The following is a 57,671-nucleotide window of genomic DNA, read 5'->3' on the forward strand; positions in this document are numbered from 1 at the left end:
CGCTCGCACTGTAAATGCAAAACTGAGATGCTCCCCATCCCACAAACTTGTGGAAGTTATTTAATTCTCATTCCTAAGTCCTATTTGCAAAGATTATGCTGCGGTGATCGCAGTAAGCTGTTGTGCATTTAAACTGAATGTCACAAAACAATCCCCTTGGGGTGGGGTGGGCGTCCCGCCCGCCCAGAATATGCAATTTAAATGCGTGACAGCTTATCCCTACTTTTGCTTACAATGAAGCTAATGTTGGTGGGAAATTCAACCGTTTGAATCAAAGGTGAACGAATGGCAAAGGTTATTGCAGTTACAGAAGCTATTAAAAGCCAAGAGGAGACTGAATCAAGGTTGAATTTGAGCCGAACTGAGGATGAGGCTTTTTTTACAGAGTGGCAAACCCAATTGCCAAGTCTCAGCGATTCTGAACAGACTGCTTTGGATACGCTACGACGCAGATTGCTATATCATAGGGCCGATGGAGAATTGTTAGAAGGGGCAGTGACTTTGCTGGTGGCATCACCTTTGTTAGAACTGGCTGGATTCTACGATCCACCTTTCAGGATGAAGGCTGAAGCTGCTATCGAAATTGCGATCGATGATGGGGAAGAAACCCTGCGCGGACGAATTGATATCTTGATTTTGCCTTGGCAGCTTTGGGTAATGGTTTTGGAGTGTAAGAAGACTACGATTTCGACGCGATCGGCATTACCCCAAGCATTAGCATACATGATGGCAAATCCTGATTTGGATAAACCGAGATTTGGTATGTTGACGAATGGCGATGATGTGTTGTTTGTGAAACTCAGGGCTCAACCTACAGCCGAATACGGGTTATCGCGGGCATTTTCGATTTATACTGTGCGAAGTGAATTGCGATCGGCTTTTCAAGTCTTGAAGCATTTAGGGCAAGGCATCACTACCGTCTAAGTTAAGGTGAAGGTATTGCTCATCGGCATAGAGACGTGCCATCTGCTACAAATCCTCGTCCATCACTTCATTGTTTTCCCGAATTTCTGTTTCAATTTCATCGGGAAAGGCTTCAGCATAAGCCCAAGCGTTAGCAATATCAGTGGCAGAGAGTAATCGATAGCTTGTGAGTAACTCGGCTTCGCTATAGCCAATGCGACGAGCTTCTACAAGTCCCCAAACGGTGATGCGAGTTCCAGCAATGCAGGCACTCCCGCCACAAACATCAGGCGTTTTTTCAATACCGCGCCAAGGAGTGATTTTACCTTGAGATAGGAGTTGAACGACTTGAGCTTTTTCGTCGTCAGAGAGTGCCAGGAGTTGAGGCTCTAATTCTTTCAGCGTCATGGCAAACAATGGAATTGCGACTACCGATGATTCTATCGAACCGATCGCCCCATTTACCCGATCGCCCCTTGCCACTTCTAGTAATTTGAATGAAGCGCGGGGAATGCAAGCAATGGTTGTATCAATTACACTGCACGGGCGATCGCCCTCCCCATACGCTTGCTTGCACAACTCAAGCTTTGAAATCTTCTCTGGTACTATAACGCAGCAGATGGTTCCGGTTATTTGTCAAGTTTTTTTCCACAAAAACTTGACAATTTAGAAAGTGGTGAGAATAATGGGATTAAAACCCTGACCTAAGATTCAAGGGATGAAAAGGACTCAAGTCAACACAGCAGAGTTAATTCGCAGACAGATTGAGGAACGGGGAGAAGGCTATTGGCGGCACTCTGACTTTTCTAACCTGCCGTCAACTGCGGTCAGCAAAGCACTTTCCCGAATGGCGGAAAACGGAATTTTGGAGCGAGTCAGCAAAGGACTATACTATCGATCGCGCCCGACTCGATTTGGTCGCAGTCGTCCCTCTCCAAGCGATATCCAAAAACTGCTGACAAAACAAAACTTGCATCCGGCTGGACTGAGTGCGGCTAATTTATTGGGGTTTACCACTCAAAACGCAATTCAAGGTGAATTTGCTACCTCAGCCAACAGTGTCCCCCGCACTATAATTGGTTCTCGCGCCCGAATCCACACTCGCAGACCTGAAACTTGGAATCGCTTAGAAGCAACTGATGCAGCAATGCTTGATTTTTTAAGGTCTAGGGGTAAGTTGAGCGAGTTGTCTCTGACGGAGACTAAGCAAAGGTTGCTAGACTATTTTCGAGAAGGATCTCGCTTTGAACGTTTGCTTGCAGTTGCAGATGCGGAACCGCCGCGAGTACGAGCTATGCTGGGTGCGATCGGACAGGAACTCAGAAAGAGTGTTAAAGAGCTAGAAAAACTCCGAAAAAGCCTAAATCCAGTCTCTCGGTTTGATTTTGGTAACTTCAGCAATCTGAGTTATGCCAAGGAGTGGCAAGCCGAGTGAAAATGTTTGAACATCCTGATTTCCGCGATGCTGTCATCGCAGCTAGGGAACATTTCGATCGCTTTGGACTCACCGAACAATTCATCGAGAAAGATTACTATGTCACCTCGGCGCTGCGAATTGTGGCGAATCAGTGGCGTACTCAAGTCATTTTTAAAGGCGGAACCAGCCTCTCGAAAGGGTGGAAACTGATAGAACGATTCTCGGAGGATATCGATCTGTTTTTGAACAAACAGGCATTCGTTCCTCCCCTTGGTGCAAACAGAATTGATAAAGAATTAGCAGCAATCGAAAGTGCTGTGGGAGAGCATCCTGCTTTGACGCTAGAACCTGATTCGTCCAAGCGGAAGCGGGGGGTTTTTCGCAATAGCTATTTCAGCTACACTCAGCAATTTTCGGGCAATCAGGCGATCGCCAATCGTGTATTCTTAGAAATGGGAACTCGCAGCGGCACTTATCCTACGCAGACTGTACAACTGTCTTCCTATGTGGCTGAATTTCTGCGTGAAATTGGGCAGAGTCTTGATACTGAAGATGAATTGCCTTTCTCTATGCTATTGCTGGACTTTCGGCGTACCTTTGTTGAGAAACTGTTTGCAATTCACTCTAAAGTAGTGAAGATTCAGCAGGATGGAGAATCAATTGGAACCTACGCCAGACATTACTACGACCTGTTTTGTTTAGCTCAAAAGTCCGAAGTGCGCCAAATGTTCCAAACTGAGGAATACAGCCAGATTAAAGAGGATTGCGATCGCATTAGCCGCGAACACTTCCCAGATTATCAGCCGCCGTCAGCGATGAATTTTTCCAACAGTTCGGCTCTCTTCCCAACAGGAGAACTGCGTCAAACTATTGCTAGAGAATACGAACAGCAGTGCGGTAGACTCTGCTATGGAAATTATCCATCATGGGGGGAAATTGAAGCTTGTTTTGAAGAAGTTCGCGATCGGCTTTGACTGTTGAGCCTGAAGGATATCGTTGGTTATAACTGAGATGTTGCACCATTATCAATAAGCTTTTTAGGAACAGGCAAGATGCCTGTTCCACAAGAAAATTCACTCTTTGTGGAACAGGCCGGAAAGCCTGTTCTTGAGAATGGTGCAAGATGTGGGTTATAACCCTTTGATATATTCCCTGATTACTGGCGGCAGAGTGTAAAAATTTGCTTGTTGTTCAATCAAGCAGCGCCGTGATAGAGATTGCAGCGCATTTAGCAAATCTGAAGCCGGAATTATGTCATTTTCTAGCAATTTTGCCCGGTTGATTGGCTGGCTTTCTTTCGCTAACAAGGAGATGACTTGTTTTTCTAGTTCCGATAGGCGATCGAACTGCTGCTGTAAAACATCTTTCAAATCTTCCGGCAACAATATAGTATCATTTGGTAATAACTCTGTCACGCCTCCACCCAAGTCTTGAATCAGATTCGCCACGCTTTTTAACCATAGGGGGTTGCCTTGGTAACGATGAATGAGTGCTTCACTGTTGTCGCTTTCTTCTAACCCATAATCTCTGAGTATTTCCCGTGCGGCGGCGATGTCTAAACCTTTGACTTGTAAGGTGCGAAGGGAAGTATTTTGGTTTTTAACTTGAGTCACTTCTCTCGGTTGTTCCCAACCGATTAACAGAAAGCAGCTTTGATGGGATAATTTTTCTATTTGTTTGAATAAAGTGCGATATTCTTCGGATTCGGGTTTATATTTTCCTGCCAATTCGCCGCTACAGAAAAGGTTGTGAACGTCATCTAAGACGATTAAACAGCGATGGTTTTGTAAATACTTAATCAGCGGTAAGCGTTTTTGGTTGGTTGGGGATGAATCTTCTTTTTCGGAATGGGAAAAAAGCTGTATTAGGTTAGATTGAAATTTTTCTAGGGTGGGGAATTCGTCTAGGGTGTACCAAACTGCGTACTCAAACTCGTCTTTAATTTGTTGTACGAGTTGTACTGCTAGGGTAGTTTTGCCGATACCGCTGATGCCGGTGAGGGTTATGAGGCGACTGTGTTGTTGTAGAATCCAGGTGGTGAGGGTTTGGAGTTCGGGAGTGCGATCGAAGAAATCACCCAAATCTGGCATTTCGCTTAAATCTTGATGTAGAGTTTGGGTCTGTTTTGGGTTAGCTGTTTCCTGATCTGGTGGCTGTGAGTTTGGTAGTTCTGGTGGGTGTCTAGCTTGTCCGCAAATGTTGAAAATACTGCTCACTACAACATCTTGTGCAAAGTTTACAACATTAGAGTTTTGCAACCTCTCCATTGTGGAGCGAAAATTCGATTTACTGACTTTTTCCCCAAACTCCTCTGAAAGTAATTGCCATAATTCCGATCCGATTTCCCTGATGCGACTTTCAGAACAGTTAAAATCTTTTGCTATTTCTTTGTATGTCTCGCGTTGTAGAGTTCCCCGCAGTACGGCTGCTTGTAAATCGTCAAGGTGCTGACCTGTTTTCTCGAAGACTATGCGATCGGCGACATTTAACATTTCTTTAAGATTCATCTGGCAGGGAGATGCGAGAGTTTTCTGTATTGTAGCTCACAACTGCCAACATTTTCGTACATTTTGGTACATTGTTGTACAAACTTAGATTAAAGTTAAAGTAAAAGCGAGGGAGAAGTGGCGGCAAAATAGAACATTTTTGGGCTAGACAAACCTTGAATTTATTAAGGATAATGGAACAAGTATTAAAAGGATAAATTAATTTATGAAGTGGGAAGATTTGGCCAGTAAAGCAGGTGAAGAAGTGCTAGAAAATGTTGTAGAAAAAACTCTGGGAATTAATGGAAATACAGTCAAAACAGTCAAAGCGGTTGCAGAAACTGGTGCTGCAGTAGGTGCGGCTGCCAGTGCTGCTACAGGGTTGACTGTTGCAGCAACTTCAGGAGCAGGAATTACTTCTGGTCTAGCTGCGGCAGGTGGTGTGGTTGGTGGTGGTATGGCGGCGGCTCCTGCGGTATTAGCAGCAGGCCCAGCTTATCTTGGGGCAAAAATAATGAATGAAACTTTGTTCAAAGAGCAATCGAACTTGTCTGAGGAAGAGAATGATGCTCGTGCAGCGGCAAGAACAGCTACAAACATTGGGGCTGTTGCTGGTTTAGCTGGTGCTGGTGCTGTAACGGTAGCTGGCGGTGCTTCTGGTGCTGCAATTATGGGCACCCTTGCGGGTATCGGGGGCGTTGTCGGGGGAGGCGCAATTGCTGGTACTGCCATAGTTGCTGCTGCACCTGTTGCTGCGGCGGCTGCTGTTGGATACGGAATATATAAACTGTTTGGAGGTAAAGGGTAAAGATAGTTAGTCCAGTTTGAATTGGTAGGTTGGGTTTCCTGTTGCAACCCAACCTTCATCAGCGTTTAGTCTGGCTTTAGTATTTCCTCGCACCTCGCAGCAAATATCAGAAAACTGCCAGCGATTGAAAAGGTAAGCTTGGCTATCTATATCCAGCCAATATTACAGCGTTGGGTTATAGGTTCTGTTTCGTAGCTTTGGAGTATACGGATGTTTGGTTTGCTATCTGAACTATTTAATTGGTTTTTCAGACTATGGAATCGGTTGGATGATAAAACGAAAGGTAAAATTATAGAGGAAGTTGTCAAGTCATTTGAAAAGCTGCTTCGTTCTTTTTATGGTTCGTGGAAAAATCGGCATACCAAGTGAGAATAAGTGATGAGTAATTTTAAGGAACTTATGGATGAGATTGAGCAATCACCTACTCAATCAGTGATGAGTAATTTTAAGCAATTTATGGAGGAGATTAAGCAATTACCTACTCAATCACTGCCAGAATCTGATTTAACTCTTCCATCCCTTCAAATGGCTTTAACAGCAGGGACTTTCCTTATGTTGACGCCCTTCTCATTTTCCAATAATGAAAAGCAAAAATTCTCAGAAGAGGTGTCGAGCTTAATTCAGAATGAATCTTTTTTATCTGACTTTAGCAATCAAATTGGTGAACCTTTGGAGCAGGAATCTGAAGATGACTTCGTGAAACGCGGTAGCAATAGGTTAAGAGAGATGCTTTATGAGAGATTTGGCATCAAAGGTTGAATGGATATAATATTCAGGCCTGTCGAAGTAGTCGCAGCATAACTTAGTGCGATCGCCCATCTTGCCTATTCCGTTGACACTCGTGTTACTCAACCTCTTTTTCCACTGACACTCTGAGCCATTTTCACCATTTCAAAGTGCGATGGTTGCACTCCCGGCGTGAAGCGTAGCTATCCCATAGGGAATCGCCCCAGCAAAAGAAAGGCCGATCGCCATTAAAACACGAGTTTAAAGGCTAAAATAAATGTATGTAATCTTAAACAAGCGATATGCCTCTCAGCGAGCTTTTACCCAGCGTCGATCAATTATCTCATCAAGATAAACTGCGACTCATTCACTTTCTCCTACTTGCAGTTGCCAAGGAACAAGGATGCAGCCTAGAACCGGCTGAAGATACTAATTCAGAAAATGTACTTTTGAATCAACTAGCATCAACGAGTGCAGTTGTATGGTCTCCACAGGCCGATCGAGAATCAGTTCAAGCATTATCAGAACTTCTACTTGCCGCCCAAGAATCAGCTCATGCTTAATAGTCAGCGATTTCCATTTATAGAGCGAATTGATAGCCTAGGGCGATCGAGTATCATGCCATATTTGCCAATCACTCTCTCCAACGGCAGCAACTCCGTAGAAGTGATGGCATTGTTGGATACGGGTGCAAGTGTCAACGTTTTGCCTTATCAGATTGGTCTACAACTAGGGGCAACATGGGAACAGCAAACCGTTCCTATTCAATTGAGTGGGAATTTGGCTCACAGTGAGGCGCGGGGATTGGTGCTTTCGGCTACAGTTGCTCAGTTTTCGTCGCTCTTGCTGGCATTCGCTTGGACTCGTTCGACAGATGCACCTGTAATCCTTGGACACCTCAACTTTTTCTCGGAGTTTAATGTCTGTTTTTTTCGTCACGAGTTAGCTTTTGAGCTTTACCCAAGAGAAAAATGAATTGTTTAAGCAATATGCGATCGCCCTTTCTTGTTTCTGATGAGCGATCGCCTAAAATGAAAGAGCGATCGCCCCTCGCACCAAATACCAAACACTGCGATGATTCTACGGAGTGCGATGCTTGAGTTAAAAAAAGATCGATCGCCCTATGGACAAAGATTTCTGCTAAAGTATAGCGCGTACTTAAATCAAACAGCCTACACTTGTGGAAAGAATTCCAAACGAGGCCTTAGTAGTTCGTGGCGGTCGTAATCGCCCAGAAGATATTAAACGCAGCACGGCAACTCACCCCAGCGGCATCACGGGAATTTCTGTAGAATGTGGAGTAGGATTATCTGTAGCAGAGTTAGCAGTGACAATCCCTCATGGACAAGTTGGTGTGACGACAGTAGGAGAGGTTCGATCGTCCGATGGAGATGTCATCCGTACTTCTGGCCGAAGCCTAAATCATGCAACATTAACTGGCTTAACGCCAGAACAAGCAAGTCTGCTGCTGACACCAACGATTCCTAATCCATCACAACAATCATCCTGAGTAAAGTAAAAATATGAAATATCCCAGAATCTTTGCAGATTTTCATAATGCGGATGAGCAGGGTCGCCTTCGCCTAAATTGCGTTGGTACGATAGAAGATTTGAGTTGCCAAAATATTAAGTTGGAAGATGGCAAATTTTTAGCATTGTATGACGAAGAGTTAGAAGTCGATGGCGTAGTGCAATATTCAGAAGAGGAAAGTCTTTGGGTTGCAGTAATTGATTGGAAGCAAATTAGGCAAGTAGAGGATATGCTTGTTCAAGCGACAGTCTAGTGCGATCGCTCGCTAAATGCGGGTATCAAGTAAAAGTTTCATTCCAAAACTTACCACAGTTCGGCGACAGGAGCAACTAAATCTCCTAATATTTCACCGCTTCCTTTCATTGCACCAAAGGTGGGGCGTGGAGCTTGGGTGGTAGCAGGATAAATAATCGCTAATGCTTTTCCTTCATGGATGACGGTTAAAGGGGTTTTGGTACGCTCGACCTCTATAAGTAGAGTCTGGAGGGTTTGAGGTAATTCAGTAGTGGTAATTTGTGCCATTTGTTCACCTTTCACAATCTTATTCTATTTCTACTATGATAATGCGAGGATTAGACGGAAAGCGATGCTTGAGTGAAAAAAGATCGATCGCCCCTCGCACCAAATACCAAACACTGCGATGATTCTACCGAGTGCGATCGCACATAATCATCATCCCTAATTTGCGATCAACCTCCCGCATCAATTCTCAACAAAGCATCCGGCTGAAATTCGTTATCTGCGTCCAAGCGCACAGTAGCATTGTCGCCCAATTCCACCCCAGCAAACGTAGAATTTGATTGTGTGGTTCGCCCTGACTTTTGAATCTTACCGATGATGCCACATAAAATATTTTTTCACTCTCTTCAGTTAGCGATAAAAATTAAAGCAAACATAGCATCGCGGGGGCGAATTTTGCCGCACTAAACTCGCTCCTAATATCAAATTCTAACTAAATCCGCCCCTTAAACCTTCTGCTTCTTCCTTCGCGTCCTTCGCGTCTTCGCGGTTCATTTCTAACACAAATACCCAATCCAAGCCGGCAAAACCTCCGGCGAACCGTACCACTTCCCCGGAGAACGAGGCGAATGCCAAACCCCCTCCAACACCAGATTTTCGGCCCCATCCAAAACAGCAGCTTCCACCGGCGTAATTCCATCTCCCCAAGTTTCGCCTTTCCCCACCGTCAACTCGTAACTTTTATAAGCCAGCCAAGTCCCTAAACCGCGCTTGCCAAAAACAGCCTTCCCAGCAGCGCACACGTAGCGCACCTGCGGGTGAAAAGCCCCCGGATAATGAATTTTGACAAAATCTAGATTTTTGCGCGTCCAGCGCTCTTGAGAGACGTGCGGCGTGCCTAAAGTGATTAAAGTATTCACATAACGGTGAGCTTCCCACAAACCCGCATCCTCAAGCACGTCGCCGTGAATCGTGTAAGGCTTTTCGCCCAAATAGATGCGAGAAATCCAGCCGCCGGCGGAATGACCGACGAGATTGATCTGGGGAACGCCGTATTGCTGTAACATTTGTTTGACCGTGCGATCGAGCTGTCGCAAAATTGGCACCATCGACCGCCCACCAAAAGTCGGCAACCAATCTCCCTTGCCCAGAGGCACTGTTACTGTTGGGAAACCTCGATCGACCAGAGATTTTTCTAATTCGCGATAGTCGGAAGCAGCAGCAAAATATCCTGGTAAAATCACGGTTGGTAATGGCATTGTCAATTTTAGATTTTAGATTCTAGATTTTAGATTTTGCGGTCGGAGTGCTACGATCTGTTTTTCAAGTTCAAAGACGCTTGCCGAAGCATCCTTTGGATTCCTAACATCTGCCGCTCGTTTAACCTTTTGCTTAGGGAATATCTACTTCTATGGCTCGCGAGCCGATTCAAACATGGTATTTTACCCTAGTTGTCGTTCACTTAGAAGACCGTTTTCTACTGGTACAAGAGCGCAAGTACGAGCAGCAGTGGTATCTCCCAGCAGGGCGAGTGGAAAAAGGGGAGACTTTGCTCGAAGCTGCTATGCGTAATACCCTTGAGGAAGCGGGCATTTCCATCATCGTTGAGGGAATTCTCCGGGTAGAGCACACAGTGATGCCTAGGGGCAATGTGCGCCTCCGAGTCATTTTTGTGGCACGTCCACAAGATAAGACGCCGCCCAAGAGTAAGCCGGATGAGCATACTTTGTGCGCTGGCTGGTATTCTCTCAAGGAATTAGACCAGTTGTCGTTGCGGGGAGAGGAAGTTCGGGAAATGTTTCAATATATGGCAAGCGGCGCTCCAATTTATCCCATCGACTTGCTCACCATCGAGGGAGCTCCTTTTAAAAATTACCGCTATCGCTGGTGAATCCATCGATTTTGGATTTGGGATTTTGGATTGAATAATTACTTCCACGGATGAATCCGGTTGTGTAACCGAATTGGAAACAGGGGTCGATCCGTTTGCTCGATCGTGTTTAATGAATTAGTGGCGCTCCAGATCCCGGAAAAAGACGGTATAGCAGCGGTGCAGTCTGTTTTCTCCATCGCCCCAGTCCGGCCCGCCTGACGCCCCGCTCACCATTCTCAACAATACGTGAGAAACCGCGTATAGGATTGGGTCAAAGGCATTAGGCAAGAAAAACAATGGTTTGAGCAATTAACAACGTCCTCACCCTATTGGCGGTTGCTATAACAGCGTTGAACCAGCAAAAAAACCGGGTTTCTCGGCTTGAGTGCTTGATGTGAGGGTCGCGAAATCTCAATAAAAGTCGATCGGGCAACTGCGAGGGCGATCGTGCTAAAATTATACCTTTGAATTCCCAACCTCTCCTCATTAAAACGAATTCACACTCAATCACAACCACAACAATATAAATTACCAATCCCCCAATCACTCAATCCCCCAATCCCCCAATCTAAAATCTAACAATCCCCCAATCCCCCAATCTAAAATCTAAAATCTAACAATCTCCCAATCCCCCAATCTAAAATCTAAAATCTAAAATCTAAAATTTAAATGACTGACTCTTCCTCCCTAGCCAACACCCTTTCCGAACCGCTGCGCCAGCCTTTTTGGTGGGCAGCCCTAGCTTCTGTCGGCCTACACGGAGTGCTCGGAGCAACCGCCCCGACGCTCTCAAACATACTTTATGGTGGAAATTCCTCAAAAAATATCCCCGGTTCTGTCGGCTTAGTAGAACTAACTCCCGCAGAAGCCGGCCGCCTGCCACAAACCATACCACCGAAACCGTCTAATACGCCGTTTACGCCATTTTCGATCGCACCAGTTCCCCTTCGGCCAGCGCCCAAGTTAGCCCCGCCCTTTCCCCCCGCACCTGATACCATCAACTTGCCCGCCATGCCGCCGGGAATGCCGCCTCCTGGATTCTTTTCCCCTCTCCCTCCTTCCCCTCTCCCGCCCTTCACGGCCCCAACAGCCCCGCCACCTCCCACAACTCCATCCCCAATAGTCAGAGCCCCCTCCCAGCCAATACCCACTTTCGTCCCACCCGTACCTCCCAGCGGTTTGCTTTTCCCACCCTTACCTGGTAATTTCGATCGCAATATCCCGCCACCACCATCGCTGTCAGAAGCGCCCCAGATTCCCGGCGCAGGCTCGGAAGATGAAGCAGAGGCGCTCAGAAAGATCATAGCCAGTAGAGGCGGACTCCCACTATTTCCAGACGGAGCTCCAGTCTTTACCCCGGAATTCCCAATTGGCAGGAATGTGGGACCCGATGGAGTACCAAAATTGACTCAAAAAGATCCCAATAAAAGGAATCTCATCGCAGAAACTCCCGAAGAAAGAATCAGGAGGCAACAATTTGAAGAGGGACAGCGACAGCTAGGACAGTCCGGTCAACCGGGTTCAAACTTACCCACCGACAGAGAGACACTGCTGGCGGCTGGAGAGACCTATGTTGCTTTGTTTGAGAAATTCAAAAAGGCTTATCCTGACTTGGAAACGACGGGCCCGACTCCTGTGCCTGTCCCTTATCCGGTAACAGCTTGCTCGCAAAAACTCCAAGGAAGAGCAGTTTTTGGAGCAGTTGTCAGCCCTCAAGGCTTGCTCAAGGCCGAGCCACAGCCGATCGTCCCCACGGGTTACGGCATTCTCGATAATGCGGCTAAAATTGCGATTATTAGCCCTTCTCTAACATTTGAAGCAGCCAGCACGCACAAGCTTTACCAACTGACTGTCGAGTTTAAGTACGACGAAAAACTTTGTAGTGGCATTCCTGTCACCCCAACCAGGCCCAACCCACCAGGCCAGCTGCAGCCCGCGCCCGCGCCGACAGCGCCCAGTAGACCAACAGGCCAGCCACCTTCCCCAGCGCCTACTGAAGTGAAACCGCAGTTTGAGAAGCCGCCGGCCCCCTCAAACAAACCACAGCCAGGGGCCCAACCGTCGCCGCCCGCACCCAAACCCGCGGCTCAACCGTCGCCCTCGCCTGAACCGAAACCAGCCGCAGAACAGTCGCCTTCTCCTCAACCGCAACCCGCCGAAGAGTCCCCGCAGCCGGAAGCCGCGCCATCTCCTGCCGCCGAAGAGTCTCCGCAGCCGGAAGCCGCGCCATCTCCTGCCGCCGAAGAGTCTCCGCAGCCGGAAGCTGCGCCATCTCCTGCCCCGGAAGTGTCACCGTCGCCGGAAGCAGCGCCATCTCCTGCCGCCGAAGTGTCGCCATCTCCTGCCCCGGAAGTGTCGCCTTCGCCGGAAGCAGCGCCATCTCCTGCGGCTACCGAAAATTAATTGGGCATCGGTAATTGGCAATCGCTATGAAAATGGGTAATATCCAATCTGCTTGCTTCACTGTTGTGAGTTAGTAGTTAGTAGGGTGCGTCAGCTTGAATATTTGTTGCTTCTCTAACTAATTTCTACGGGCTGACGCACCCTACTTGATCTACTAAGAATCAAGTTGTTTTTCGTCCGCCAAACCCGGCTTTGGACGATGGAAATTTTGACTACAAAACTAATTACCTATTCCCCTTAACCTCTCAATTGTATTCAACTTTATACATTTGAAATAAGTCGCCACTTTGCTTTTTTACTACCTTAGCGCCCGCAGCTTTAATCATTTTTTCCCAATCTTCTATTGTCTCTAAAAATACTTCTCCGGCTCGATAAGTTTCCAAAATTGCCCAATCTTCTGCTAAAGGAGCATTGGGGTTGAGGACATCAAAAACAAAATGACCGCCCGGTTTTAGTACCCGCTTTACTTCTCCCATGACAATACTCCAATAGTCTATGGGATAGTAACAGCTAAAGCCTGTAGCGAGGCATAAATCGAACTGAGCCTCCTCGTAATTTAACTGGTGAGCGGGGGCCCATTCTACGCCTTTGAACAGCTTAGAATTGAGCTGAGGGCCGCGAGCGTTTAAGGCGTCTCGCGCTGCGCTGCTGATTTCTTGACCGTAAAAATAGGCTTCCCAATCCCGCCAAGGGTAGATGAGAAAGCTGACTCCGCAGCCAATGTCTAAACAGCGCTGATTTTTTTGAGGTTTGGCAATTTTCCAGAAGGGAGAAACTGTTTTTGCTTGGAGAGTTCCTGCGACTGATTCCAGGAAAATCGGCATTGCTTCGACTTCTTCGGGTAAAGCGAAAGCTTCTCCCCGGTATTCGCGATCGAATCGAGAAGCAACCTGCGATAGTAAAACTTGCCAGCTATCAGATTTGCCTTTGGCAAACCAAGTTGGCTCCTGGCCCGCGACTGGGCGTTCGGACTTTTTAGACATTCTTGAATTACCTTTTAGAAGCTTTGAGAGCTTTTGTAAAGTTTTGGCGGTAAGGCTTATTAAAAATTAACGCGGGCCAGAGCAGCGAGAGCTTCAGGCGATTTGTAAAACTTCGATCGAAGTTAGTGCGATTGAACCCATTCCAAAATTTCCAAATACCGCCACCGTAAGCGATCAGCAATGCCAAGCTAATTAACGTACTCATTTAAAAAACCCCTAAGCAATGGATAGGATTTTGGGTCAGCTAGTCAAAGCGCTACCCTTAATCTATCATTTATCAGACGCCAAGGCGCACCGATAGTCGTAGTAATTCCACCTTCACAAAGAGACTTCAAAATCCCCGCTGGCCACAAACTTAAAAATAACACCCCGGAAATAGCTTTCACCGAGCAAGCAAGAAGGGACTTCTGCCAAAAGTCGATCGTTCTGAGGACTTATAAGATTGAATAAGTGAAGAATTAAAGAATGGGGAAGGACTGATGAGATAAGGGTTTCGAGCACGGGCCTACAGTTGCATTCTGTTTTTTAACTGGTATTACCTCACATCTTGCACCATTCTCAAGAACAGGCAAGATGCCTGTTCCACAAGAAAATCTACTCTTTGTGGAACAGGCATCTTGCCTGTTCCTAAAAGGCTAATTGAGAATGGTGCCAGATATAAGTATCACCCAACATCCCCTACAAATCCGAGCTCGACCGGGGGATTGGTGCGATGCGGCAAGTTCTAATTCGGTTGAAATCGGTTGCTGTTGCGGGACGGCCAAGCCCAACGGGATTTCCCAGACGTGTCACTACTCAAAGATAATTAACTAAGAACTGATAGCTCGCGGCCGACGAATTACAGCAGGCAAACTTTTTCTAGCGGACAATAGCGGTAGAGAGCTTTCTAAGCAAGGAGGATTTTATGCGTGCAGTGCTGATGGCTGGGGGATCGGGAACGAGGCTCAGACCCCTGACGTGCGATTTGCCCAAACCGATGGTGCCGATTCTGAATCGCCCGATCGCAGAACACATTATTAATTTGCTAAAAAGGCATCAGATTACGGAAATTATTGCCACGCTGCACTACCTTCCCGATGTCATGCGCGAATATTTTACTGACGGGGCAGAGTTTGGCGTTCAAATGACTTACGCTGTGGAGGAAGACCAACCGCTGGGTACGGCTGGTTGCGTCAAAAATATTGCTGAATTGCTCGATCGCACTTTTCTGGTCATCAGCGGCGACAGCATCACAGACTTCGACTTAACGGCAGCGATCAAATTTCACCGCAGTCAGCAATCCAAAGCCACGTTAATTTTAACTCGCGTTCCCAACCCGATGGAATTCGGGGTCGTGATTACCGAGGAAAATTACCGCATCAGTCGCTTTCTGGAAAAGCCTTCTAGCAGCGAAATTTTCTCCGATACTATCAATACCGGCATTTATATTTTAGAACCCGAAGTCTTGGATTACCTGCCGACACATCAGGAGTGCGACTTCTCGAAAGACTTGTTTCCCCTGCTACTGGAAAAAAACGAGCCGATGTACGGGTACATCGCCGAAGGTTACTGGTGCGATGTCGGCCAGCTAGATGTTTACCGGGAATCTCAGTACGACGCGCTGCGGGGAAAGGTCAAACTGGATTTGACCTACTACAACGAAGTTCGATCGGGACTTTGGGTAGGTCAGAATACTTTTATTGACGATAGCGCGATCGTCGAAGTACCGGTCATGATCGGCAGCAATTGCCGGATTGGAGCCCGAGTTAAAATCGATGCAGGTACTGTGATCGGAGATAACGTGACTGTCGGGGCCGATGCCAACCTCAAACGTCCCATCGTCTGGAACGGAGCAATTGTCGGTGAAGACGCTCATCTGAGGGCCTGCGTGATTTGCCGGAGCACCCGCGTAGACAGGCGCGCTCACGTCCTAGAAGGTGCTGTGGTCGGTTCAATGTCCATCGTGGGAGAAGAAGCACAAGTGGGGCCAAGCGTCCGCGTCTGGCCGAGCAAAAATATTGAATCCGGCGCTCTGTTAAATCAAAATTTAATTTGGGGAGAACAAGCTAAGCGGAATTTGTTCGGTCAGCGTGGCGTTCAAGGACTGGCAAATGTGGATGTTACCCCGGAATTTGCAGTGAAATTGGGCGCGGCTTATGGCTCGACTTTGAAACCCGGGACTGCGGTATCGGTTTCTCGTGACCAGCGGAGCATTTCGCGGATGGTTTCGAGGTCTTTGATTGCGGGTTTGATGTCGGTGGGAATTAATGTGGTCAATTTGGAATCGACGGCTATTCCGATCGCGCGCACGGTTTCGTCTACGATATCAATTGCTGGCGGCATTCACGTTCGCATTTCGCCCGATCGCTCCGACCACATTTTAATTGAATTCTTCGATATCAAAGGCATCAATATTACAAAAGGAGCTGAGAAAAAAATCGAGGGGGCTTATTTTAAGGAAGATTTGCGGCGTGCTCTAATTCCCGAAATTGGAGAGATGACGTACTTTAACCAAGCTCTCGATGTTTACAACCGCATTTTTGAGCGGCAGATGAATGTTGAGGCAATACGCTACAGCAATTCTAAGGTGGTAATCGATTACGTTTACGCGGTTTCTGGAGCAATTTTGCCGCAAATGCTCGCCAAGTTCGGCTGCGATGCGGTGGTGCTCAATGCCAGTCTCAAACAGACTTCTCTAAGCAACGGGGAACGGGAATATTTGCTTGACCAACTCGGCCGGGTGGTGAAAGCACTCAGCGCTAATTTTGGAGTGCAGGTATCGGCTAACGGCGAACAGCTCATTTTGGTAGATGAGTCTGGGATAGCGATTCGTGGGGAAATGCTGACGGCGTTGATGGTAAATTTGATGCTGACTTCTCATCCCAAAGGTACAGTAGTAGTACCGGTGCATGCGTCTTCTGCAGTCGAGGCGATCGCCCGACGCTATCAAAGCAAGGTAATCCGCACGAAGGCGAACCCAACTGCTTTGATGGAAGCTGCTAACAGGAACCCGAATGTGGTTTTGGGCGGCAGCGGCCTTATGGGTTTTATTTTCCCGCAGTTGCATCCCGGATTTGACGGAATGTTCTGCATTGCTAAAGTGATAGAAATGATGACGATTCAGGAGCGATCGCTCGGACAGATCAAGGCGGAACTTCCCCGCATCACCCACCGCAGTTACAGCGTCCGCTGTCCTTGGACTATCAAGGGTTCGCTGATGCGACATTTAGTAGAAACTCATTCGCCCGATCGTTTAGAATTATTAGATGGAGTGAAGATTTTTAACTACAGCGACGACAATTGGGTATTAGTTTTACCCGATGCTAGTGAACCGACCGTTCATATCTTCGCCAACAGTGAGGATCGAGATTGGGTATCTGAAACGTTGAAGGAGTACCGCGCCCTCGTTCACGATTTTGTCAGTCAAGCCGAGGCGGCGGTTCTCCAAGATAAATTTGGTAACGTGTAATCGGGAATTGGGCATTGGCCAAACAGGGCATTGGCAATGGGGAATTGGTAATGCAAAAGTAAAAAAATAAAATGCGTTATTTTAAGTTTTACCTTTTTACTTGAAAGTTCATGCCCAATTCCCAATCCCGAAGTCCCTGCGCGGGCCAATTCCCAATTCCCGATGCCCAATTCCCACTTCCCGATGCCCAATTCCCAATTACGCACAGATAACAGGTCACTAACCCCACCCTAAAAGGGATGGGGCTTGAAAGAGGGAGCAACACCCGCTTCTTAATTCAAGACTAAAACAGTGTCTAGCCTGCGTCTTCAAGACAAACTGAGCCATCTGGGAGTGGTATCCCAACTGACGTTAAGAATACCTCCCTAGTTTTTAACCGCTCGGATGTGCCAGTGGCGAAGGGAAATACAAACCTAGAAATAGGACTTACCGTAAATGTTTGTTCCAGTCTTAGATAGCGAAAACAGACCCTTAATGCCGACAACTCCAAGCAGGGCAAAGCGTTGGATTAAGTCGGGCAAGGCGACACCATTTTGGAAAAAAGGAGTGTTTTGCGTTCGACTCAACATAGAACCATCCAACACGCACCGCCAACCAATTGCAGTTGGTATCGATCCCGGATCGAAGCGAGAAGCGTTTACGGTTAAATCCAAAGCGCATACTTATCTCAACATTCAAACCCATGCTGTTGATTGGGTGAAAGACCATGTTGAGATCAGGCGAAATATGCGGCGCGCCAGGCGTTTTCGCAACACGCCATGCCGCAAAAACCGAGCCAACCGACTGGTCAACAAATATCGACTGCCTCCATCAACTAAGGCGAGGTGGCAGTGGAAATTAAGGATAGCTAAATGGCTGACTTTGATGTTCCCAATATCAACTTTCGTTGTAGAAGATATCAAAGCCCGAACCTGGAAAAACGCACGCAAGTGGAATGTATCGTTTAGTCCGCTAGGAGTAGGCAAGCAATGGTTCTATGCAGAGCTTGAGAAAATCGCTCGTGTTGAAACTAAGACGGGCAATGATACTTATGAATTACGTCAATTGAGTGAACTCCTCAAGTCAAAGCAGAAGCTATCAAACAAATTTGAGGCACACTGCGTTGATTCTTGGGTGCTAGCTAACTGGTGCGTTGGGGGGCATTTTAAACCCGATAACACTGCATTGATAGAAGTAATTCCTCTTGAGTTTCACAGACGCCAGTTACACCGATTGCAACACGCTCCGGGTCACATCCGTTCGAGGTATGGCGGCACTTTGAGTGCGGGATTCAAACGCGGTTCAATCGTCAAACACCGAAAGTATGGGTTTTGCTACGTAGGTGGCTGGCAAGAGTCGCCTACGAAGAAAGACCCAACTCGGAAAACAATTAGTTTGCACAGCTTAGGTACTGGCAAACGGTTGTGTCAAAATGCGTTGTCTGCGGATTGTAAGTTTTTGTCTTACAACTCGTGGCGCATTGCAAATTAATTGTAAAGCCGTCCTATAAGGACGGGGTTTCACACCCATTTTTCTGATGAATAGCTGCATTTTGATGGCGGAAATAATTCAACAACCGCAACTCCGTTATACTCCTGACAATCAACTTCAAATTGCTGAAATGCTGGTGCAGTTTCCAGGCCCAAAACCTGAAGATCCGCCCGAACATTTGAAAGTGATAGGATGGGGAAATTTTGCTCAAGAAATTCACGAGAAATATCACGAGGGCGATCGCGTGATTATTGAGGGGCGGCTGAGCATGAATACGATCGAAAGAGATGGTATTAAAGAAAAGCGCGCTGAACTGACAGCTCAAAGGATTTACAGTGTCGGGGCTGATGCAATGAGTTCGACTCCCCCAACTAGAACCGCCCCCGAACCGGCTCAAATTCGCGACACCGCTCCGGCTAATGTGCCGAGCAATGTAGTACCTTTAGGCTCGCGAAACCGCAGTTCTAACAGCGCTCCAGGTGGCGCTAACCGCACGTCTAGTTCGGATTGGAACTCGCATCAGTCTTCAAATTCTGAGTCCGATCGCCAGTCGGGTTCGTCTAACGAACCTGACAATCCCGATTACGATCCGATTCCATTTTAAAAATTAGGGTGCATCACTTTACGAGCGATCGCAAAACTTCGCCGTTCGATCGAAAGTGACGCACCTTAATTTAAGAGCGATCGCACTTCAGGAAAAAAGAGGGCGATCCTCTTCGAGGGCTGCACTAACGAATTTGGCCCAACTACGAGCTAAATTGCAAATTTTACAGCTCGATCGTCACAACTTTTTTCTTGCTTTTTTCGTCGCGCAGCACGACGGTATTGTAGGGTGATGTATCCGTCCCCAGCGGAATTTGCAGCTTAAAGGTGGTGCTCTTATGCTTAAGTTCCCCTAAATCAATGCTTTTCGTTATATTGCCATCTGTTGCCAGATAAGCGGTAAGTTCGCCTTTATAATCTTCAATCAAAAAGTCTCTGAAGAAAAGGACTTCCCCAGCACCCTCGACATCGATAGCAAGGATGACCGTACCGTTAAACGTTGCGCCTTTTTCTTCTTCATGAACCGTCGCCATTTTAATTTCCGAGGGGTCTTGACCGGACATATCTGGCATAAATTTTTTCTCCTGACTGAGCGCAATAATTAACAAGAATCGTACCTGATGCTAGGGGCGATCGCAAAACTCTGAGGACGTATTTCTGCATCGGTCTTGCTTCTGTCTGAGGTTAGAGAAGCCCGCGATCGCGCATTATATCACCAATTCTCTCAATTCTTGAATCAGTAAGGAATGAGAATTAAATAACTTCCACTCTTGAAAGTGGGATGGGCGTCCCGCCCGTCCTTTTTGGACGGGCGGGACGCCCATCCCACAATAACAATTAAAATTGTAAGTTATTTAATTCGCGATCCTAAGTACAGACTGTTAAAATTATCTCTAGAATACCCCCAAGTCTCGCAAACACCGCCGCGTTAATTCGATTCGATATTGAGCATCCTTAGTCTGGAGTTTTTAAGTGATTGGGTGGAGAATTAAGGCTGATGTTTCTGATAATTTAAGAGCGATCGCACTTGGCTCAATAAAGGGCGATCGCCCTAAAAAATTATTCTTTCCAGTAACGGGTTAAAATCCGCATTACTTCACCTGCGATTGGGGACGGTAAAGGCGGGCTCCATTCACCAACTTCAGCAAAACCTAAAACGTGTAGCAGATTGATGATGCTTTCTACTCCTTTGGGAATCCCGCAAATCAACAATCGGATCGGTTGCTTGCCGATGGGTGCGTCGGGAATTTCTTCGCGAAGGAGTTCGGGAACTGACTTTGGCTGTGATATCATGATTTTTAACTACGCAATAGTCGGATAGCGATCGCCCTTGAGTTTTCGAGGCAAAGGGGCGCTCGCTTTTCCGTTTGTACATCCTCAGCATAGTTCATTTTCTGAATTTAGTCAACTGCCAAGCTCAAATAATTTACCGTAGCGGTTAATTAAAGGATAGTGAAGGTTGCGGGATGGTAACATCAGCTTGCAAAGTCCAGGCTATTAATTGAGCATCAACAGTGGTCATCCGTTGGAAATTGGCAGTTGTAATGGCCGAGCGAAATATCAGCAATAAAGAGTTGGCTGCTTTGGTGGGAATGCACCCAACTTCGTTTTCGAGACTCAAAACCCGCCGTCGCCTCACGAGAATTGACGAATCCACTCTCAATGCTCTGTGCAAAGCGCTAAACTGCCAACCGGGCGATTTAATGGTGTATGAGGAAGACGAGCCCGATCGCACTTAAAAAACCGACTGCGATCGTTCGTAGTAAGGTTGACAGCGACGCACCCTACACATTCGAGCGCACAATTTCCACTGCAAAAACGCGAGCAAACTCAGCGACAAGGATCGATCGCACTCGATCGACCTCAATTCCGGGAATAAACTGCTCTAAACTGCCAACAGGTTTATCTGGAATCCCGCAAGGTACAATTTGCCCAAAACCGGCCAGATCCGGACAAACATTTAAAGCAAAACCGTGCATCGTAATCCAGCGGCTGACTTTAATGCCGATCGCACCTACCTTGCACCCATCCACCCAAACCCCAGTCATACCGGGAACCCGCGAACCCTTCAACCCCAAAACTTCCAGCACCCCCAGCAGCACTTCCTCCAACTGCCGCAAATACCAGTGCAAATCTTGTTGGTGACGGCGCAAATTTAAAATCGGATAGCCCACCAATTGGCCCGGACAGTGGTAAGTCACCTCGCCGCCCCGCTCAACTCGGTGCAGTTCCGACTGAGTTTGACTTGGGTCAAATTTCAGAAATTCCAGCTTTGATCCCAGTCCCAAAGTGTAGACCGGCGGGTGTTCCAGCAAAATCAGGACATCTGGCAAATCTGGCTTGTCGCGGCGTTCTTGCACAAGTTTTTGCTGGATTTCCCAAGCTTGGGAGTAGGGAACTTGTCCCCAATCGAGAAGCAAGCAGGGTTGTGCATTTAACTGTTGAGGGATGAGAGGAGAAATCATGCAAAAAAGTCAATAGTGTTATTACGGAATATTGGCCCAGCTTAAATCAAGAATTGTCAACATATAATAAAAGATTTGGAAGATAAGTGTTTTCGAGAATACATAGTGCTACTGTATAAAATATACCGAAGTTACAGAAGGGAGGGAGCTCTATGAAGCTTGTTATCCAGGGTAAAAATATAGAAATCACCGATGCGATTCGCGAGTACGTCAATCAAAAGGTTGAAAAGGCAGTTAGCCATTTTCAAAATTTGACTACAGAAGTGGACATACATCTATCGGTGGCTCGTAACCCCAGGATCAATCCTAAGCAGACTGCTGAGGTGACAATTTATGCTAACGGCAGCGTTATTCGGGCTGAAGAAAGCACGGAAAGCCTGTATGCCAGCATAGATTTGGTTGCCGACAAGATAGCTCGTCAACTGCGGAAATTTAAGGAAAAACGTCACGACAACAAAATCCAGAGTAGTGCCAAAACGGTTACGGTAGTTGAAGAACATCCTGTAGTAGCGGATCTGATTGGCGATCGAACTCCCGAACTTCCTGCTGAGGTTGTACGGACTAAGTATTTTGCTATGCCTCCAATGACTGTGCAACAAGCTTTGGAACAATTGCAGATTATCGATCACGATTTCTATATGTTCCGTAATGCGGAAACAGACGAAATTAACGTACTCTACGAACGCAAGACTCACGGTGGCTATGGAGTTATCCAACCCCGCCACAGCAACGGTAACGGTAATAGCAAAAATGGCAAAACTGCCGAAAGCGCTACATCTGAAAAATCGAGTGTTGCAAAAAGCTAGATAATTGCTGAGTGCTAATTGTTAATGGGTGCAAGCCGTTAGCAAAAAAGGACTAAAGTCCTTACTACGAACCACGAGTTTTTAGTAAGGACTTTAGTCCTTTCTTGTTTTTTAAGATAATGATTCGTAGTCAGGACTTGGGCGATATTTCCGAGAGAAAATGGATGAACAATTATGTTATTGGAGTTAAGACAATTAAAGATTCAGCCTGGTCAGCAATTACTGGTTGAGGATGTTAACTGGCAACAATTTGAAAGTATTTTGGCGGAATTGGGAGAACGTCGTGCTTCCCGACTTTCCTATAGTAACGGACGGTTAGAAATTATGGTTCCTCTGCCCGAACATGAAAAAGCCAAGGAAATTATTGGCGACATGGTAAAAATTTTGTTGGAAACACGACAAATAGCATTTGAGTCGTTAGGTTCCACAACGTTGAAAAATGAACGCATGAGTCAGGCTGTAGAACCGGATAGCTGTTTTTACATTCAAAATCAAGCAGCCGTTATCGGTAAAAATCGCCTTGATATGAGTGTTGATCCGCCCCCAGACTTAGCTATAGAAATTGATCTCACCTCTCGCACGCAGTTGGATAATTATCAAATTCTAGAAGTGCCGGAACTTTGGCGATACGCACGGCGAGGGCTACAAATCAACGTCTTGCAAGCCGAACAATATATTGAGTCTGATGTTAGTCCCACTTTCCCCAATATCCCCATTGTCGAACTGGTGAATCAGTACACTCAGCAGAGTCAAGTGGCGGGCAGAACCCACGCTATTCAAGCTTTTAAAAATTGGGTACGGGAAAACCTCTAGTCTGAGAACTTTCTTCCTCACTAAAAACCCTTAGTTCGCAGTCAGGAATTTAGTTTTTTCTGGTTTTTTTAGACAATGAGGGATGAGGACTTTTGCAGGGCGGTTTCATTTTCTTGTAGGGGCAAACCCCCCGTGGTTGCCCCGATGCCTGAAATTCCCCTGAAATCATCTGTGGCTGGGGGCGGGCACGGGGAGTAGGGGTCGCACCGCCCCTACAAAATCCTGGTTTTCCGTAGGGGCAATCCCCCCGTGGTTGCCCAGAAACAGCCCTGATGACTTTCGTCCTCACTACCAACAATATATTTAAGCAAATCCACCTAACTTTTAATAGCTTCCAAAGTTTTGAGTGCTTCGGCAACGTGTGCTTTGAAGTCTAACATGGAGTCAAAAATATGCTTGACAATGCCTTCTTTGTCAATGACATAAGTTACTCTACCGGGCATAATCCACAGGGTAGCTGGAACTCCATATAATTGCCGAACTTTGTTGCCAGTATCGCTCAGCAGTGTAAAGGGTAGCTGATATTTGGTGGCAAATTGTTGGTGCGATTGTTGAGTATCTTCGCTAATTCCTAGGACTTCTGCACCTGCGTCTTTGAAGACTTCGTAGCTATCTCGAAAAGCGCAAGCTTGGGTTGTGCATCCGGGTGTGTCGTCTTTGGGGTAAAAGTAGACTATGACGTTTTTTTTGCCTTTAAAATCTTTGAGGCTGACTGATGTGCCAGTTTGAGATGGTAAGGTAAAATCGGGTGCGGTGTCTCCTACTTTGACGGTCATGTTTTTTTAACTTAGTAGATCTGTTTGCTGGAAATTTTAACTTTTGTTATTGTACAGTTTTTTTGAGCAATAGTTCGCAGTTGCGATCGGGCGAGTCGGGAGTATCTGAGATGTTGCACCATTCTCAATAAGCTTTTTATGAACAGGCAAGATGCCTGTTCCACAAAGAGTGAATTTTATTGTGGAACAGGCATCTTGCCTGTTAAGCGAGAGTGGTGCAAGATGTGAGTTACTACTGAGATCTTGCACCATTCTCAATTAGCCGTAGGGGCGGGTTCGCCAACAGCCTTAAAGCTTGCAAATAGGTTCTATAAACCCGCCCGACCCCACGAAAAATCCTCTTATTGATATTGCTGCAAGATGTGAGTTACTACAAAGTTATTTGTTATCGGCCTTTAGTTAAATTTTTCAATTCCCGCCAGATTGGAGGAATTTGACCGGAGTGTGTGCGGGGCTGGGTGAGGATTCCTTGAGTGGGACTGAAGAGCAATGATAGCACAAATAACCCCGATGCAACTAAAACTATTGCGGGCCCGGATGGTAAGTTATAAAAGTAGCTGAGATACATTCCGCTAATGCTAGAAATAACTCCGATTATTGCGCCTAAAATCATTACTTGGTGCAGGCGAGTGACTAGGAGATAGGCGGTACTTGCGGGTGTAATTAATAGGGACAAAACTAGCACTACGCCCACGGCTTTGAGGCTGGCAACTATTGTGAGGGCGATGAGTACCATCAGTCCGAAGTTGAGCAGGTTTACTGGCAAACCTGTTGCTTGGGCTCCTAATGGATCGAATGTGTAAAATAGCAGTTCTTTGTAAAAGAATACTACAACTAATAAGACTACGGCGACTATGACGGCTGTGTCGATCGCATCTTCGACTGTAACGCCGAGGATGTTGCCGAAAAGAAAGTGGTTGAGGTCGATTTTGTTGTCTTTTTGGACGATCGTAATTAGGGTGATGCCGAGGGCGAAGAAGGCTGAAAATACGATGCCCATTGCGGCGTCTTCTTTGATTGTCGATCGAGCTTTGATCCAAGCTATGATGACTGTACTCAAAACTCCGGCAATGAACGCGCCGATAAAGATATTTCCTCCGAGGATAAATGCGATCGCCAATCCGGGCAAAACCGAGTGGCTGATGGCGTCTCCGAGCAAGGCCAGCCGCTGTACCATTAGGTAGCTGCCGACGATCGCGCAGACGATGCCGACGAGGATGGCAATTACGAGCGATCGCTGCATGAATCCATACTGCAACGGCTCAATTAAGGTTTGTATCATAAAATTATAAAATCACACCTAACTAATGACTAACAACCAAAGCAACCCGGTTCGATCTGAGATGTTGCACATTCTCAATAAGCTTTTTATGAACAGGCTTTTCGGCCTGTTCCACAAGAAAATTCACTCTTTGTGGAACAGGCATCTTGCCTGTTCTTGAGGCCTGTTCCACAAGAAAATTCACTCTTTGTGGAACAGGCATCTTGCCTGTTAAGCGAGAATGGTGCAAGATGTGAGTTGGATCTGAGATTTATCGTTGCCCAATTCAAGATTATCAAAAAAACCGCGTTCAAGAGTGTAACTCCTAGATTAATGACCAAGAATTTCTTGATGGTACCCGCCACGTGATTTATCCGTGGAATCCCAAATCGAAAATCGAAAATCCTCAAGAAAGAGCATTTATCCGTGGGGTCGCCTCGAAAATCTAAAATCTAAAATCTAAAATCTAAAATCGATTGACTGCTGGCTAATCAAGCTGCTTGTCCGGCAAAGAACATTACTTGTCCGCCGTAGGCGCGGTAAAGGTTTTCTTTTGTTAGCACTTCTTGGCGGGAACCAGCGGCAATCAATTCTGTATTTAGCAAAATTAAATCATCAAAATTGGTGATGGATTCGCCTAAGTCGTGGTTGACTACTAAGACGATTTTCCCGGCATTTGCTAGCTCGTGGAAGATGTCAAAAATGATATTTTGAGTTTTTTGGTCAACGCCGACAAACGGCTCATCAAAGCAGAAAATAGCAGCTTCTTGGGCTAAGGCTCTAGCTAGAAATACTCGCTGTTGCTGTCCGCCGGAAAGTTGTCCGATCGGTCGGTCTTGGTAAGCACTCATGCCTACTCTTTCTAAGGCATCGGCGGCAGTGCGGCGGCTAGCTGCTGAGAAGCGGCGGAACCATCCGGCTTTTCTGACTCTTCCCATCATCACGACATCCCAAACGGTGGCGGGATAGTTCCAGTCAATTTGCGATCGCTGGGGCACGTAGGCTACTGTTTCGAGTCGATCGGCGATCGCTTCTTCGCCCCAGGTAACAGTGCCGCGATCTGCGGGAATTAAGCCCAACATTGCTTTAATTAGGGTGCTTTTGCCGGCACCGTTGGGGCCAATAATACCCGTCAGCCTTCCCGGTTTGACGGAAAGATTGATATCTCTGAGTGCCTCTACCGTGCGGTAGTTTACTGCTAAGTGCTTAACAGCGATAATTTCAGTGTCCGTAGCGCTGTCTTTGAGGTGGCAAACCATTTTAGACCAAGGATTCTCGTTGGGGAAGGCTGCGGTATTCATGGGGGTGAGTCTATCTCCTTTTTATTAAGTTTACTGTAAAAATGAAAAGAATATGAAATCATCGGTAAATAGGAATAATCTGGAACGCACGAGAGGTAGATAATGGGACAGTGCAAGCTCGAAACCCCTCAAACCATAGGTTTGGTGGCGAAAATCTCAAGTCGGTTAACACTGATATCTTCCACCATGCTCAATAACAGGCAAGATGCCTGTTCCACAAAGAGTGAGTTTTCTTGTGGGGTGGGCATCCTGCCCGCCCAGAACGGGCAAGATGCCCGTTCCATAAAGAGTGAGTTTTCTTGTGGGGTGGGCATCCTGCCCGCCCAGAACGGGCAAGATGCCCGTTCCACAAAGAGTGAGTTTTCTTGTGGAACAGGCATCTTGCCTGTTCCTAAGCAAGTAATTGAGAAGGGTGTCAGATGTGAATTAAAACCGACGGCAATTGTGAAGCAATCCGATAAAGGAGAGTTTAGCGGTGAGTGGGGGATTGAAACCTCCCGCCCTGGATTGAACAAGTCCAAGGCATTTTGGATTAGAACTATTGCTTGCGGCATTTTGACTGTGGGTTTATTTAGTTGCGCTCAAACCCAGACCAATAGCCTCTCTCCAGAGGCAGATGCTAAACCCAAGGTAGTTGCTACCAGCACAATTATTGAGGATTTGACCGATCGACTAGCGGGCGGCGAAGTTCAGTTAACAGGAATTTTGCAGCCGGGAACCGATCCTCACGTTTACGAACCGGTGCCAAAAGATTCTCAAGCTTTAGAAGAAGCCAACTTAATTTTGTATAACGGTTACAATTTGGAACCGGGATTAATTAGGATGATGAATGCCGCCGGAATTAAGGCGCGGAAATTAGCAGTGGGGGAAGTTGTCAAGCCTTTGCTACTGAATAAAGAAGGCAATACTGTACCCGATCCGCACGTTTGGGGAAATGTGGAAAATGCCGTTCAAATGGTAGAAGCGATTCGGGATGCGCTAATCGAACTATCGCCGGAAGATCGGGAGAAGTTTACGCAGAATGCTGTGAAACTTACTGAAGAGTTAAAACGTTTGGATAGTTGGATCGAACAAGAGATTAAAACTATTCCCGAAAAGCAGCGCAAATTAGTCACAAGTCACGATGCTTTTCAATATTACAGCCGCGCCTACGGATTGGGAGAGGCTAACAGTTTGATCGGGATTAGTACCGAGGAACAGCCGAGCGCTCAAACCGTGCAAAAGTTAGTAGAATCGGTGAAATCTGCGGGAGTTCCTGCTATTTTTGGGGAGACGACAATTAACCCACAACTAATTAAAACAGTGGCGGAGGAAGCGGGGGTGAAATTGGCGGCGCAGCAACTTTATTCGGATTCGATTGGGGCGCCCGGAAGCGAGGGCGATTCTTATGTGAAAATGATGTCGGCTAATACTCGCGCCATCGTCGAAGCTTTGGGGGGGAAATCCACGCCGTTTGAAGTTAGCAAGTAGCAAGTATGGTGCGTCATAAGAGTTTTATTTTCTGTGCGGATAGGGTGACAGCTAACTGATAGCCGTTTCCAACAAGAATGCAACTGTAGGTAATATCTAAACCCCAATAGTCAGCATTCATTCCCAATCTAAAATCTAAAATCTAAAATCGTCTGACGCACCTACAAGTTTCAGTTTACCTGCTTCGACAAAATTAAATTAAGCACGTTTAATTCGTTGGAACTTAAAAGATATTTATCTGTAAAAATCTTTTCTCGACTTTGCTCTAAACTGTAGCTTCTAAACACGATAAATGGAAAGTCTTGATACTTGTGCCCGATCGGCATTACACTGTCTGCAGGGTAGATCGATCGCACATAAGCCGACAAAATATCCCGAAATCGCCTGTCTTCCGGTTCTTCCAGCCTGCTGTCAGCAAAATACTCCTGCATTTCCTCCCCGCTGACAAAAGCAAACAGCGGTATGGCATAATAGCGATCGAACTGCTGACTCTGCTCTTCAAAATACTGAGTTTTCTCGACTTCGCTGTTGAGAAATTGCAAAAGCTCGATCGCACCTCCTCTTATAGCCGATCGTACATTCTCCGGGTACGACTCGCTATCCCTGATCCGATACATTTTTTGCAGCAACTGATTATCTACACACTTCTGAATTTGTTCGCGTAGCCGCATCTGGTATTTTTCCAGCAAATTTTGCTTAGCTAGAGGCACTACCAACAAACTACCACAAATATGAGCAGTCTCTAAATTATCATAACTCAGCAAACCATCTAACGGATTGCACTTCTCCAAAAACTTCTTGTTAAAATCATCCCGCATTTCCAGGTAGGAATTGCCCTTGTAACGAGAGTTATCAGAATTTGTCAAAACAAACTCCCCACGACCCAAAAGCTCTTCTAAACTCGTATAAACCTCCTTTAGCAACCTATTTCCTCGGATGCTTTCGCTCTTGAGCGTTTTAATTAGAGAAGCCATCTTGTTACTAAAAGTATCCCCCACCGCAGAAACCGACTTACCACCAATCGGAATCATCAAAAACTTTTCCCTACCTAAATTCCCGTAGCCGACAATTCGCGTCATCACCGCAGTCTTCAGAATTAGCAGTAAATTCAACAAACTCAATTTGCTTTCTTGCAGGGAAAGTTCCGCATCCTCAGCATAGTAAACTGCTGTATCAGATAGGTAAAAAACCAATTCTTTGTCTTCACCATCAAGGGTTTTACCGTTGTCATATTCTCCGCGTCCCCGATAAATCACCTGTATGATTTCCATCAGATTTTTCTCAATTTGGAAGCGGGGAATATCAACTAAAATATGTTTGGTTTTCGGGAAAGAAAGTCCGCGACTTCCCGATGCAGTCATAAAGATTACTTTAGCTGTATTTTTGCACTTTTGTATTTGCTCCTTCTCCTCTTCCGAGATATTCGCGTGGACTTCCAGATAATCGATAAACTGCTCAAACTTTTCGCGACTATCTTTAATTTTTTCAATTAATTCGGCCAATCTTTGCTTGTTCTGAATGTATACTATAATTTGTTCCACACCTGGGATTGCTAATCGCTGAGTGATATCCTCAATTATTTCAGACTGGACCCGCTTTACTAAATTACTATTCTGTTTTAAAGGCGCATCTTCCTGATACTTAACACTTTCTACAAATACTTTGTAAGTTATTTTTAAACTGCGCGCAGGGTAGGAATTTGCATTGATAACTTTAGCCGCTAACCGTTTAAATTCAAAGGGTAGGACTTGCAAAGGCGGGATTTTCTGAGCATTTTTATCTACATTTTTGAAATAAATTTTATCCGGTTCCGGCGAGGTATCGCTTAAGTGCTGTTTGATGACATCGGGGTCAACAATTGAAGCATCTGCTACAATAATTTTAGTATTAAAACCGTGCCGCTTATCCGCCAACTCATAATCTTGGACAATTTCCGTAATTCCTGACAAAAACTCCACACCCCCATCATCTCCTGTGACTTCATCTATCATGATGAATAAGTGTTTAATCCTGCGGGATATTTCCTGCATCTTAGCAGAAACAACTTTTCCTGTCCGTTTATTGACAACATCTTGAAATATCTTTGCAAAGTGTTTTAGAGTATTTTCTCCGTTTTCAGTTGCTTTCAAAGACTGGATAGAAACCGTGGCGATAATATTATTAGAAATTTCACCATTATTAATCAGGGCATAAACTGCATCACAAGTGCTGTTTAGCACTCCCAGAGTTTTGATATTGGTTGGTTGAAGTACGGTTTCCCCTTTTCTTTCAATTTGCCGCTGGTGATATTCTCTTCTCTGATTTTGTGGATTGTCTTTGAGGAAACGAACAGTTTTTTCTGTAAAATTGTCATTGCGATTATTTGATTGGTACTTAATGGTACGCCGTCCCCCATTGCTGGCAATAATATCAGAGTTTGTGTTAATAGAAAAAAGGCGATTGTCGCACAGCAATCCTGTTGTTTTGTCTTTGAATTTCTCGATAATATCTAAGTTTACTTGCTTGCGGGGACTGACGTAGAAAAATAGGAAACCGTCCTCGATATGGCTTTTGAGAAATTGGGCGATCGCAGTTGTTTTACCTATTCCCGGATTCCCAGTCAGAAAAACGTAAGTTTCATCAGATTCCAGTGCTTTGACAATTAATTCAGCGTGAGCATTTCTCAGATGCGATCCGCGATCGACTTGCAAATCATCTGCCAGTTGATCTGATATAATATCGATGGAATTAGCAAAACCCTCAATCCGCTCAGTATGAGGTATAAAACTAGCATCTTTCCCGATTGCTAACAAATCATCAACAAACTTCCTGCCTTCTTTAAAACTGTGAGCCGCGTTGATTTGGATGACTTTGAAAACTTCGCTCCGAGCAATGTTAATATCTTTATATGTATCTTTCTTTTTGTAGATTTGTGAACAAGTTGACAAAAAGTTAATTTTGTCTTTATTAATGGAAATGGCATTAATAGTGCGATCGCTATAACCGACTACATTAAACAATACCTCAGCATTGCTTGAAAGTATACCTGTTTTCTGCAAAAAATTATAGAAACTGTGAGTGTAGCTACCCGCTTGAATTAACTTAGTGGTTTCCTTATCATGATAATTAAAAGCTTTAAAATAGTCTTGCAACTCTTGTGAAAAATCAATTCCTAAAGTGCTGGTATCAATTCCCAAATTAGAAAACACACTTTTCGATCGCAAATAGCTAATTTCTCTCCCCAACAGTTTCCGCATCACCTCAACTTCATGTAAATCAGGCACTTCAGCAGCAGCCGGAGAAAACACAGACAAATCAACACACAAGATTCTAAAATTCTTACCTTTCTGTAGCAGCAAAAGCGTATCCGCCCACAGGAATTCACCCGTTTTTGAGTAGCGATTGATGTACAAATTAATATCAGAAGTTGATAAACTAGGTTTCAGGGATTTGAGTTGCAGTAAAACTTCTTTAAAACCTTCTTCATCCTTTTTAGCATAAGTTCCAATGCTGTTAGTTTTAGTAAAACTGCACTGATAGTACAAAATTTTTAAATTCTGTGGTTTTCCACCAATAGCTTTCAGGTACTCCCGGAAAAAACTTAAGCCGCCCAAAAAGCCTTTTTTTAGATAAAACAAGCTCCATTTTTTAACTATTTTAATGTTTAAACTGCTTGGAATGTTATGCGAATTGATAATTTCGGCTACCATCTTGGAAAACTCAATCTGCTGCAAATCTAGGCGGTAAGAATCGCCGAAATTGTGAGAAATTTTTTGCTGCTGAATGCAAGTCAGAATTCCAATATTAAATCCTACTTCAAAGAGGCGACCGAAGTTTGCTGCTATCATTATTTTAGACCTCAATCGGCTCCATTTAACACTTCTCTTACCTTGTTCAAAAATGCCAACGAATTAAAAGTAGCACTTCCACCCGCGTGACTAAATTCAGATAAAGCACCAACGGATGACTCGCCAATAATGCGATCGAACGGATCGAGTTTCAAGCTAATTTGTTGGCGTGCTTCGTACTTAGAAAAGTGAAAAAGTGTCAAATAGTTCAATAAAGTATCTTTGATTTCACTATCATAAATCAAGCCTTGGCGAATATTTTGATCGTCGATAATTCCCTCGTAAATATTCAACAGTGTCGAATAAGAAATTACCCCATTGTAAAAATTCTTTTCCCCTTGTTCTACTTTAATCCCATTAAACAGATTGAAAAACATCGCGGCTTGCTTGCTCGGATCTGCAAATAAGTTAGCAAGTTCCGCTGTATCTTGAATATAAAAAGATTCTCCCCGATGCTGTTGGGGACTGTAAACGTAGTATTTATCAAGGAATACCGGATAAATTCTAATATCTTGTCGCTCTCCTTTCAAGGTGCGGATGATATCTTTCGACATGAAAAACAATTTCTCGTCTTCATCATTTTGAGTAATGTGCAGCGTACTCATATAAGGTGCTTGCGAAATATACAGAAAATTTCGATATCCTCGCTTGTATAACTGGCTGACAATATCTTCTAGAATTGATGGCTGAGTATAAAGATGCTCAAGGCTATAATTTGCGGAGAAAGTTTTCAGCAATCCGACTTGAATAGTTCCGTCTTCGTAGCGCCTAATTCCGGTAACTTCGCCCAGCAAACAGGCTTTTCTTGAGGCGCGATTATCGCCCCTACCTTTTCTCGCGTCGCTGTCTCTTGTAGATACTGCAATAATCGCTAAATTCTCCAATTCTGGAGATAGCTGTAGGTTGTTAAATCGAAACTTTTTAGGAAGTATTGAATACAGCGAACTCAAACCGTTTCTGATTTTAAAAGCACTCAAAGTACCCCTGATACGGAATCCCTGGGAGTTGGTTCGGTGATTTTCACTCAAAATGTGAGATAATGTTTTGGAAAGATGCCCCATAAATTTTTCCGAAGGGAAAGGATGATCGTGGTCGCCTTCGTGAATTCTCACTATCGGCACGAATGTATTATTTGGTAAGTTTTTCAACAAGATTCGCAAGCAAATATACGACAGCAGCAAAACCGCAAACTTGTAAACAAAAGCTGCTTCTTGTTTCAAACCTCCTTGGCTATCTAAGCGTCGGTATTCGTAGGGAAACACAACTAATTTGCCCTTAAAATTTTCATTTAAAATTTCTTGAGAACGCTTGGCATTCGGAACCGAAAGTATAGGCAAAGCCTGCATACCTTTGATGTTATATTCCATGCTAAAACTTTGGAATTCATCAGTTGAGAAATAGCGAATATCTTCAATGGTAATATTGACTGGCAATTGACAAATAGCTTCTGGGCTGACATTCGGCTGTCCCACGGAAATATACTGAAGCGTTTCCTTGGGATTGCGCTGCACTACTTCTTTGAAAAATTTACCCGTTGTCAAAGTATTATTTACTTTTCTGAGGATGCCTGTTTCAATTAAGATGTGTCGTGCTTCTGTGCGGGGGTGCAAAATAGTTTTTGTCTTAATGAAGTCTTTTAAAAAAATTTTAAGGCTGTTAATTTTTGCCTTAATATTAAACTTCTCAAATCCTTTAATAAAATTGCGAAACAGCTCTATTTTCGCATCTTCGTTAGATTCATTGAGTACGGGAAATACTTTGCGATCGAAATTGGCTATCGGATCGTAATCAAGTTCCGATTCTGCGTTGTAATTTGGATCTAGGGGATTGCTGTTAGAAGCAAATACAAAATAATATAAAAATGCTATTTTTAGTACCTTGAGAAAGAAGGTTTCGTGAGAGGCTGGTTCCTCTAATGCGGCTAAGTGTTCCGGGCTGTCAGGATTTAGTAGACTGAGATTGTAATCAAATACGCTATCTGCGCCGTGGGATGGAACTGGATTGCCCAACTTTAGTTTTAAACCAAACACAAATTGGCGATCGCCTCCAGAGTTATCTGTCGTTTCTCCAAGATTACCTGCTATAATTGGAATGATGGGCAGGGCATCTAAGGCTTCCGATCGCGAAAACACATCTTTATAATTAATCTTAGTCTCTTGATAGTTAACTAGATAGTCTCCCTCAACTTTATCAGCGTCTTTGATATACTGTTCTATCAACCGCAAGCGCCGGATCAAATCTTGTAAATAAATGCAGCCTCTGTCGTTGGCTTTATCTGGGCTGACGTTTGCTAAAATATATTCTAAGTAAGTAATTTTGGCTTCTTTTTTTAGTTGGCCTAGAGTTTCTTTATCGACAATTCGCACTAATCGATGAAAACTAGAAGTTTCATCACTCAACATTTCCTGAAGCAGTCGATTTAGTTCATCATTGTCATCCTCAGTCTGAGCTTTTTCATCAATATAATTTTTTAAACCTTCTTGCAATTCTTGTTGAAAAATATTTGCATTTCCGACAGAAATAGTAACTTTGTGAAACTTGAGCAAGGAATCGCTTCCAGTGCCCAATGGTTCCAAAGTTAGCTTCTTTTTTTGCAAATTGTGATGTTTTTTGTCGAAATCGTATTTGAAGCCCAACTGACTTCCGCTGCCTTTAAAAGAATCTAGAAGACTGGTTAAGCTATTTACAAATTTTTCAATGGCAACATTTTGTCCTAAAATTGATTCTAATTGCTGCCGCAAACACTGTTGAATCTGCCTAACTCGATCGCCAAAAATCTCCTCAACTTCTGGCGGAAAATTAACCGTAGCAGCATCGGCTTGACGTTCATAGGAACCCAAGGGTGTCCGCACTTGCATTTTTGCAACATCAGCAGCGATCGCATCAATATCGACGATCAGACGGCGGCGGTCATCTGATATATTAAACGGATTGGTTCCCTGCAAAACTTCTAAAATCTTGTCCAGCAAATCGCCATAGTCCACTGGAACTAAATCGCTGTCACCCAATCTTAAGATGTTCACCCTGTTAACCCCTTCAAAAAGCTTGAATCCACTCTTTCACATCGTACTCAGTCCAAACCCCATTTACCCAATAAGGATCGGCTTCCACCAATTGTCGCACGGCCGCCTCATCTTCAGCTTCGTAAATTGCAAAAACTTTTGTTAAATCTTTCGTTGGCCCGATCGTACTTAACACACCCGATTCCTTCTGCTTAGCCAATCCGGCTAAATGAGCGTCTCGAAACGGAGCGCGTTTTTCGAGAACGTCTTCGCAGTAACTTCCCCACATCACATATTTGGTCATATCTGTCAACCTCTCAAAAATCTAAATTTCAGGCTGTTTATCTAAAATCAACCCGATCGCCATTGTCATAATATCATCTCGGTTCACCATCTCGGCAATTTCTTCAACATCATATATTCCTTCAAAAGCCTCTAAAGCCGCCGACTTTAATGCAGATTCATAGGCATCCTCTAAAGTCTCGACTAATTCTTCTTCTGTGAGATAAGTGCCTTTCGCTTTATGCCGCTTGTTGGTACGTTGAATTTGCTTAACCGCATTAAATATCGAAGTTTCCCAAGACTTAGTAGTACGGTTTTCAGCAACTTTTTTAATCAAATGCAATAGCAGAATGATACCATAACTGAAAATTTTGTTAAGCTTATCGGACTTACTCATTTCTTCTAATTCTGCCACTAACACTAGAGCTTCTGCAACCTTGCCTCGGTGTAGCAACTCCTTTAATTCCATTAATTCTTCCATCAGGTTTAATATTACCGCTATTTAATATATTATACTAAAAACCGGCGGTTAGAAGCCGCGCCTACACAAACAAAACCCACCTGCGTGGGTTATAATATTGTTAAATTCATAGAGGAGCAAGCTATGACTTTATTAGACATTCGCCTGTTGACGGTTCAAGAGTATCACCGCATGGCCGAAATGGGGATTCTTGAGGAAGACGAACGAGTTGAATTATTGGCAGGACAGATAGTAAAGATGGCAGCAAAAGGAACAGCACACAGTGCAGCAGTGACACGGACAGATAAGTTACTGAATAACCGTTTGGGACAGCGGATATTGGTGCGGCTACAAGATCCAGTTCGGCTCAATGATTACTCGGAACCTGAACCCGATATTGCTGTAGTTGTACCCGATCCGCTTTACTATGAAGACCACCATCCAACTCCGTCTGAAATTTATCTGATTATTGAAGTTGCTGATAGAACCCTGAGAACAGATTTGGGGCTAAAAGCGACAATTTATGCTCGGTCTGGAATTGCTGATTATTGGGTTTTGGATGTTAATAATCGGCAACTTCACGTATTTAGAGAACCGAGTCAGGATGGCTATCAGAGTATAGTAGTTCTTGAGGATGATGCGAGTATTTCTCCTTTGCAATTTCCTGATTTTTATTTTATGGTTGGGGAGATGTTGCGGCCTTTAATTACGACTTAAACTCGGCGGTTGGAAACCGCGTCTACACAGACAAAACCCACCTCCGTGGGTTAAAAGAAAGTTCCCAGGTAAAGTCTGGGAACCAGTTAATAGCCGTAGGGTGCGTCGCCCTGAAAAAGCTCTAACTAAATATCGAAAATCTCATAGCGACGCACCTTATGCAATTTCTAAAAAAACCTTGTTACAAAATAATTGTTGGGTTTATTTGCTGAATCCTTGAAAAGCGCAGGTGCGTCGCTATGAGATTGTGGATCTTTTTTAGGAATTTTTCGCAGGCGACGCACCCTACAATTAGCTTCTCAAACTAACGCCGAATTTCTCAACTAAAACATCGCGAACTTTTTGTTGTGCCGGTTCGACATCGGTTTCGCTCAAAGTTCGATCGCCCGCGCGGTAAACTAACCGAAAAGCCAAACTCCGCTGTCCCGCCGGCACGTTGTCGCCCCGATATTCGTCGAACAATTCCACGGAATCCAGCAAACTACCCGCCGCCTTTTTCATCGCACTCTGCATCTCAACAACCGGAACTTCAACCGGTGCAAAAAATGCAATGTCTCTGTCAGAAGCGGGGAAACTCGAATAACCCGCGAACTTGCGAGTTAAGTTGCTCGATCGCCCTAATTCACCCAACAGCACCGCTAAATCTAATTGAAACACGTAAACCTGCTCAGGCAAATCCTTTTCTTGCTGCAATTGCGGGTGCAACTGTCCGAAAATTCCTAAATGTTTCCCGTTTAACGATAACGCAGCGGTGCGGCCAGGATGCAGCCTTGTGGGGCGGGCATCTTGCCCGCCACTAATAGGATAAACATCCTGTTTACCATCATCTTGTCGATATTCCACCGCCAAACCCAACCCCTGAAACACGCTTTCCACAACCCCCTTGGCCTCAAACCAAGTCAAAGGTCGATCGCGCCCGGACTGCTGCCATTTCCACACAGTCGGATCGCCCCCGATAATCCCCGCAACTGCATCCGCTTCCTTCATTGCATCCCCATCTTTCCAGAAAATGCGGCCGACTTCAAAACCGTTTAGCGCCCCATTTCCCTGTTCCAAATTGTACTGGAAAGCATCAATCAAACCCGACAGCATTTCTGTCCGCAAAGCCGAATACTCCACAAACAGCGGATTCGCCAGCACCACCTGATTGTCTCCCTCAGTTTTCACCAAAGAATAGTGCATCAACTCCGTCAAACCTGCCGCCCGAAAAGCCGATCGCACATTCCGAATTGCCGCGTATTCTGGTGACAGATAACCGGGTTCCGTTTTGCTGGGCAAAGTATCGCAGAAATTGTCATAACCGTGGAGTCTGGCAACTTCTTCAATTAAGTCAATTTCCCTTTCTAAATCGCGGTAGCGGTAAGGAGGAACTGTTATCGCAAACACCCGTTCTTTTTCTGTTTGAACAACTTCGCATCCCAAGGCTATGAGAATGTTTTTCACCTCTTCCGGTTCCAGATATTTAGAACCGCCCGTTTGTCCTCTTTTCAACTGCCCCAAAACCAGATTTACTCGGTCTAAACGCAATTCGAGCGATCGCGAAAAACTCAAATCCTCGCCCGAACTCGCCGTTTTCTGCACCGTCGCAGTGCCTCCAGCCAACTCCAAAATTAGAGCTACAGCGCGGTTGCAAGCAGTCGTCAAAGCCGCCTGATTCACCCCCCGTTCGTAGCGGATCGAAGCCTCGCTCCGCAGGCCTTGAGCGCGCGCAGAACGGCGAATCGTTGCCTGGTCAAAAATCGCGGCTTCCAAAACTAAATTTTGCGTTCCTTCGTGAACTTCCGTATCTTCGCCACCCATTACCCCAGCTAAGGCAACAGGTTTGTCGCTAGCAGTAATTAACAGATTTTGAGCTTGCAAATTGCGGTTTTGTCCGTCCAAAGTTTTGAAGGATTCGCCTGTTTTGGCAAAGCGGACGGCGATGCTGATATCTTGAGTACCCGTGAAAGATTGTAGGCGATCGCGATCGAAAGCGTGCAGCGGCTGGCCCCATTCCAGCAAAATGTAATTAGTCACGTCAACTACATTATTAATCGGCCGCACTCCCGCCGCCTGCAACCGCTGCTGCAACCAAGCTGGAGAAGCAGCAATTTTTACACCTTCAATTGCCGTGCCGATGTAAATTGGGCATCCTTGCGCTTGGGATATTTCTACTGCCAAACCAGGACTTTCTTTGCCCTCAATCGCAACACCATTCGCTTCGGGAATTCTCAAACTCGCCCCAGTCAGCGCCGCCACTTCCCGCGCTACACCCACCATGCTCAAAGCGTCAGCACGGTTGGCAGTTGCTGTCAAGTCTAAAATCACATCGTCTAAACCCAAAAGTGGGCGAATATCGCTGCCCAATTCGGGATTTTCTAACTCGAAAATGTGAATGCCGGCTGACTCTTTAGATAGTCCCAATTCCGCCAGAGAGCAAATCATTCCTTCGGAAGGAACGCCCCGCAATTTAGCCGGTTTAATCTTTAAATCAATAGTCGATAAAAAAGTTCCGACAACAGCGACAGGCACGTAAATGTCTGCCCTAGCGTTGGGTGCGCCGCAAACAATATTCAAAGCTTGTGAAGAACCGACATCCACTTGACAAACTCTCAATTTGTCTGCATTCGGATGCTGTTCGCAGGCGATGATTTTGCCCAAAACTACACCGCTTGCCCACGGGCGGCGGTCTTCGATTTCTTCAACTTCAAAGCCTGCCATTGTCAGGGTTTCGGCTAATTCTTCTGGGGATATCGCCACATCCACCAATTCCCGGAGCCACTTTAGAGAAATACGCATAATTTAGTCAGTAGTTAGTTGTCAGTAGTTAGTTGTCAGTAGTTAGTTGTCCGTTGTCCGCCCCGGCGAACTTCGACTGTGTAGCCTCAGCATAAATTATCGGACACTTATACCACATTAGTTTATTTTTGTCAACACATTTTTGTGATTGACGCAAAAACGAGCGATGAGTCCAAAGGTCACTAATTGGTGACAAATTAGTAACATTCTCAAAATAGAATGAGGTATGCTAGAAGTATCTGACAGGACAAAGAGCATCTAAATTTAGCTCAATAGCTTTCATCTCCGCACTCTATCCGATCGAGGATGAGTGGCGGGATAAAAGCCCGCCCATCAAGGGGGTTCGAGGCCCCGTAGATGGACAATTATTTTTTATTTCAAGACTAACTTTCAAGCATGGTATAATTATGGCATGATTACAGCATATAAATACAAATTACGTCCTAACTCATGGCAAGCCAATCAATTTGATGAGTGGCTTAATTTGTTGCGGATGCAGTATAACTATAGGCTGTCAGAGCGTTTTAACTGGTATGAGTCCACTCGTTGCCCTCTCGATTCATGCTCTCTGGTATCATGCAGTATTGCTCCCATACTCGAACAGCCAGATTATTACTGGCAAAAGCGAGACTTACTCAATACCAAAAAGCTATTTCCTGAGTACAGACAGATTCATTCTCAGGTATTGCAGAATTGTGTTGAGAAAGTTAAAAAAGCTTTTGATCGATATATCAAGGCTGACAAAACTGGTCAGCGTTCTGGCAAGCCAAGATTTAAAGGGAAAGGTAGATATCACAGTTTCACCTATAGCCAGATGAAACAGGACTGCATCAAAGGTAATCGCATCACTTTACCGAAAATTGGTGACGTGAAGATTATCTTGCACCGTCCTATTCCCGATGGATTTAAAATCAAAACTGTTCAGATTGTCAAAGCTGCGGATGGTTACTATGTCACCTTGACTTTACAAGATGTCACCGTGCCAACCCTACGCTATGATATCAATCTCGATCGTGCAGTTGGTATTGATATGGGACTCAAGGATTTCTTGATAACCAGTGATGCTGATACTGTAACCATTCCTCAGTTTGCTAGAAAAGCCCAAAAGGATAAAAAACTGCGAAATAAATCTGTCTCTCGCAAAAAGAAAGGCAGTAATCGCCGACGAAAAGCTGTTAAACGTCTTGCTAAACATCATCAAAAAGTGGCAAGGCAACGCAGAGACTTTCATTGCAAGACTGCAAAGCGATTACTAGACAAATACGACCTAATTGGCTTTGAAGATTTGAATGTCAAAAGTTTGGCTAGAACTAGGATGGCAAAGTCAATCCTAGATGCTGGTTGGAGTGAATTCCTATCTATTCTGGTTTGTAAGGCTGAAAGTGCTGGCAAATTGGCTATAGCTGTGAATCCAAATGGCACTACCCAAAATTGTTCTAGTTGTGGTACTCGCATCCCTAAAACTATTGCCGACAGATGGCATAGTTGCCCTGTCTGCGGTCTTGAACTAGATAGGGATGTGAATGCTGCAATTAATGTCAAGAATATTGCTGTCGGGCGGACAGTGATTAAAGCTCAGCGTGCTTCCGATGCAGATGCAGGATTAGCTGAGAAGCCCACCCTATACTCGTCCGCGAGTTAGGGTTGGGAGTCGTCACCAAGTCTTTAAACTATCTTCAAGGATAATCTACCGAAAAAACTCACAGCAGCGAGATAATCAAAATAGGGAAAAGATATCGGCCTAATAGACTTAGGTGCAATTCCAATTCGCAACCGGACGCACGGCCCGCCGGCAAATGATAGATCAGTATTTCTACCAGAAGCAGGAACAGGCAATTTGTGCGTCGATCGACGCTGACAAGATCAGAACAACATAGGCAAACTCAATCAACATGAGCTACTGCGTAAATCCGGGCTGTCCCCATCCTCAAAACCCTGCTGACTCTATTCTTCAGTGTCAGACTTGCGGTGCGCGGTTATTGCTGCGCGCTCGCTACCGAGTCATTGAACCGTTAGGACAAGGAGGTTTTGGAGCTACATTTCTGGCAAAAGACATCTCATTGCCCGGTCAACCGAGTTGTGTAGTCAAACAACTGCGACCCAGTAGTTCGTCGCCGCGAGTTTTAGAAATGGCGCGGGAATTATTCAAGCGAGAGGCGAAAACCCTCGGCCAACTGGGCGACCACCCGCAAGTACCGAGGCTGCTAGACTATTTTGAAACGGAACAGCAATTTTACTTAGTTCAAGAGTATGTTAAAGGCTCGACATTGAAACAAGAAGTCAAGCACTCAGGCCGTTTCAACGAATCGGATGTTAAAAATTTTCTATTAGAAATTCTGCCAGTAGTGCAATATATCCACAGCCAAGGAGTAATTCACCGAGACATCAAACCGGCAAATATTATTCGCCGAGTTCAAGACGGCCACTTAGTTCTGATTGACTTCGGAGCGGTAAAAGACCAAGTTAGCCAAACAATATTATTAGACCCCGCCGACCAAAGCGCCAACACGAAATTTTCAGTCGGCACATTTAGTTTTGCTCCCCCGGAACAAATGGCGCTGCGGCCGATATTTGCCAGCGACATCTACGCGGTGGGGATGACTTGCTTGTACTTGCTGACAGGAAAATCGCCCAAGGATTTAGATTTTGATGGAGTAACCGGCGAAATTGTTTGGCAACCCCACGTTCAGGTAAGCCCAAATTTTGCGCGGATTCTCGAAAAAATGCTGAAGCCGATGGTTGGCCACCGCTTCCAATCGGCAGCAGATGTGCTCAGAGCTCTCTCTGGCGAATTTGAAGACCCAAGTCTTGTCGATGGCTTGGCAACTCAATTCAACGGCTCTTCTCGTGCAGTTGAAGAACCGACAATATTTAATGACGAGGGTTCTTCGTGGTCACGGCCTGAGAGCAAAATTAATCAAGATTTACGATCGAACCACACGCGCACTGGTAGAACTTCCTTCACCCAATCCGGGCAGACGGGGATGCAGCCGAGAGTTTCCCGGACTCTGGCTGAGTCAGGCAGAACTTTCGGAACGGTTGGACATTCTAGCGGCAATTTAGCAGCGTCAAAGGTATCGAAAGTTGCTCCTAAATGGGACACCAACAGCTTGCGAGCGGCATATTTTAAAGGCAAGCGCGATTTTGCTGACTGCGAACTGTCTGGCCTACAACTGCAAAAATTGCAGTTAGCGGGAAGTAATTTTTATCAGGCTAGGTTGGTGAAGGCAAATTTGCAAGGAGCGGATTTGTCGGGGGCGAATTTGGGTCACGCCCGGTTAATTCAGGCGAATTTGCGAGATGCGAACTTGACTGAGGCTTATTGCAGCACTGCCAATTTTGAAGGGGCGGATTTCCGAGGTGCTGACTTGACGGGGGCTTATTTGACTAAGGCGAATTTGCGGGGTGCAAATTTGTGCGGGGCGAATCTTACCAACGCTACAGTTTCTGATGAACAACTGGCAATGGCAAAGACCAATTGGCTTACTGTTAAGCCGGATGGCAAGCGGAGTTTTGGATTTTAATAAGTCATCAGTCATCAGTCATCAGTCATTAGTCATTAGTCAGAAGAGGGAAGATGAAAAATGCTCCCACTCTCGCACTCTCCCACTCTCCCTCTCTCCCCCTCTCCCACTCTCCCACTCCCCCAGTCAGGTGAGTCGTCAGGAGGAAGCTCGATCGCCGATCGGCCGCCTAAATTAAAAACTAGGAATGGAGGATTCGATCGCACCTAAACATGAAACTGCTCAACCGCCGCACTCGAACGCTTCTGTACACCGGCATCCTGGCGCTGGCCTACTTTGTTACCGGAAAACTCGCAGCGTCGATGCTGGGACTGGTGAAAGCCGAAGCCTCCCCCGTGTGGCCTCCCGCCGGTATTGCTCTAGCGGCACTGCTACTGCAAGGGCGAGGGATGTGGCCGGGAATTGTCCTCGGTTCGGTGCTGTTAAACTCTACCGGCGGTGTACCGTCGGCTGTTATTGCCACATCGGCCTGTAGCGTCACCCTGCAAGCGCTGGCTGGAGAGGCTTTACTGACTTGGAGCGGATTTTCTACCAAACTCGATCGACTGCGAGATGTTCTGGCTTTAGTAGCAGGCGCTGTCATCGGGTCTACTTTACTAGGCTCTATCCTCGGCAACTTGGGCACGTGCATTTTTGGTTGGGCTCAGTGGAGCAATTTCTCTCGCAACTGGTGGACTACGTGGCTCGGAGACGGCATGGGAATTTTGATTGTCACGCCCGTGCTGCTGACTTTGAACCACGCCGTTAACAGTTTTAAATTTCCACTAAAACTGAGATGTTTCATTATTCTCAATTACTTGTTTAGGGACAGGCAAGATGCCTGTTCCACAAGAGATGAATTTTCTTGTGGAACAGGCATCTTGCCTGTTCTTGATAAGGGTGTAAGAGGTGAGAGACAATCTCGGATTATTTCAAGTTTAAAACCATTTTTTAACTGGCAAAATTATCAATCAAAAGTTACCAATTATCCCAGGAGATTTCCTGCACCTGAAAACCGCTATAATCTTCTATTTTTAATCATTAATTATTCAGAAATAGCGCTGTGGCTGACTCTCTTGCTGAGCGTGAGCTGGCTGTTTTTTTGCTCAAAAACACAAGCGCCGATCGCTCAGTATCCGCTGGAGTATCTGCCTTTTCCTCTGATAGTTTGGGCTGCCCTGCGGTTTCAACCGGCGGGAGCGATTTTTGCTTATTCGATCGTTTCTTACATCGCGATTTGGGGAGCAGTACAGGGAGGCGGCCCGTTTTTGGCCAAAAGCGATAATCTCAAACAGGCGGTTTTATTTTTACAAGCTTTTACCGGTACGATCGCCCTTGTGGCTCTGATGTTGGCCGCCGCCGTAGCAGAACGCCAGCAAGCGCTCTTTGAGGTGCGCCGCACGGCCGCCATGCTGCGCGCTCGCGAAGCTAGTTTAGCCAACGCTCAGCGCATCGCTCACTTGGGAAATTGGGATTTAAATTGCGCCGCCCTCCCAGCAACTGACAACTGCGAAGAATCCGCAGAACATCATATATCCAATATCGAATTGCGGTGGTCAAACGAACTTTACCGCCTCTTGGGTTTTGCTCCTGGAACTGTCAAACCGACACCATCCGTTTTTTTGCAAGCTGTACATCCAGAAGACCGAGAATTAGTGGCCCGATCGCAGCGCCAAGCTATGTTGCAGCGCCAAGCCTATTGCATTAACTACCGAATTGTGCTGGCAGATGGCTCCGAACGCACTGTCTGCGAACAGTCGGCAATTGAGTCAGGGGCGATCGCCGCCACAGTCCAAGACGTTACCGAACGCCACCGCGCGGAAACCGCTTTGCGGGCGTCCTCCGATCGCGATCGCTTGCTCTCAGAAATCGCCCTGCGAATTCGCAACTCCCTCGACCTCGAAGAAATTCTCAATACTACTGTTGCCGAAGTCCGGCAATTTTTCAAGGCAGACCGCGCTTTCATCGGTATTGTGGACGCGGAGGGGGTAAATCTTCCTAGCCCGGTGTACGGTAAGGTTGTAGCCGAGTCTGTCGGAAGCCAATGCCGTTCTATTCTCGGGTGGGTGCTCGCTGACGAGGATCACCTCAAAAACTTGAGAACGTTTTATGCCAGCAACCGCGTCCGAGCAGTCTCCGATACTGCTAGTGTTCCAATCACGGATGCAGTTGCCAAATACTATAGCGACTATCAAATTCGTGCGACGTTAAATGTGCCGATCTTCCTGGGGGATGAATTGTTCGGGATCTTGGCCGTCAACCAGTGTTCGGGGCCCCGCCAGTGGCAGGAATTTGAAATTGATTTGTTGGAAAAACTCGCTACCCAAGTGGCGATCGCTCTACAGCAAGCCCAACTTTTGCAGCAGGTAAAAGCTCTCAATGCCAACTTGGAATCTCAAGTCGAGGAACGCACCCACCAACTACAGCAAAAAATGCACGAGTTGCAAGAAAGCAACCGCCTGAAAGACCTATTTTTGCACGCAGTTTCTCACAACCTCCGCACTCCTGTTATGGGAATGTTAATACTGCTGAAAAATTTGCTCAACAAATCGCCCTCTGACTCTCTACAAGATGTTCCGGTTTCTCGATCGATTTTGCAGCGCATCGTTCAGGCCAGCGAACACCAGTTGACTATGGTTAATACCCTGCTCGACGCTCACGCTAGCGAGGTCAAAGGGATTGTTCTCAATACTGTACCGCTGCATTTGCCGTCTTTAGCTTCAGCCATTGTTACCGATTTAGAACCGATGCTGGCCAAAAATCAAGCAACTTTGACGTTTGATATTCCGGCGGATTTGCCACAAGTCAATGCCGATCGCCAACACTTGCAGCGGGTGCTAGAAAATCTGTTGACTAATGCTATTAAACACAATCCTCCGGGAGTCAATATCACTTTTAAAGCCGAGGTAATTGAAGTTGAAACAGCGCTAAGTGATGAAGAAAATTCCCAGGCTTTAAGAGCGCCAAATAATCAGCTTGCTCGCTGTATCGCTAACGGGATATCTGCTGCGGGCGATCGTCCTGGGATGGGCGAAACAACCCAGAAAAATCAGGAAACCCTGGCCAAATTCAACCTCGACGGCAGTTGCAAAATGCCCCGGTATCAGGGTCAAATTGGCAATATCGGCAGCAAATTGCCGGGTGTCACCGTAAAAATGGTTCGCTGTACTGTAACAGATAATGGAGTGGGAATCAGCGCCAAACAGCGGGAATCTCTGTTTGAACTTTACGTTCAAGACCCTAATAGCCGACAATTAACAGGGCTGGGTTTGGGATTGTACCTCTCCAAGCAAATTATCAAAGCTCACGGCGGCTTCATTGGCGTCGAAAGCACTCCCAGCGGTGGTTCGACTTTCTGGTTTTCACTACCTGCTGTCAACTCGGACGATCGATCTTTCTCAATCTAAAATCTAAAATCTAAAATCTAAAATGGTATGAGCTATTTGGGCAATGCAAAATCAGTTCAGGCGTTAGCGGTTTACGAGGTGTGGCGCGATCGCTTCCTCCGAGATCGGCTGCGCCCTGCTGTCGGAATTGCCATCTTTTTTGCCTTCACAATAACGGTCTATTTTCTGGGCGAAAGATTCTTCGCTCGCCAGGAGTTTGAAAGTGTTTATTTGTACACGAGCGCTGCTGTAGAATTGGGTTTGTTGACCTGTTTTGTGTTGCAAAAAACCTCCTTCGGACAGCGCTATCCCGGTTTGCTATTTTTGGGCTTTTCGTGGTCGCTGACGGTGGTTGTACAGCTTGGGCTAGCTGTCGCACAAGCCGGGGAATTACCAATTTTTACCTGGAGTTTAGCGTTTCTGATCCAAGCTACGCTGATGCCCGTCCGCTGGCGCCTCCACCTGATTTCTCAACTCGGCGTTTTGTTTTGCCACGTCGGGATAAATTTGGTTTTAAATCTAAGTTTTGCTAAGTATACTCCTTTTAAGTTGACCGGGTTGTACATATATTTGTTTTGGTTTTGTTTGATTTGCGACTTGTCGGTTTATTGGTACGAATGTCTGCAACGGAAAGAGTTTAGTACCAGGCGTGAGTTGGAATCTGCTTACCAGCAGTTGGAGGCGGCGGAGGCGAAGTACCGCAGCATTTTTGAGAATGCGGGCGAGGGGATTTTTCAAAGCACTCCCGATGGCCGTTATATTACTGCAAATCCAGCTTTGGCGCGGATTTACGGCTGCGATTCCCCGGAAGAAGTGACGGCAAAGTTTACTGATATCGATCGGCAGTTGTACGTCGATCCGGCTCGCAGAAATGAGTTTTTGCGATCGATCGAGGAAAGCGGCAGGGTATCGGATTTTGAATCTAAAATTTACCGCTGTGACGGCAGTATTGTCTGGATTTCTGAGAAGGCGCGGGCGGTACGGGACAGCAGCGGCGCCGTGCTTTATTATGAGGGTTTAATTGAGGATATCACGCAGCGCAAACAGGCACAAGAATCGCTGCGGCTTTTTATCCACGCTCTTTCTCACGACTTGCGAAACCCGGTGGCGGGAATGTTAATGGTGCTGAAAAATTGGCAGACGAAAACGGGGGATTCGATCGCAATTCCCCGTTCTGTTTTGGATCGGATGATTCAAGGTAGCGAGCAGCAATTGCGCTTGATAAATTCGCTGTTGGAAGTTCACGCCGGGGAATTGCGCGGTTTGGTTCTGCACTGCGAATCGGTTAACTTGAGGGCGATAGTTCAAGCTGCTGCGACCGATTTGGAGCCTTTAATGAATGAGGGTAAAGCTAGTTTTAAAAATTTGGTGCCGGATGATTTGCCAGCCGTGAATGCTGACAAAACTCAGTTGTGGCGCGTGTTATCTAATTTAATAGCTAATGCTTTGAAACACAATTTTCCGGGACTGAATTTAACAGTTTCGGCTCAAGTAATCAAGGCGGGGAAATTAACTATAAATCAAAGGAGAGCCAAACAAGACATCGACAAATTACCGATTACCAATCCACAATCCCCCATTACCAATCCCCAATCCCCAATCCTCAATCCCGGAAGTAGGATGATTTACTGTACCGTGGAAGATGACGGGGCGGGAATATTGCCGGAACAGTGCGAACATCTTTTTGACCTTTACGTTAGGGGTTATGAATCCCGACACTCCGTCGGTTTGGGTTTGGGTCTATATCTTTGTCGGCAAATTATTGGTGCTCACGGCGGCCAAATTGGGGTAATTAGCACTCCCGGTGCTGGGGCAAGTTTTTGGTTTACTTTGCCGCTGGCTGAGAATTTGCGGTGATTTTTTTTGTATGTTTAATTACATTAAATCTAGCAATCGTGCCATATATTAAGAACGTTCTTAATTGCGGAAACCCTTGCGAAATATGTTTCTGCCTTCTTGCTTCTTGCTGCGGCTATACTTGTGTTGTGCCGTCGCAGGTGCTTTTTGAGTGGTTCAAGCCAAATCAGTAGATCGGACTATTTCGAGCGGACTATTGATATTAATTTAAAACCGTGGTATACTTTTCCAAATGTTTTTAAAGGAAAAATAAATCTCAGATATTCACCTTTTCTTTAGAAACATCATTTAATCTAGAAAATCTCTAAAACTAGATAAAAAATATGCAATTTATGTTTATCGAGCAAAGCTCAGAAAATACAGCTAAGTACGATGCAGCTAAATATAACGAGCGGTCGTTCTCCACTTTAATTCGGACGCTCCGTCTTTCCCAAGGTTACTTTTCTTTCGTTTTAGTCAACTGCAACTCGCTGGCTTTGCGGCAGCAAATAGTCGATCGCCTGCAAGTAAATTGTCCCGTGAAACCGCGGCAACTGTTTTTGCCCAAATCGGCGACAACTCTCTACAGGACAATCGCAGCAGAAATAGACGGGGAACAGCCTCCAGCTTTAATGCTCCTCGGTTTGGAATCAGTGGAGGCGATCGATCGATTGCTCGTTTCTACCAACCTACTATGCAGCGAATTCAGCAAAACATTTTCGTTTCCCCTCGTCTTTTGGGTGACGGATGAACTTCTGAGAAAAATCATTCGCACCGCCCCCGATTTATACAATCGGATGACGACAATTAGATTTATCAGTAATTAGTAATCAGCCCATAGATTTGAGATTTGAGATTTGAGATTTTTAACAGTCAACAGCCCATCGATTTTAGATTTTAGATTTGAGATTTGAGATTTTTAACAGTCAACAGCCCATCGATTTTAGATTTTAGATTTGAGATTTTAGATTTTTAACAGTCAACACTCAACAGTCAGCAGTCAACAGTCAACAGTCAACAGTCAACAGCCAACTGTCAACACTCAAGTGTTAAATTCCGCTTCCCAAATCAGGACTAATTCTCGCGCCGCCGCAGTTCCCTCAGCAGGAAAACTTGCCAAAAAGTCTTTATCCGCCCCCACGTCGTAAGGCCCTTCCTTAAACTCCAAAATCACAGTATCCGGTGTCAAAGCTACTAACGTGTGAATAGTGCCCTCTGGCAGTTCGACAGCGCGAGTCGGGCCGGCGGCGCTGACTCGCAAGGAGCGCAGGATTTGACCGTTTTCGTTCAAAATAACAATACCCACTTCTCCTTGAATCACCACAAAAAACTCAAAACCGTTAACAGCAGGCGGGCGCAGGTGTTGGTGAGGGCGGACGTAAGTGCCCGGTTGCAGCACGTTGACAAACCGCTGCACCTTTTCAGACAAATCATGGAAATTATAATTTTGTCGCTGGCGGGGACTGCGCCGGGAGGAAGCGGCAACTTCGTCTAGCAATTCTTGCGTCAGCAATTTGATCGGAGGGGACTGCACAACAGATATCCTGTATTTAAGAGTTTTTGACACTCTTCGGGCTAAAGCCACGGAGATTCTTAAGACTTAAGTCTTAAATGCGCTGTCAAATCGCATCTACACGCTCGAAACAACTACTGGCACGAGAAGTATTGCTGTTGCGCTTACTTTTATTTTTAGATTGCTTTCTGATTCCATCAATAATCCAGTTAGGTACGCTCAACGACTCACTATTACGTGTTTGGACAGGCTCGGCATTGCCGAGTAGCGATCCAACCCAGGAGTTTCACCTTATGAAATCGTTTCAACACGTAGATGGTTGTTCTTACTTGCCTGTCTAAATTCTAAGCTAAAGTTTAGAATTTATTAGATATTTTAACAAAGTTTTATAATTAAAGCCGTCCTAGAAAGACGGGGCTTCAAACCCAATTTTTTGGTGAACAAATGGGCTAGTCTGGGATCATCGTTATCAGCATCTCTTGACACATGGAAATCGCAACTCAGGTGCGTATCACTAAGGCAATGCGTTTGTCAAGTATCTTTAGAAAAAGTATTAGCCCGATCGCCCTTTCGACTATTCTAGTCTGCGCCAGTAGCGTTTCTGCGTCTGAACCGACGGCGGCACTGTTGGTTCAGCAGGAATTCTCACAGCAGCAACTTAAAGAAGAAATTCACGATCGAGTTCAAGAAGAAGTTGACATTGCTTTCGGGCGCACGGCGGTATTGCTTAACGGGCTGATAATTGCCCTAACTTTGTTTCCGACAGCAGCCGGAGTCGGGGTGTGGTTTCTGTTGAGAAAATTGTCCAAGCAGACAACAATTGCTCGCCAAGAAATTGAAAGTCTTCATTACGATACAATCTCTCAATTAAAACTATTAATTTCCGACGCTGAAAGTATCTTAGGCGAAATTCAACACCAAAGTCACCCGGCCGAGGCAGAAACAGACCTTTTATTCCCCGATGCCCAAATTCAAGAATTTGCTCCGGTTAACTACGGCAATTACCAACAGCTATTGACGGCGGGCGACTATGCTAAACAGGGAGATGCTTGTTTCTTTGAAAATCGTTATCAAGATGCGATCGCAGCTTACGATCGGGCCCTGCAAATTCAGCCGGATTTAGCCGATACTTGGAATAACCGAGGAGTAGTGCTGACGAGAATGCAGCGGTATCCAGAGGCGATCGCATCTTACGAACAAGCTACTACAATTCGCCCGAATTATCCCGATGCTTGGAACAATCGAGGCGTGGTATTGTTAGAGTTGCAGAAGTACCAGGAGGCGATCGGCTGTTACGAACAAGCAATTCAAGCCAAACCCGATTATGCCGATGCTTGGAACAACCGAGGCGTTGCTTTTTCCAAAATGCAGGAGTACGAACAGGCAGTAATTTCTTACAATCAAGCCCTACAAATTAAAAATGATTATACTGACGCTTGGAACAATCGAGGCGTTGCACTCTCCAAATTGCAAAAATACGAAGATGCGATCGCTTCCTACGACAATGCGGCTAAAATCCGACCTGACTTTTACAGAATTTGGTACAACAAAGCCCGATGTTATGCACTACAAGGTAAAATTGAATTAGCCATTGAAAATTTAAAGCGCGCCCTCAATCTCAATCCCAATGTGTGTAAAGAGTTGGCAAAAAGTGAAGCTGATTTGGAGAAGATTCGCGAACACGACGCATTCAAGCAGTTGATTAATTGAGCGGAAATATGTAGATGAGTGGGAAAATACCTACCGCCTATTCCAGGTTTATGAAGTGTAGGGACAAAGGTTTTCGCCTTTTCCCTACGGGGATAGAACGATAGGCGGGGGTACTTCATAAGCGTGGAATCTGCTGTAATACCAATTTTAAAAAAGAATGCAACAGTATTCTTGTTCCCCCCGCAATGCAGCGGGGGGGCTAGGGGGGGTCGAAGAGTGTTGCACGATTTTAAAGAATTAGTATTACTTCTGTTTGATTACTACCAAAGTAATGTCATCAAATACTTTTTGCTCCCCGATGTATCGCCGCACGTCGTCAATAACAGCTTGCTTGATTTCTGCTGCTGACCTTTCCCTGTTAAGGACAACAACTTCAATCAATGGCTCGATACCGTATTGATCTTTCTTCATATCAAAAGCTTCGGTAATTCCATCTGTGTAGAGTACGACAACATCCCCCGAATTCAACTGTATTTCAGTAGAAGCAATGAAATCGGCAATATCTGCTTCCAAGGCGATGGGAAAACCTAACTCTATGGTATCAATCCGCTCTACTTCGCCGCCGTCACGCACGACAATCACCTCTTCGTGCTGTCCGCTCAAACGCAGGATGTTGTCCCCCCGATATTCCAGCAAAGAAAGGCTCATATTTTTACCGGAATCCATGCGCTCTACGTTGTCAAAAAGCGTTTGGTTGACGGTCTGCAATAATTTAACTGGGTCGGTTTCATTGTGGATCACCAAAGCGCGAATTGCTGTTTGCGCCATAATCATTAACACGCCACTTTCTAAACCGTGTCCTGTCACGTCGCCGATGCCAATTGTGGCTTTACCGCCGTGATTTAGTACGTCGTAGTAGTCACCGCCAACTTCATCAGCCGGTTCCATGAATCCAGCTATTTCTAGCCCTGCAATTGACTCTAATTCCTGCTGTTTAGGCAAAATCATTTGTTGCAGGCGGCGGGTTACGTCTAGTTCGGCACTCATGCGAAGATTTTCTACTTTTAGCCGTTCGTTCAAAATCAATATTTCTTTATTAGCGTGGGCTAATTGTGCAGTTCGTTCTTCTACTTTGTGCTCTAAGGTTTGATAAAGTTGGGCATTTTCTAAGGCGATAGATGCCTGGGCAGATAGGAGTTTTAAAACTTCTATTCGCGCTGAGGTAAAAGCCTTTTTTACTAGGTTGTTTTCTAAGTAAACTACGCCCATGAAGCGACCTTGATTGATGATGGGAGTACAGAGTATGGATTTGGTTTGATGGGCAACAATATAGGGGTCTGAGGCAAACATTGCCTCGGTGGTAGCATTGTTTAAGACGGCAGGTTTTTGGGTTCTTTCTACATAGTTGATGACGCTCATAGGGAGGACTTCGGCGAGAGGCAGATGGGGAATGAGTGATACGGTAATGTTGTCGCCTTCGACTTGTCCGACGGCTTCTATGGTGAATGTGTTTGAGTGTTTGAGTAGCAAATATCCGGTTTGTGCGCCGGCATTTTCTATGGCGATTTTGATTAGTTTTGCTAGCAATTCACTGAGGACTATTTCACTGGAGATGGCTTGGGCGGCTTTGAAGACGGAGGCTAGGTCAAATCCTTCGGAATTGCTACTACTGGTGATGATGGTGGCTAAGGTGAGGCTGGTTTCTGCGGGTTTTTGAGCGTTGATTTTGGCGAAGAATTGCGGATATCGGGTTTCTAAGTCTTTGACTTTGGCTTTGGCTCCCCAGCGGATGTAGCAGTAGTATGCTTCTAGGAGGAAGAAGCGGGCCATGTTTTCTTGGCCGCGAGTTAGGTGAAATTCGCCGGTGAGTTCGTTGGCGAGGGCTTCTTCTTGGATGTATTGCTGTTCTCTAGCCCCGGTGATGGCCGCATCGTAGAGGGTGATGGCTGCGGGGTAGTCTCCTAAAATTCTCGCTTTTTCTGCTTCTACTAACTCGTATTTGTGTTGGTAGTTGGCGGGGCAATTGTTGGCCCAATGTCTCATTGTTTGTTGATGGGTGGCTACTTGTTGGAGATATTCTCTCTGTTCGGTTTCGCTGACGTGGGGATATTGAGCGAGGAGGCTGAGGGAGTAGTAAAAGTTGAGTTTTGCTGTCACTATCATCCCACCAACAGGTGTTTTATATTTATCTGCTTGTCGAGCATTTTCAACCGCTGCTTCTCGTTCTTTAAATAGATATGAAAGGAAGGTTTTAAAGGTGTATATAAAAAATAAGTTAAAATAGTTATTTATTTCTACGGCAGCTTTAATAGATTCTTTTTCATTATATTCATCACCCGTTAACTCAGTTGGCCGGTTTGATAGACCAAGTAAACTTAAGTAAACTTGTCGATACATCTTAATAGCTTCAATTGAAAAATATTGCTTGAATTTTACAATTAAATAGCCATAGTTTCGACTGTTAAATTCAACGGAATCTAAGTCATTACCTGTAAAAAAGTTATGAAGATTATTTGATAGCATTGCATAGCAGGCATACTCTAAATTTCCGGTTTCCAACCCACTATTAACAGCATCTTGCAAAGGTTCTATTGTTTCCCTAACATGGTCTTTCCAGTGTCCAATAAATGAGTTAAAGTAATGTAAGACAAACGCTTTAATACTTTTAACATTAAATTTATCTAATAATTTCAAAGATAGTTGACCAAATCTATATCCTGAATCAATATCCCCACCCACAGTCAAAAAGACACCATAATTGACGTATATGCCAGCAGCTAAGGGAGGATTACCGTAAGTTAAGCAGATATCCACCATTGCAAATAAAAGCCGAGATAGTAAGGCAGGATTCGTAATATAAGCAGCAGAAGTAACAGTTAAAAGAATCCGAATTGCGGCAAACTGATAAGGATCGGTCATTTCGGGAAGGTCGCATAAATCCTCAATTTGTTTATTTTCTTCGGTCATTTTTCTTGAAATTACCTGAATCAAAATTCCGGGATTTTCTGACATTTTCGACAGCGAAATACCTAATTTTTCCAGCACTTCTAGCCCTGTATCTATTGCTTCTGATAGCCTGTATTGAGAAATATAAGACTGAATTTTTACCTCGTAAACTTTCACTCTGTCTAAAAGCGTTTTCGCCTCTTGCAGCACAACTTCTAAAAGCTGTTCCGCCCGTGCAAAATTAGTGTTTAAATATTCAGCTTCTACGGTTTCCACATAGATAGGCAGCGTCAAGTCATAATCACTCTGCCAACTATCGGCAGCTAGCAGTCCCAAACTGAGATTAAAATAATTAACAGCCGCTTCAAAGGCTGCGGATGCTTTAGCTTTTTGACCGGCAATCAAGTTAAGTTCTGCTAACAGATTTTTGTCTGACTGTGCGGCTAGTAGGGGTGATTCCTCTGTGGTTGTCTCTATACCAAAATTCAATTGATTAACTAGGGCAAAAATATTGTTTTTGCGTTCTTCGGCTGTGGTATTTTGCAGCAGCAGTTGACCAATTTGGAAGTGAGTTGATTTTTTCTCGGTTTCGGGAATCAGAGAATAGGCAGATTGCTGCACTCTGTCGTGCAAGAATTTGTAATCTACTTTCACATCTTGCAGCCGCACTGATTCAGATTCTGAATCGACAAATACCAAGGGAATTTTGTAGGCTTCCGACAGGGGTAAAATCAAACCCGCCTGAAGCGCTGGCCACAACTGCGCCCCCGTTACTAATTCTGATGCTTCGTTGACAATGGCTAAAACATCTAAGTTGAAAGTGTTGCCAATACAAGCGGCAAGTTTTAACGCTTTTTGAGTAGCCTCTGGCAGTTTTTGAATGTTTCTAGCAATCAGTTCGACAACGTTTAAATCGGTAATGCCAATGGCTTGGATTGCCTCGATATCCCATTGCCATTTATCGCTGCTGGCTTCGTAATTCAGCAGGTTTTCCAAGGCGAGGGTTTTCAGCAGTTGGGTTAAAAAGAAAGGGTTGCCTTGGGTTTTGCTAAACAGGAGTTGGGAAAAGGATTGAATGCGTCTTGTGGCTGCGGATTCATTGAGAGTATCGGCAATCAGTTGGCTAACATGATTTAGCGCTAAAGGTTGGACGGTGATGTTGTTGAGATTCGCCCCCGATGCGCGGATTTTTTCTAAGGTTTGAATTAAAGGGTGAGTGGGGTTGACTTCGTTATCGCGATAGGCTCCAATAATTAACAAATGTTGGCTGTCAGAATCACTCATCAGCAGTTGCATCAGTTTCAGGGAGGCTGCATCTGCCCACTGCAAGTCATCTAAAAAAATGACAACGGGGTGTTGGGGCTGACAAAAGACTTTGAGGAATTGTTGAAAAACTCGATTGAAGCGGTTTTGGGATTCTGTTGGCCCTAATTGTGGCACTTCTGGCTGGGGGCCGATAATAAATTCTACTTCGGGGATGACATCAATAATGACTTGGGCGTTGGGGGTGAGGGCATCTAAGAGTTGATGTTTCCAACTGGCAATTTGTCCGGCATTTTCGGTGAGTAATTGGTTAATTAAGGCTTGAAAAGCTGTGATGATGGCTGAGTAGGGAATGTTGCGGTTAAATTGGTCGAATTTGCCGGAAATGAAATAACCCCGCTGGCGAACAATGGGTTTGTGAACTTCGTTGACGATGGCGGTTTTGCCAATGCCGGAATAGCCGGATACTAGGATCATTTCGCTGCTGGAAGGGGAAGGGGAAGGGGAAGGGGAAGGGGTAAGAGTGGATTCCTCGGTTTGAACCCCCCCGGCCCCCCTTGGTAAGGGGGGGGTAAGAGTGGATTCCTCTTCTTCTAAAGCCCCCTTATTAAGGGGGTTGGGGGATCGTAGTGTTGGGGTAAGAGTGGGGGATTCTGGTTCTGAAGCATAGCTTTGATCCCCCCCAGCCCCCCTTCTTAAGGGGGGGGTAAGAGTGGATTCCTCTTCTTCTAAAGCCCCCTTACTAAGGGGGTTGGGGGTTATAGAGGATAGGCTAATTCTTTCAAAGGCGGCTAGTAATTCTATTACTTCCTGTTCGCGGCCGTAAAGTTTTTGTGGGATCAGGAGTTGGCTACCTTTGTCGCGGATGGCTATGGCAAAAGGTGCTATTGTTCCTGTAGCAAGCAACTGATTTAAACAAGTTTCTAAGTCAAATTTTAATCCCGCTGCGCTCTGATATCTCTCTTCGGCATTTTTCGCTAAGAGTTTCATTACGATATCAGAAATAATTTGAGGAATTTCTCTAATTTCACAAATAGGTAAAGGCTGTTTAGCTAAGTGACAATGTATTAATTCCATCGGATCGACCGTGGCAAAAGGTAACTGACCCGCGAGCATTTCGTATAAAGTCACTCCTAAAGAATAATAGTCGCTGCGGTAATCTACCGAACGGTTCATTCGCCCCGTTTGTTCTGGGGAGAGATAGGCGAGAGTACCAGCCAGTTCCGAGGGGTTGCTCACAGATTGATTTTCTTGTTGCAGGCGGGAGGAAATGCTAAAGTCAGTGAGTTTGACTTCGCCTGTGGTAGAGTTAATAATGATATTGCCCGGTTTAATATCTTTGTGAATAATCGAATGGCGGTGCAAATAATCTAAGGCATCTATTAAGGCAATGGCAATTCTCAGAACTTCTGTTAAAGGGAAGGTTTGGTTAGTAAGTAACTGGTCGAGAGAGGAGCCGCCAAAATCTTCTAAGATTAGGGCAAAGTTATTGCGAGAGTTTTCTAGGCTGTAGACTTTGGTGATACTAGAACTGTCTAGGGGTTGGGCAATTTTGTATTCATTTCTGAGGCGGGTAACTTCTTCCAGAGTGGGATACTCGGATTTGAGAAGTTTGACGATAACGGGTTGCTGGTCTGCTTCGCGGTAGCCTCGATAAACCAAACTTTTTACGCCGCTGTGAAGTTCTTGTACAATGCGATATCCGTTAAGTCCGAGCATAGTCCCTGCGCTGGTTGGTATTGTGCTTGTTAGTGATATTAGCCTATCGGGAGTGAAAACCACTGTATCATCAAGAAAATCCGTAAAGATTCATATTTTGCACGACGATAGAAAAGCTGTAGGGGCGGGTTCACCAACAATATTTGGTGAAAATCAACCATCTGATAAACCCGCCCCGGCCGGAATATTATGATGGTCAATTCATCGGATAGGATATGACATGAAGCGATCGGGAGATTTGTCGTTGGGTGGGGGCGGGTTTATGAGATAATCGATCTTAACAAAATATTGTTGGTGAACCCGCCCCTACAACATTTAACATAATACAATCAGCCCGGCCGCCGTCAATAGTTGCCGATCTAGACTGTAGAAAACTCATCTGTTATAGAATAACAGCAAAATCTATATTTCCCACCAAAGGGAACCCGGAGAAAATTATGGCATTTCCGCAGGATTGGAAAAGCGCTGAAGCCGCAATATCTCGGTTCATTGCTCAGTCATGGTTAGAGCCTGAACTGTACAACAACTTGCTCACACGGCCCACCGCTACCCTCCGGGAGGCTGGATTAATTGAAGACTTCGTAGAAGTCCGCATCAATCAGAGTCCCGATGCCGTTCCCCTCCTTCAAGGTACTTCAGGGGAGACGGTGATTTATGTCCTACCCCTGCCTCCCAAACCCGATGATCTGACAGATCCACAGATTAGCACTTGGCTGGAGCAGCGGGCAGAGATAGCCCCTGGTTCGGCTCCTAAGTGTAGCTAAAGTCCCTTTAGCTTGCCGGAGGCCGAAACCCGTAGCTTGCCAGTTTGTCGGCCCCGCTTGGCTCTAGTCACAGCGGGGCCCCT

Annotated in this window: 49 protein-coding genes; 28 read left to right on the plus strand and 21 right to left on the minus strand. The window is 45.4% G+C overall.

Features of this window, described 5'->3' with window-relative positions; genetic code table 11:
• Nucleotides 1–285 precede the first annotated feature (285 nt).
• Entirely contained in the window at nucleotides 286–924 is a 639-nt protein-coding gene (locus QT992_RS03320; protein WP_333341818.1) for a type I restriction endonuclease, read from the plus strand.
• Nucleotides 925–969: 45 nt separating this feature from the next.
• Here QT992_RS03320 and QT992_RS03325 read toward each other — a convergent pair whose 3' ends face one another.
• Nucleotides 970–1,482, minus strand: a complete 513-nt coding sequence (locus QT992_RS03325) for a DUF433 domain-containing protein (protein WP_333320895.1) — start codon at nucleotides 1,480–1,482, stop codon at nucleotides 970–972.
• Nucleotides 1,483–1,621: 139 nt separating this feature from the next.
• Here QT992_RS03325 and QT992_RS03330 point away from each other — a divergent pair, with 139 nt between their 5' ends.
• Nucleotides 1,622–2,338 (plus strand): DUF6088 family protein, encoded by a 717-nt coding sequence (locus tag QT992_RS03330; RefSeq protein ID WP_333320897.1) that lies wholly within the window; start codon nucleotides 1,622–1,624, stop codon nucleotides 2,336–2,338.
• A gap of 2 nt (nucleotides 2,339–2,340) precedes the next feature.
• Entirely contained in the window at nucleotides 2,341–3,294 is a 954-nt protein-coding gene (locus tag QT992_RS03335; protein ID WP_333341816.1) for a nucleotidyl transferase AbiEii/AbiGii toxin family protein, read from the plus strand.
• 156 nt (nucleotides 3,295–3,450) lie between these two features.
• On the opposite strand, the gene QT992_RS03340 is transcribed toward QT992_RS03335, so the two are convergent.
• The gene (locus QT992_RS03340; RefSeq protein ID WP_333341815.1) at nucleotides 3,451–4,827 is read right to left on the minus strand and encodes an NB-ARC domain-containing protein; all 1,377 of its coding nucleotides are present in this window, start codon (nucleotides 4,825–4,827) and stop codon (nucleotides 3,451–3,453) included.
• 205 nt (nucleotides 4,828–5,032) lie between these two features.
• Here QT992_RS03340 and QT992_RS03345 point away from each other — a divergent pair, with 205 nt between their 5' ends.
• From QT992_RS03345 to QT992_RS03375, 7 genes are all read left to right on the plus strand, one after another.
• Nucleotides 5,033–5,614 (plus strand): RNA polymerase subunit sigma-24, encoded by a 582-nt coding sequence (locus QT992_RS03345; protein WP_333341814.1) that lies wholly within the window; start codon nucleotides 5,033–5,035, stop codon nucleotides 5,612–5,614.
• Between the two features lie 378 nt (nucleotides 5,615–5,992).
• A complete protein-coding gene (locus QT992_RS03350) occupies nucleotides 5,993–6,373 on the plus strand; it encodes a hypothetical protein (protein WP_333341813.1) in 381 nt (126 codons plus the stop codon).
• A 269-nt stretch (nucleotides 6,374–6,642) separates the two neighbouring features.
• Nucleotides 6,643–6,903, plus strand: coding sequence for a hypothetical protein (locus QT992_RS03355; RefSeq protein WP_333232725.1), 261 nt, complete (start codon nucleotides 6,643–6,645; stop codon nucleotides 6,901–6,903).
• Entirely contained in the window at nucleotides 6,896–7,315 is a 420-nt protein-coding gene (locus QT992_RS03360; protein ID WP_333143073.1) for a hypothetical protein, read from the plus strand. Before QT992_RS03355 ends, QT992_RS03360 begins: the two co-directional genes overlap by 8 nt.
• Nucleotides 7,312–7,440 carry a hypothetical protein gene (locus QT992_RS03365; protein WP_333341811.1) on the plus strand — a complete coding sequence of 43 codons (129 nt, stop codon included), beginning with the start codon at nucleotides 7,312–7,314 and terminating at the stop codon, nucleotides 7,438–7,440. The genes QT992_RS03360 and QT992_RS03365 overlap by 4 nt, the downstream gene beginning before the upstream one ends.
• Nucleotides 7,441–7,520: 80 nt before the next feature.
• Nucleotides 7,521–7,850, plus strand: a complete 330-nt coding sequence (locus QT992_RS03370; RefSeq protein WP_333341809.1) for a flavoredoxin — start codon at nucleotides 7,521–7,523, stop codon at nucleotides 7,848–7,850.
• Between the two features lie 13 nt (nucleotides 7,851–7,863).
• Nucleotides 7,864–8,124, plus strand: a complete 261-nt coding sequence (locus QT992_RS03375; RefSeq protein ID WP_333341808.1) for a hypothetical protein — start codon at nucleotides 7,864–7,866, stop codon at nucleotides 8,122–8,124.
• A gap of 50 nt (nucleotides 8,125–8,174) precedes the next feature.
• Here the strand turns inward: QT992_RS03375 and QT992_RS03380 are convergent, their stop codons facing one another.
• Both QT992_RS03380 and QT992_RS03385 read right to left on the minus strand, forming a co-directional pair.
• Nucleotides 8,175–8,408, minus strand: a complete 234-nt coding sequence (locus QT992_RS03380) for a type II toxin-antitoxin system Phd/YefM family antitoxin (RefSeq protein ID WP_333341806.1) — start codon at nucleotides 8,406–8,408, stop codon at nucleotides 8,175–8,177.
• Nucleotides 8,409–8,887: 479 nt separating this feature from the next.
• Nucleotides 8,888–9,589 (minus strand): alpha/beta fold hydrolase, encoded by a 702-nt coding sequence (locus QT992_RS03385; protein ID WP_333341804.1) that lies wholly within the window; start codon nucleotides 9,587–9,589, stop codon nucleotides 8,888–8,890.
• A gap of 152 nt (nucleotides 9,590–9,741) precedes the next feature.
• On the opposite strand from QT992_RS03385, the gene QT992_RS03390 reads away from it, so the two are divergent.
• Both QT992_RS03390 and QT992_RS03395 read left to right on the plus strand, forming a co-directional pair.
• Nucleotides 9,742–10,221, plus strand: a complete 480-nt coding sequence (locus QT992_RS03390; RefSeq protein WP_006633478.1) for an NUDIX domain-containing protein — start codon at nucleotides 9,742–9,744, stop codon at nucleotides 10,219–10,221.
• 651 nt (nucleotides 10,222–10,872) lie between these two features.
• Nucleotides 10,873–12,606, plus strand: coding sequence for a hypothetical protein (locus QT992_RS03395; protein WP_333341802.1), 1,734 nt, complete (start codon nucleotides 10,873–10,875; stop codon nucleotides 12,604–12,606).
• Between the two features lie 245 nt (nucleotides 12,607–12,851).
• On the opposite strand, the gene QT992_RS03400 is transcribed toward QT992_RS03395, so the two are convergent.
• Complete coding sequence (locus QT992_RS03400; RefSeq protein WP_333341801.1) at nucleotides 12,852–13,589, minus strand: class I SAM-dependent methyltransferase; 738 nt, start codon at nucleotides 13,587–13,589, stop codon at nucleotides 12,852–12,854.
• A 7-nt stretch (nucleotides 13,590–13,596) separates the two neighbouring features.
• Nucleotides 13,597–13,794: a hypothetical protein gene (locus QT992_RS03405; RefSeq protein ID WP_333143062.1), complete on the minus strand. Its 198-nt coding sequence runs from the start codon at nucleotides 13,792–13,794 to the stop codon at nucleotides 13,597–13,599.
• A gap of 699 nt (nucleotides 13,795–14,493) precedes the next feature.
• On the opposite strand from QT992_RS03405, the gene QT992_RS03410 reads away from it, so the two are divergent.
• The 3 genes from QT992_RS03410 to QT992_RS03420 all read left to right on the plus strand — a co-directional run bounded on the left by QT992_RS03410 (nucleotide 14,494) and on the right by QT992_RS03420 (nucleotide 19,111).
• A complete protein-coding gene (locus QT992_RS03410) occupies nucleotides 14,494–17,037 on the plus strand; it encodes a mannose-1-phosphate guanyltransferase (RefSeq protein ID WP_333320924.1) in 2,544 nt (847 codons plus the stop codon).
• Nucleotides 17,038–17,472: 435 nt separating this feature from the next.
• On the plus strand, nucleotides 17,473–18,507 hold the full coding sequence (locus tag QT992_RS03415) for an RRXRR domain-containing protein (protein WP_333143060.1): 1,035 nt from the start codon (nucleotides 17,473–17,475) through the stop codon (nucleotides 18,505–18,507).
• A gap of 46 nt (nucleotides 18,508–18,553) precedes the next feature.
• Entirely contained in the window at nucleotides 18,554–19,111 is a 558-nt protein-coding gene (locus QT992_RS03420) for a single-stranded DNA-binding protein (RefSeq protein WP_333341798.1), read from the plus strand.
• Nucleotides 19,112–19,274: 163 nt separating this feature from the next.
• Here QT992_RS03420 and QT992_RS03425 read toward each other — a convergent pair whose 3' ends face one another.
• Both QT992_RS03425 and QT992_RS03430 read right to left on the minus strand, forming a co-directional pair.
• On the minus strand, nucleotides 19,275–19,622 hold the full coding sequence (locus QT992_RS03425; protein ID WP_333320380.1) for a hypothetical protein: 348 nt from the start codon (nucleotides 19,620–19,622) through the stop codon (nucleotides 19,275–19,277).
• 487 nt (nucleotides 19,623–20,109) lie between these two features.
• Nucleotides 20,110–20,343, minus strand: coding sequence for a hypothetical protein (locus QT992_RS03430; protein ID WP_333240133.1), 234 nt, complete (start codon nucleotides 20,341–20,343; stop codon nucleotides 20,110–20,112).
• Nucleotides 20,344–20,564: 221 nt separating this feature from the next.
• On the opposite strand from QT992_RS03430, the gene QT992_RS03435 reads away from it, so the two are divergent.
• Nucleotides 20,565–20,789 carry a helix-turn-helix domain-containing protein gene (locus QT992_RS03435; protein WP_333107432.1) on the plus strand — a complete coding sequence of 75 codons (225 nt, stop codon included), beginning with the start codon at nucleotides 20,565–20,567 and terminating at the stop codon, nucleotides 20,787–20,789.
• A 45-nt stretch (nucleotides 20,790–20,834) separates the two neighbouring features.
• Here the strand turns inward: QT992_RS03435 and lipB are convergent, their stop codons facing one another.
• The gene (lipB, locus tag QT992_RS03440) at nucleotides 20,835–21,515 is read right to left on the minus strand and encodes a lipoyl(octanoyl) transferase LipB (protein WP_333335090.1); all 681 of its coding nucleotides are present in this window, start codon (nucleotides 21,513–21,515) and stop codon (nucleotides 20,835–20,837) included.
• A gap of 152 nt (nucleotides 21,516–21,667) precedes the next feature.
• Between lipB and hpf the strand changes: the two genes are divergently transcribed.
• Both hpf and QT992_RS03450 read left to right on the plus strand, forming a co-directional pair.
• A complete protein-coding gene (gene hpf / locus QT992_RS03445; protein WP_333320384.1) occupies nucleotides 21,668–22,321 on the plus strand; it encodes a ribosome hibernation-promoting factor, HPF/YfiA family in 654 nt (217 codons plus the stop codon).
• 174 nt (nucleotides 22,322–22,495) lie between these two features.
• Nucleotides 22,496–23,134, plus strand: coding sequence for a Uma2 family endonuclease (locus QT992_RS03450; RefSeq protein ID WP_333320386.1), 639 nt, complete (start codon nucleotides 22,496–22,498; stop codon nucleotides 23,132–23,134).
• A 317-nt stretch (nucleotides 23,135–23,451) separates the two neighbouring features.
• Here QT992_RS03450 and QT992_RS03455 read toward each other — a convergent pair whose 3' ends face one another.
• The 5 genes from QT992_RS03455 to QT992_RS03475 form a co-directional block, all read right to left on the minus strand.
• Nucleotides 23,452–23,910: a peroxiredoxin gene (locus QT992_RS03455; protein WP_333320388.1), complete on the minus strand. Its 459-nt coding sequence runs from the start codon at nucleotides 23,908–23,910 to the stop codon at nucleotides 23,452–23,454.
• Between the two features lie 385 nt (nucleotides 23,911–24,295).
• Complete coding sequence (locus tag QT992_RS03460; protein WP_333335093.1) at nucleotides 24,296–25,192, minus strand: metal ABC transporter permease; 897 nt, start codon at nucleotides 25,190–25,192, stop codon at nucleotides 24,296–24,298.
• Between the two features lie 22 nt (nucleotides 25,193–25,214).
• Complete coding sequence (locus tag QT992_RS03465; RefSeq protein ID WP_333335094.1) at nucleotides 25,215–25,394, minus strand: hypothetical protein; 180 nt, start codon at nucleotides 25,392–25,394, stop codon at nucleotides 25,215–25,217.
• Nucleotides 25,395–25,662: 268 nt separating this feature from the next.
• Nucleotides 25,663–26,472 (minus strand): metal ABC transporter ATP-binding protein, encoded by an 810-nt coding sequence (locus tag QT992_RS03470; RefSeq protein WP_333335097.1) that lies wholly within the window; start codon nucleotides 26,470–26,472, stop codon nucleotides 25,663–25,665.
• Between the two features lie 128 nt (nucleotides 26,473–26,600).
• Nucleotides 26,601–26,852: a hypothetical protein gene (locus QT992_RS03475; RefSeq protein WP_333335098.1), complete on the minus strand. Its 252-nt coding sequence runs from the start codon at nucleotides 26,850–26,852 to the stop codon at nucleotides 26,601–26,603.
• Nucleotides 26,853–27,012: 160 nt separating this feature from the next.
• Between QT992_RS03475 and QT992_RS03480 the strand changes: the two genes are divergently transcribed.
• Nucleotides 27,013–27,942, plus strand: coding sequence for a metal ABC transporter substrate-binding protein (locus QT992_RS03480; protein ID WP_445305281.1), 930 nt, complete (start codon nucleotides 27,013–27,015; stop codon nucleotides 27,940–27,942).
• Between the two features lie 170 nt (nucleotides 27,943–28,112).
• Here QT992_RS03480 and QT992_RS03485 read toward each other — a convergent pair whose 3' ends face one another.
• From QT992_RS03485 to QT992_RS03500, 4 genes are read right to left on the minus strand one after another with little or no spacing between them, the layout of a single operon-like run.
• Nucleotides 28,113–31,769, minus strand: a complete 3,657-nt coding sequence (locus QT992_RS03485; RefSeq protein WP_333335101.1) for an ATP-binding protein — start codon at nucleotides 31,767–31,769, stop codon at nucleotides 28,113–28,115.
• Between the two features lie 11 nt (nucleotides 31,770–31,780).
• A complete protein-coding gene (locus tag QT992_RS03490) occupies nucleotides 31,781–34,792 on the minus strand; it encodes a hypothetical protein (protein WP_333335104.1) in 3,012 nt (1,003 codons plus the stop codon).
• A 13-nt stretch (nucleotides 34,793–34,805) separates the two neighbouring features.
• Nucleotides 34,806–35,075 carry a YciI family protein gene (locus QT992_RS03495; protein WP_190741349.1) on the minus strand — a complete coding sequence of 90 codons (270 nt, stop codon included), beginning with the start codon at nucleotides 35,073–35,075 and terminating at the stop codon, nucleotides 34,806–34,808.
• A 21-nt stretch (nucleotides 35,076–35,096) separates the two neighbouring features.
• Nucleotides 35,097–35,534 carry a DUF29 family protein gene (locus tag QT992_RS03500; protein ID WP_333335107.1) on the minus strand — a complete coding sequence of 146 codons (438 nt, stop codon included), beginning with the start codon at nucleotides 35,532–35,534 and terminating at the stop codon, nucleotides 35,097–35,099.
• Nucleotides 35,535–35,657: 123 nt separating this feature from the next.
• Here QT992_RS03500 and QT992_RS03505 point away from each other — a divergent pair, with 123 nt between their 5' ends.
• Complete coding sequence (locus QT992_RS03505; RefSeq protein ID WP_333335109.1) at nucleotides 35,658–36,230, plus strand: Uma2 family endonuclease; 573 nt, start codon at nucleotides 35,658–35,660, stop codon at nucleotides 36,228–36,230.
• A 291-nt stretch (nucleotides 36,231–36,521) separates the two neighbouring features.
• Here QT992_RS03505 and pheT read toward each other — a convergent pair whose 3' ends face one another.
• Nucleotides 36,522–39,008, minus strand: coding sequence for a phenylalanine--tRNA ligase subunit beta (gene pheT / locus QT992_RS03510; protein ID WP_333335113.1), 2,487 nt, complete (start codon nucleotides 39,006–39,008; stop codon nucleotides 36,522–36,524).
• 412 nt (nucleotides 39,009–39,420) lie between these two features.
• On the opposite strand from pheT, the gene QT992_RS03515 reads away from it, so the two are divergent.
• The 6 genes from QT992_RS03515 to QT992_RS03540 all read left to right on the plus strand — a co-directional run bounded on the left by QT992_RS03515 (nucleotide 39,421) and on the right by QT992_RS03540 (nucleotide 48,560).
• The gene (locus QT992_RS03515) at nucleotides 39,421–40,650 is read left to right on the plus strand and encodes a transposase (RefSeq protein WP_333320401.1); all 1,230 of its coding nucleotides are present in this window, start codon (nucleotides 39,421–39,423) and stop codon (nucleotides 40,648–40,650) included.
• Between the two features lie 250 nt (nucleotides 40,651–40,900).
• Nucleotides 40,901–42,532 (plus strand): serine/threonine-protein kinase, encoded by a 1,632-nt coding sequence (locus tag QT992_RS03520; RefSeq protein WP_333320403.1) that lies wholly within the window; start codon nucleotides 40,901–40,903, stop codon nucleotides 42,530–42,532.
• Between the two features lie 60 nt (nucleotides 42,533–42,592).
• The gene (locus QT992_RS03525; protein ID WP_333320405.1) at nucleotides 42,593–42,742 is read left to right on the plus strand and encodes a hypothetical protein; all 150 of its coding nucleotides are present in this window, start codon (nucleotides 42,593–42,595) and stop codon (nucleotides 42,740–42,742) included.
• Between the two features lie 2 nt (nucleotides 42,743–42,744).
• Nucleotides 42,745–45,918, plus strand: a complete 3,174-nt coding sequence (locus QT992_RS03530) for an MASE1 domain-containing protein (protein ID WP_333335117.1) — start codon at nucleotides 42,745–42,747, stop codon at nucleotides 45,916–45,918.
• 27 nt (nucleotides 45,919–45,945) lie between these two features.
• A complete protein-coding gene (locus QT992_RS03535; RefSeq protein WP_333335120.1) occupies nucleotides 45,946–47,754 on the plus strand; it encodes a PAS domain-containing sensor histidine kinase in 1,809 nt (602 codons plus the stop codon).
• A 323-nt stretch (nucleotides 47,755–48,077) separates the two neighbouring features.
• Entirely contained in the window at nucleotides 48,078–48,560 is a 483-nt protein-coding gene (locus QT992_RS03540; RefSeq protein WP_333335124.1) for a hypothetical protein, read from the plus strand.
• A gap of 215 nt (nucleotides 48,561–48,775) precedes the next feature.
• On the opposite strand, the gene QT992_RS03545 is transcribed toward QT992_RS03540, so the two are convergent.
• Nucleotides 48,776–49,267: a WbuC family cupin fold metalloprotein gene (locus QT992_RS03545; RefSeq protein ID WP_333320413.1), complete on the minus strand. Its 492-nt coding sequence runs from the start codon at nucleotides 49,265–49,267 to the stop codon at nucleotides 48,776–48,778.
• Nucleotides 49,268–49,732: 465 nt separating this feature from the next.
• Between QT992_RS03545 and QT992_RS03550 the strand changes: the two genes are divergently transcribed.
• Complete coding sequence (locus QT992_RS03550; RefSeq protein WP_333320415.1) at nucleotides 49,733–50,956, plus strand: tetratricopeptide repeat protein; 1,224 nt, start codon at nucleotides 49,733–49,735, stop codon at nucleotides 50,954–50,956.
• Nucleotides 50,957–51,199: 243 nt separating this feature from the next.
• Here the strand turns inward: QT992_RS03550 and QT992_RS03555 are convergent, their stop codons facing one another.
• Nucleotides 51,200–56,824 (minus strand): protein kinase domain-containing protein, encoded by a 5,625-nt coding sequence (locus QT992_RS03555; protein ID WP_333335127.1) that lies wholly within the window; start codon nucleotides 56,822–56,824, stop codon nucleotides 51,200–51,202.
• 437 nt (nucleotides 56,825–57,261) lie between these two features.
• Here QT992_RS03555 and QT992_RS03560 point away from each other — a divergent pair, with 437 nt between their 5' ends.
• Entirely contained in the window at nucleotides 57,262–57,588 is a 327-nt protein-coding gene (locus tag QT992_RS03560; protein ID WP_333322478.1) for a hypothetical protein, read from the plus strand.
• Nucleotides 57,589–57,671 lie beyond the last annotated feature (83 nt).

It is taken from the genome of Microcoleus sp. T3_D1 (genome assembly GCF_036700405.1).
Taxonomy (GTDB): domain Bacteria; phylum Cyanobacteriota; class Cyanobacteriia; order Cyanobacteriales; family Microcoleaceae; genus Microcoleus.

What these genes read in the sequence shown, in the direction of transcription:
- QT992_RS03470 (WP_333335097.1), bottom strand. Translation starts at nt 26,472, where the DNA reads ATGAATACCGCAGCCTTCCCCAACGAGAATCCTTGGTCTAAAATGGTT.
- QT992_RS03340 (WP_333341815.1), bottom strand. Translation starts at nt 4,827, where the DNA reads ATGAATCTTAAAGAAATGTTAAATGTCGCCGATCGCATAGTCTTCGAG.
- QT992_RS03425 (WP_333320380.1), bottom strand. Translation starts at nt 19,622, where the DNA reads ATGCCAGATATGTCCGGTCAAGACCCCTCGGAAATTAAAATGGCGACG.
- QT992_RS03455 (WP_333320388.1), bottom strand. Translation starts at nt 23,910, where the DNA reads ATGACCGTCAAAGTAGGAGACACCGCACCCGATTTTACCTTACCATCT.
- QT992_RS03335 (WP_333341816.1), top strand. Translation starts at nt 2,341, where the DNA reads ATGTTTGAACATCCTGATTTCCGCGATGCTGTCATCGCAGCTAGGGAA.
- QT992_RS03460 (WP_333335093.1), bottom strand. Translation starts at nt 25,192, where the DNA reads ATGATACAAACCTTAATTGAGCCGTTGCAGTATGGATTCATGCAGCGA.
- QT992_RS03560 (WP_333322478.1), top strand. Translation starts at nt 57,262, where the DNA reads ATGGCATTTCCGCAGGATTGGAAAAGCGCTGAAGCCGCAATATCTCGG.
- QT992_RS03495 (WP_190741349.1), bottom strand. Translation starts at nt 35,075, where the DNA reads ATGACCAAATATGTGATGTGGGGAAGTTACTGCGAAGACGTTCTCGAA.
- QT992_RS03330 (WP_333320897.1), top strand. Translation starts at nt 1,622, where the DNA reads ATGAAAAGGACTCAAGTCAACACAGCAGAGTTAATTCGCAGACAGATT.
- QT992_RS03520 (WP_333320403.1), top strand. Translation starts at nt 40,901, where the DNA reads ATGAGCTACTGCGTAAATCCGGGCTGTCCCCATCCTCAAAACCCTGCT.
- QT992_RS03475 (WP_333335098.1), bottom strand. Translation starts at nt 26,852, where the DNA reads ATGCCTGTTCCACAAGAAAACTCACTCTTTGTGGAACGGGCATCTTGC.
- pheT (WP_333335113.1), bottom strand. Translation starts at nt 39,008, where the DNA reads ATGCGTATTTCTCTAAAGTGGCTCCGGGAATTGGTGGATGTGGCGATA.
- QT992_RS03525 (WP_333320405.1), top strand. Translation starts at nt 42,593, where the DNA reads ATGCTCCCACTCTCGCACTCTCCCACTCTCCCTCTCTCCCCCTCTCCC.
- lipB (WP_333335090.1), bottom strand. Translation starts at nt 21,515, where the DNA reads ATGATTTCTCCTCTCATCCCTCAACAGTTAAATGCACAACCCTGCTTG.
- QT992_RS03320 (WP_333341818.1), top strand. Translation starts at nt 286, where the DNA reads ATGGCAAAGGTTATTGCAGTTACAGAAGCTATTAAAAGCCAAGAGGAG.
- QT992_RS03515 (WP_333320401.1), top strand. Translation starts at nt 39,421, where the DNA reads ATGATTACAGCATATAAATACAAATTACGTCCTAACTCATGGCAAGCC.
- QT992_RS03500 (WP_333335107.1), bottom strand. Translation starts at nt 35,534, where the DNA reads ATGGAAGAATTAATGGAATTAAAGGAGTTGCTACACCGAGGCAAGGTT.
- QT992_RS03410 (WP_333320924.1), top strand. Translation starts at nt 14,494, where the DNA reads ATGCGTGCAGTGCTGATGGCTGGGGGATCGGGAACGAGGCTCAGACCC.
- QT992_RS03405 (WP_333143062.1), bottom strand. Translation starts at nt 13,794, where the DNA reads ATGAGTACGTTAATTAGCTTGGCATTGCTGATCGCTTACGGTGGCGGT.
- QT992_RS03555 (WP_333335127.1), bottom strand. Translation starts at nt 56,824, where the DNA reads ATGCTCGGACTTAACGGATATCGCATTGTACAAGAACTTCACAGCGGC.
- QT992_RS03450 (WP_333320386.1), top strand. Translation starts at nt 22,496, where the DNA reads ATGTTATTGGAGTTAAGACAATTAAAGATTCAGCCTGGTCAGCAATTA.
- QT992_RS03485 (WP_333335101.1), bottom strand. Translation starts at nt 31,769, where the DNA reads ATGATAGCAGCAAACTTCGGTCGCCTCTTTGAAGTAGGATTTAATATT.
- QT992_RS03530 (WP_333335117.1), top strand. Translation starts at nt 42,745, where the DNA reads ATGAAACTGCTCAACCGCCGCACTCGAACGCTTCTGTACACCGGCATC.
- QT992_RS03465 (WP_333335094.1), bottom strand. Translation starts at nt 25,394, where the DNA reads ATGCCTGTTCCACAAAGAGTGAATTTTCTTGTGGAACAGGCCTCAAGA.
- QT992_RS03415 (WP_333143060.1), top strand. Translation starts at nt 17,473, where the DNA reads ATGTTTGTTCCAGTCTTAGATAGCGAAAACAGACCCTTAATGCCGACA.
- QT992_RS03390 (WP_006633478.1), top strand. Translation starts at nt 9,742, where the DNA reads ATGGCTCGCGAGCCGATTCAAACATGGTATTTTACCCTAGTTGTCGTT.
- QT992_RS03535 (WP_333335120.1), top strand. Translation starts at nt 45,946, where the DNA reads ATGAGCTATTTGGGCAATGCAAAATCAGTTCAGGCGTTAGCGGTTTAC.
- QT992_RS03420 (WP_333341798.1), top strand. Translation starts at nt 18,554, where the DNA reads ATGAATAGCTGCATTTTGATGGCGGAAATAATTCAACAACCGCAACTC.
- QT992_RS03345 (WP_333341814.1), top strand. Translation starts at nt 5,033, where the DNA reads ATGAAGTGGGAAGATTTGGCCAGTAAAGCAGGTGAAGAAGTGCTAGAA.
- QT992_RS03360 (WP_333143073.1), top strand. Translation starts at nt 6,896, where the DNA reads ATGCTTAATAGTCAGCGATTTCCATTTATAGAGCGAATTGATAGCCTA.
- hpf (WP_333320384.1), top strand. Translation starts at nt 21,668, where the DNA reads ATGAAGCTTGTTATCCAGGGTAAAAATATAGAAATCACCGATGCGATT.
- QT992_RS03430 (WP_333240133.1), bottom strand. Translation starts at nt 20,343, where the DNA reads ATGATATCACAGCCAAAGTCAGTTCCCGAACTCCTTCGCGAAGAAATT.
- QT992_RS03395 (WP_333341802.1), top strand. Translation starts at nt 10,873, where the DNA reads ATGACTGACTCTTCCTCCCTAGCCAACACCCTTTCCGAACCGCTGCGC.
- QT992_RS03365 (WP_333341811.1), top strand. Translation starts at nt 7,312, where the DNA reads ATGAATTGTTTAAGCAATATGCGATCGCCCTTTCTTGTTTCTGATGAG.
- QT992_RS03400 (WP_333341801.1), bottom strand. Translation starts at nt 13,589, where the DNA reads ATGTCTAAAAAGTCCGAACGCCCAGTCGCGGGCCAGGAGCCAACTTGG.
- QT992_RS03385 (WP_333341804.1), bottom strand. Translation starts at nt 9,589, where the DNA reads ATGCCATTACCAACCGTGATTTTACCAGGATATTTTGCTGCTGCTTCC.
- QT992_RS03505 (WP_333335109.1), top strand. Translation starts at nt 35,658, where the DNA reads ATGACTTTATTAGACATTCGCCTGTTGACGGTTCAAGAGTATCACCGC.
- QT992_RS03550 (WP_333320415.1), top strand. Translation starts at nt 49,733, where the DNA reads ATGGAAATCGCAACTCAGGTGCGTATCACTAAGGCAATGCGTTTGTCA.
- QT992_RS03350 (WP_333341813.1), top strand. Translation starts at nt 5,993, where the DNA reads ATGAGTAATTTTAAGGAACTTATGGATGAGATTGAGCAATCACCTACT.
- QT992_RS03540 (WP_333335124.1), top strand. Translation starts at nt 48,078, where the DNA reads ATGCAATTTATGTTTATCGAGCAAAGCTCAGAAAATACAGCTAAGTAC.
- QT992_RS03375 (WP_333341808.1), top strand. Translation starts at nt 7,864, where the DNA reads ATGAAATATCCCAGAATCTTTGCAGATTTTCATAATGCGGATGAGCAG.
- QT992_RS03355 (WP_333232725.1), top strand. Translation starts at nt 6,643, where the DNA reads ATGCCTCTCAGCGAGCTTTTACCCAGCGTCGATCAATTATCTCATCAA.